Consider the following 57,671-nt stretch of genomic DNA (forward strand, 5'->3'; position numbering starts at 1 on the left):
GCAGTTTGAATAAAAATCGAAAATTAAATGGCTGGAGCAGTTTTTGTCCCTAGGGGAATTACTTCCGCTTCATTACTCTCCCTGGCCACCCGTACCAGCAGGGCCGCCATGACCAAACTTGATAGACAGGAGCTACCACCATAGCTAAAAAAGGGCAAAGGTAAACCGGTGGTGGGTAAGGCGCCGCTGGCCACGCCAATATTGAGCAAAGATTGGCCCACTAAAAAAATCACCACCCCCAGCCCAATTAACCGCTTGACCCGATGGCGACAACGCATAGCCACCCGCAGTCCCATGGTGGCAAATAAGCCGAGGAAAAGCAGAAAAGCAATGCAACCCACCAGCCCAAATTCCTCTGCAAAGACAGCAAAAATGAAATCTGTGGTTTGAATGGGCAAATAAAATAACTTTTGCTGGGACATGCCAAATCCCCGCCCTAAAATCCCTCCAGAGGCGATCGCGTATAAACTTTGTACCAACTGATAGCCATCGCCCCTTGGATCGGCAAAGGGATTTAGGAAAGAGGTAACCCGGGCCCGTTGATAGTCCCGAATGGAAATGCTGGTTACAGCGGTGGTTATCCCCAATAGGGCAGTGGAAATTAAATAACCCCAGGGAAGACCGGAGGCCAGGGCAATCAGCCATAAACCCATGCCACAAAGGGCGGTGGTGCTCAAGTTGGGTTGGAGCAAAATGCCCGCCAGGGTGAGACAAAAAATGCCCAACCATATGAGGCGCGATCGCCAGGGAAAACGGTGCCAATTTCCGAACAGGTTAGCGGATTGGAGCACCAAGCAGGGCTTCATAAACTCAGACGGTTGGACCAAGATTGGCCCCAAACTAATCCAGCGACGGGCCCCATTCACTTCCACCCCCAAACCGCTTTTGGTCAAAAAAATCAGCAGTAAAACGACAACCAGAAACCAGGGCACCAGCTTAAGACAGACCTGGAGGGGCAAACGCACCAGAAAATTAAAAATATTTAGCCCTAGCCAGAGGTAAGCAATTTGTTTGAGGATAATACTCAGACCCGTGCCACTGGTATCCAGACTTTCCGCATAGGAAGCAGAGAATAGCACCACCACCCCGATCGCCATCCAGGCGAAAAACAACGTCCGCATCAAACGGGCTTCCCCCGACCACCGCAGTACCTCAGGGTCATAAAAGGGAAAAATGATTCGGATCAGATTGGCGGAGGTGATCATTGGGCTAGCGATTTTCGTAAAATTGTAACCGCCCCACCCCTAAATCCAAACCGACGGGGGCTGGCCCTGGGGGAAAAGCCTGTACCCGGAATTGATAAACCCCCTCCACCTGTGGGTTTTGCTCCGCCAGCAAAGCAATAGTGACGGTGTTGCCGGGGGCAATGGGGGGATCAAATTGCACCACAACGGTTTGGGAGTCGCCACTGGTGGAAACGGCAGAACTGGCCAAATCGTTGCCCCGCTGGGAAGGCATGCCCAAAAATACTTCCGTTTGGCTTAAATCCAGACTGATGGGGGAAGGATTGGGTTGTTGATGCAGCACCAATTTGCCGAGGGGCTCAATTTCCCCCGCAGGTAGGCTAATGCTAAAAAAATATCTGCTGTTGGGAGTGTTAACGCCGTTGAAGCTGGCATCCACATCGGCCAAACTGGGGGGAGTGCCGGTGAAAAAGGTGGCATTGGCGGGGAACGGATCCGTTTGTGCTTGGACAACGATCGCCGGGGAAAGAACCAAACCCACCCCCACTAGGGTGCCCAACAGCGAGTAGAAATTTTTCAGCATGGCCTATGGTCCTGACTCCTGGTCAAAGATAAACGAATTGGCGATTAGTCTAGTTCCCAACCCAAGTTATTATACGAGGCAATCAATTGACAGTGACATTAGTGTTCCCTTTGGTCAGGATAGTTTAACGTGACTCACATTCTTGGCATTTCTGCTTATTACCACGACAGTGCGGCGGCCCTGGTAAAAGATGGCGTTATTGTGGCGGCGGTGCAGGAAGAAAGATTTACCCGCAAAAAACACGATGCCGCTTTTCCCACCCAGGGCATCAACTATTGCCTCGCCGAAGGAGGAATTAGCCTCCGGGAAGTAGATTACATTGTTTTTTACGAAAAGCCCTTGGTGACCTTTGAACGGTTGTTGGAAACCTACCTGGCTTTTGCTCCTAGGGGACTGCGGTCTTTCATTGCGGCCATGTCCGTTTGGTTGCAGGAAAAACTTTATCTCAAGACTGTGTTGAAAAAAGCCTTGGCGGAACTGGGCGACTGTCAGACTAAAGAGTTACCTCCCCTACTATTCAACGAGCATCACCAATCCCACGCCGCCTCCGCCTTTTTCCCCAGCCCTTTCACCGACGCGGCGGTGTTGTGCATGGATGGGGTAGGGGAATGGGCCACCACTTCCCTTTGGTCTGGCCACGGTAATCAATTAACCCCCCATTGGGAGATTCACTTTCCCCATTCCCTCGGTCTGCTCTACTCCGCTTTTACCTACTACACGGGTTTTAAGGTTAATTCCGGCGAGTATAAGCTCATGGGTTTGGCTCCCTACGGAGAGCCGAAATATGTGGATTTAATTTTGAATAACCTGTTGGACTTGAAGGCCGATGGTACGTTTCGCCTCAACATGGCCTATTTCAACTATGCTACCGGTCTAACCATGACCAATAAAAAGTTTGCCGACCTGTTTGGCGCACCCCGGCGATCGCCAGAGAGCCCTTTAACCCAGCGGGAAATGGACATTGCGGCTTCCATTCAGGTGGTGACAGAGGAAGTGGTACTCCGCCTCGGGAATACGGTGTACGAAGAACTGGGCTTAGAAAATCTTTGTTTAGCCGGGGGGGTCGCCCTCAACTGTGTGGCCAACGGCCGTTTAATGCGGCAAGGCAAATTTAAAAATATTTGGATTCAACCCGCCGCCGGGGATGCAGGGGGGGCGATCGGTTCTGCCCTTTCAGTGTGGTACGAGTATTTGCAAAATGATAGGACAGTGCAACAGCCCGACGCCATGGCCGGTTCCTACCTAGGACCCCGTTTCAGTAACGAAGACATTGAAGCCTATCTCAAAGACCCTACCGTGCAAGCAGTGTACGACTATTATCCCGACGGGGATTTATTCGACAAAGTGGCCCATATCCTCGCCGGAGGCAATGTGGTGGGGTGGTTCCAAGGGCGCATGGAATTTGGACCCAGGGCTTTGGGGGGGCGGTCGATCCTGGGGGATCCCCGCAATACCACCATGCAATCGGTGATGAATTTGAAAATTAAATACCGGGAATCTTTTCGACCCTTTGCCCCCTCGGTGTTGGCGGAAAAAGTAGGGGATTATTTTGTCTTGGACCAACCCAGTCCCTACATGTTGATTGTGGCCGATGTGCAAGAAAAACTGCGTTTGCCGTTGACCCTAGAGCAGGAGCAGTTATTTGGCATCGAAAAATTAAACATTCCCCGCTCCCAACTCCCCGCCATTACCCACGTTGATAATTCTGCCCGTATTCAAACCGTCCACCCGGACACTAATCCCCGTTATTATCAGTTGCTGCAGGCATTTGAAGCCTTGACTGGTTGTGGGGTTTTGGTTAACACTTCTTTTAACGTGCGGGGGGAACCCATTGTTTGCACCCCAGAAGATGCCTACCGTTGCTTTATGCGGACGGAAATGGATTACTTAGTGTTGGAAAATTTCGTTTTAGCTAAAACAGCCCAGCCCCAACGGCCCCAAGACCAACAGTGGCAAGATGAATTTGAGTTGGATTAATCCTTAATCCTTTCCGTTACAAAAAAAACAGCCGCAACTCTGAAAAGTTAAACGGCTGGATAAACTAACTAACTAATGGCTTTGGCCAACTTTAGAAGACCAACGCCTCGGCGATCGTTTTGTTGTAAATGATTCGCCCCGCAGTCGTTTGAATGTACTGGGTGATAATTTCCCCGTCCGCTGCTTCCCGTACTTTCCTTTCCCGGTAATATTTCATCACCGTGCCATCTCCCAATTCCTCGGTTTTGAGAACTTCCATATCTGGTTTTTCCGTCACCACCTCTTCATCCAGGTGACGAATCCAAATTTGGGCGTGGAGATCCACCTGGCCATGGTCGTAGGCCCGTAGAGCGTCTTCAATACCGGCAAAGTAACGTCCTGCTCCCTTCTGGGCGTTGGGATTTTCCGCTGTGAGGTAATAACAGCCCAGTACCATGTCCTGGGATGGCGCCACAATAGGCTTACCAGTGGCAGGGGAAAGAACGTTGTGGCAGGCCAGCATTAATAGCCGGGCTTCACATTGGGCTTCCAGAGACAAGGGCACGTGTACCGCCATTTGGTCACCGTCGAAGTCAGCGTTAAAAGCGGGACATACTAGGGGATGGAGTTGGATGGCTCGCCCCTCCACCAAAATTGGTTCAAAGGCCTGAATACCCAAACGGTGTAGGGTGGGAGCCCGGTTGAGCATGACGGGGTGGCCGGTAATTACTTCTTCCAGCACGCTCCAAATTTGGGGATCTCCCTTGAGAATTAACTTCTTGGCTGCCTTGATGTTGTTGACAATACCTAGTTTGATCAAACGGTGAATCACAAAGGGCTGGAAGAGTTCGATCGCCATTTCCCGGGGTAGGCCACATTGATAAATTTTGAGGTTGGGACCCACCACGATGACGGAACGACCGGAGTAGTCGACCCTTTTACCCAGGAGGTTCTGACGGAAACGACCCTGCTTACCTTCGATAATATCGGAGAGAGATTTAAGGGCTTGATTATTGGCCCCTACCACCGTGCGACCCCGGCGGCCGTTATCAATGAGGGCATCCACTGCTTCCTGGAGCATCCGTTTTTCGTTACGGACAATAATTTCCGGGGCGAGGATTTCCTGCAAACGGGCCAGACGGTTATTACGGTTGATTACCCGCCGATAAAGATCGTTTAAGTCAGAGGTGGCAAACCGACCCCCATCCAACTGCACCATGGGGCGTAGATCCGGGGGAATAACAGGAATCACATCCAGGGTCATCCATTCCGCTTGGGAGTGGGTAGCGATGAAATTATCAATTACCCGCAGACGTTTAATGAGCTTGGCCCGCTTTTGCCCTTTACTAGCTAGAATTTCTTCCCGTAGCTTTTCTGCCACTTCCTCCAGTTGCAATTCCGCCAATAGCCGTTGCACTGCCTCAGCACCAATGCCCACTTCGATGCCTTCTAGTTCCGAATCTTCGGCATAAATCTGGTCTTCGATTTCCACCCACTGGTCTTCTGTCAACAGTTGTTTATACTGCAGATTGCTGGCATTACCGGGGTTGAGCACCACATAGGCGTTGAAATAAACAATTTGCTCCACATCCCGCAGGGCCATGTCCAACAGAATACTGAGGTAGCTGGGGATGCCTTTGAGATACCACACGTGGGTGACGGGGGCGGCCAATTTGATATAGCCCATGCGGTGACGCCGGACCCGGGATTCCGTTACTTCTACGCCACAGCGTTCACAGACAATGCCCCGGTGCCGCACCCGTTTATATTTGCCGCACCAGCATTCCCAATCCTTGGAAGGGCCGAAGATTTTTTCACAGAACAGACCGTCCATTTCCGGCTTTAAGGTCCGGTAGTTAATGGTTTCGGGTTTGGTCACTTCCCCCACTACGGTGCCGTTCGGTAGGGTGCGTTCTCCCCACTGACGGATCCTTTCGGGGGAGGCGATCGCAATTTTGACGTAATCAAACCGAGGTTCTGATTGGGCTTTCATGCTGGGCAAGGAACAAAAAATTTCAGACCCTTCATTGTACGATATTTATTGCCCCCTGGACGACGAACAGGGTCAATCAATTGGGTCTAATTTCTTCCCTTGGGATAATTTCTCGATTGGAAGACAGTGGTTTTACCAAACTTTTTTTGGGGCAAACTAGGAACTAGGTCTGGTGAAAAAAGTCCGATCTGTTGTAATGTCTGGGGGGAAGTGGAGACCCCTAGGGGCACTGCCTGGCTTTTCGTCGGCCCAAGCGTTGGTTGAAAAGTGAAGATGTTTCAATATATCTAAAGCCGTCGCTAATTGTCGCTCAGCTATTTGCCAAACCAAATTTCCCCGTCCTTTTATTTGTTGCTATGAGTCTGACCATTGCCGATTATCAATCCTTTTTACAGGAAATTGAACCCTTTGCTCAACTTCCTGCACCGGCGATCGCCGAGATAGCGGCAAAACTAAGGCCGTTAAGGTTTCGCATGGGACAGATAATCCTGGCCCGGGGAAAGTTGGCCAACAATGTTTATTTTTTAGTTAGTGGCCAGGCAAGATTACTAGGTTATGACCCCGGCACTGGTTACCCTGCCACCATGGCTTTGCTCCAGAATGGGGCGGTGATCGGCGATAACAATGCCATCAGAAATGTCCCCTGTGAAACGGCGATCGCCTCGACGGAAACCATTTGTGCCAGCCTAACCAGGGACGAGTTTTTGGCTTTGGTGGATAAATATCCGGAACTGACCAGGGTTTATCGCCACCAGTGCGGTCGGGTGGAACTGTTCGATTTATTAGGAGAACAACTGCAGCGCACCGCCCAAGGCAATGTGGATTTGCGCCAGCTCACCCTAGAGATGTTGCCCCACAGCCAGGTGCATCAGTTGGAACCAGGCAGCCATAATCTGCCCAGCAACTTGCCCGATCCGGAGAAATTCTGGTTAGTGAGTAGTGGGGAATTGGAACAATGTCCCCGGGGTAGTGCCCTGCCGGCTTCAGATTCTCCCCTTCTACTTAAAGCCCAAACCCCTGTGCGTCTGATTGGCATCCCCCCCTTGCCCCGGTTTTACCCTGGGGGGTCTGGACAGAAGAGTAATGGTAGTGGCAATGGCCATGGAGAAGTGCCCCTAGCGACAGTGACCCCCCTTGCTCCGGAGGATTCCCCCTGGGATGACATTCCCTATGCAGACCCGAACCAGTTGGGGGAACCACTACCCGAGCCCACTGTAGTCAAATCTGGACGCAAAAACTATCCCATTGTGCGGGGGCAAAATCCCACCGATGCCGGGGTAGCCTGCTTCCAGATGATTAGTCAATATTTCGGTATGCCTTTCCGCCGGGATATTATTCAACGGATCGTCACCGAAGAAATTAAGCGAAGTGAGGCCCTTTCCTTACCCATTTGTGGGGCAATCATCGAATTGATGGGCTTGACTAGTCAGTTAGTACGCATTCCCACCGGTGTTTTTGGACAAATGCAGGTTCCTTTTCTGATCCGCTGGCAAGATAGCCTCGCCTTGGTGTACGAAGTTGGCGATCGGGAAGTGAAAATTGCCGTGCCGGAGCTGGGCCTAGTCAAACGCAACACCAGCGAGTTTCTCGAAACCTGGGGAGAAGAGGGACAAGGGGAGGTGCTGATGATGCATCCCTCCAAGGACACTCCGCAACAGAGATTTGGTCTGAGTTGGTTTTGGCCAGCGTTGGTGAAATATCGCCATATTCTCCTGTTGGTGTTTGTGGCTTCCTTTTTTGTCCAACTATTTGGTCTAGCCAATCCCTTGATGATCCAAATCATCATCGACAAGGTGATTGTGCAAAACAGCAAAGATACTCTGCAGGTGTTGGGTATTGCGTTAGTATCGATCGCCATTTTTGAGGCGCTCTTGAGCACCTTACGAACCTATTTGTTTGTAGACACCACCAATCGCATCGATATGAGTTTGGGGTCGGAAATCATCGACCACCTATTGCGCTTACCCCTGCGTTACTTTGAAAATCGCCCAGTGGGAGAAATTTCCACTAGGGTCAACGAATTGGAAAATATCCGCCAATTTTTAACCGGTACTGCCCTGACGGTGGTACTGGACTCAGTATTTTCTGTGGTCTATATCGTCGTCATGATTATCTACAGCCCCCTGTTGACGGCGGTGGCGCTGGGAATTGTGCCTATTTTTGTCGTTTTGACCCTGGTATTTTCTCCTCTGATCCGGAGGCAATTGCGGCTCAAAGCAGAAAGGAATGCCCAAACCCAGTCCTACCTAGTGGAGGTGATGTCCGGTATTCAGACCGTTAAAGCTCAAAACATTGAGTTGCGCTCCCGCTGGCAATGGCAGGACAAATATTCCCGTTACGTAGGGGCCGGTTTCAACACCGTTATTACTTCCACCTTAGCCAGTTCCTCCAGTCATTTTCTCAACCAGCTATCCGGTTTATTGGTGCTCTGGGTGGGGGCATCCCTAGTGCTGGACGGGGATTTAACCTTGGGTCAATTAATTGCTTTTCGGATCATTGCCGGCTACGTGACCTCCCCCATTCTGCGTTTGACCCAACTGTGGCAAAACTTCCAAGAAACCGCCCTGTCTTTGGAACGGTTAGCGGACATTGTTGATACGCCCCAAGAATCGGAGCGCGATCGCCAAAACATCCCCATGCCAGAAATTGCCGGCGAGGTGAAGTTTGAGAACGTCAGCTTCCGGTTCAAAAAACAGGGCCCCCTGCAGTTGAATAACATCAATCTTTCCTTTGCCCCTGGCACCTTTGTGGCCCTGGTGGGGCAGAGTGGCGCTGGCAAAAGTACCCTGACCAAACTGCTTTCCCGACTGTACGAACCGGAAGGGGGGCGGATTTTGGTAGATGGCCTTGATATTGGCAAAGTGGAACTCTATTCCCTCCGTCGCCAGGTGGGGGTAGTGCCCCAGGAAACCTTGCTCTTTGAGGGTACGGTGCAGGAAAACATTGCCCTCACCAACCCCGATGCCAGCACAGAGCAAATTATTGCCGCTGCCAAAGTAGCCTCTGCCCACGACTTCATCATGACCTTACCCAACGGCTATAACACCAGGGTCGGGGAGCGGGGGGCTACCCTGTCCGGGGGACAACGGCAAAGGATTGCCATCGCCAGATCGGTGTTGCAACGGCCCCGTATTTTAGTTTTGGATGAGGCCACCAGTGCCCTGGACTATATCACCGAACAACAGGTTTGCATTAACTTGGGTGATGCCTTTAGGGAACACACGGTTTTCTTTATTACCCACCGCCTTAGTTCCGTCCGGAGTGCCGATGTAATCGTTATGATGGACCAAGGTTCCGTTGTGGAACAGGGTAGCCATGAAGAATTAATGGCCCTCAAGGGACGTTACTATTACCTCTACCAACAGCAGGGAGCCGGCAGTGACGATGTTTAATTCCCTGGCCTAAACCGTATGAATTTTTATTAACTAGCCAGACGGCCTTTCCCCATCGGTTTTAAAACTTTGTCTATACAATTAGCATAAATAATTTCCTCGCCTAATCACTTCTTTGTCCATCATCTTTGGCGATCGCCCCTAGAACTATGAATAGCCCTATCCAAGAAAATGCCCCCCAACGGAACGGCCACAGCCCCAAAACCATGGATGCAGGTACCTTGGCCGATGTCAAAGAAAAAGAACAGGAAACGGCCGCCAAAAACCCCGTTGCTCTCACGTCTAACTCATCCCTATTCCAACCGGAACAGGCCATTGTCATGCGTCAGTCCCCCATGTGGGCTCGGGGCATTGCCATTGCCATCATGGGGGTAACCGTTGTAACCGTGACCTGGGCTTCCATTGCTACCATTGAACAGGTGATACCCGCCACGGGACAATTAAAACCCATCGAGACGGTAAAGGATATCAATGCTCCACTGAACGGGGTAGTGAAAGAAGTGTTGGTGGAAAATAACCGCAAGGTCAAAAAAGGTGAAGTGCTGGTGATTATGGATTCCAGCAGTACCCAAGCAGAATTAACTGCGGCCCAAAATGTGCGCGCCAAAATTCTCCAGGAAAACGCCTTCTACCGCACCCTACTGCAAAACGGTTTGGAAGGTGGTGCCCTCCAGAGGGCCGTCACCCAACTTAACCTTCCCTGGGAAGTGGTGGCCCTGGCCAATAACCGGGCCGAATTGATCAACGAAAATGAACTTTATCGCCGACAATTGGGGCTAAGAACCGCCAGTGGAGAAGGAAACCTTACTTCCGAACAGCTTTCCCGTTTAGAAATGGCCCGCTTTGAACTGGGCAGTCGCATGACCGCCGCCGAGTTGGAAATTCGCCAAATTCAGAAACAGTTGGAACAGGCCGGTTTGCAATTGAGGGCAGAAAGAAGCCAATTGCGGGAAGATCAAAAAATCCTGGCCGGTTTATTGGGGCGTAACGAAGCGGCCCTCGCAGAAGCGGAAAAAAGCCTGGCCATTGAGGCGGGCATTGTGGACAGCATGACTCCTTTGCTAGAAGAAGGAGCCCTGGCACGGTTACAGGTGGAAAAACAACAACAGTCCCTCAACGACAGGACCCAACAATTAATCGAGCAGAAGGTTAACACCGTGGTGGAAGTGGACCGCCAAAAACAACAAATTGAGTCGCGCCAAGCGGAAATTCAGCGGCTAGAAACGGAGCAAGTGCGCCTCCAGTCCTTAATTTCCCAGGCCCAAGCCCGCCTGGCCAACACCAGTGCCTCCACCGATAAGGATATTTATGATCGCCTGGCAGATAATGATAAGCGGCTGGCGGAAATTGATACCCAGATCACCAAAATTATTGTTGATAATGACAAACGGCTTACCGAATTAAATGGGCAGATTGAACGGAACAAGGTCAACCTGGGCTATCAGGAAATTACCTCCCCGGTGGATGGGGTAGTTTTTGATCTCAAAGCAACCCCTGGTTACGTTACCCCCCCCAATCAAACTGAACCTCTGCTGAAAATTATCCCCGCCGATAGTTTAATTGCTGAAGTAGACGTCACCAACAAGGACATTGGTTTCGTTCGCACTGGTATGCCCGCTGACGTGCGCATTGACTCTTTCCCCTACAGCGAATTTGGTGGGGTCGACGGGGAAGTAGAATATGTCGGCTCTGATGCCTTGCCACCAGATCAAACCTATCAATATTATCGTTTCCCCGTCAGGATTAAACTGGATAGCCAGGAATTAGTTAGTCAAGGACGCGAAATTCCCCTCCAGTCCGGGATGTCCGTGACGGCCAACATCAAAGTCAGGGAAAAACGCACAGTGATGAGTATCTTCACCGAACTATTCACCAAGAAAATTGAAAGCTTAGAAACTGTCCGTTAATTTTCCTTGGTTTGCGCTCACCCATGGTCGCTGCCACAGTACCAATAATTTGGCTACACTGATGGCAGTTCTTTTTCCCTACCTACTATGGTCAAGCGACGCAAGCTAATTTCTTACACTGCTTTCAGTACGGCGATCGCCGTCATCACGGGTTGCTTTGGTGGCAACAGCAGTAACGGCCAGGGACAAATGGTCGACGTCGGTACCATGGCGGACCTCAAGGCCAAGGGAGAATTGAAGGGGAACACCCCCAAGGGGCCGGTGACGGTGGTGCCCAACGGTGGTGGCGGCCAGATTAGTGCTGTCAATCCCACCTGTACCCACAATGGTTGCCAGGTGGAATGGAAGAAGGCTAACGGTAAATTTGTTTGCCCTTGCCACGGGGCCGAATTTGCCGCTACGGGTAAGGTGCTTAAGGGACCTGCCAAGAAAGACCTGCCCACCTACGCTACCCAGGTGAGCGGCAATAACGTTTTGGTCAAAGCTTAGGGTCTAGCCATGGTTTTCAAAGGCTAGGTTGGGCAATTGGTGGGAGGAGAAAATTAATTATGGTGAAAATCTTAGGGGCGACGGTACTAGCCCTGCTCAGCTGGGGATCAACTGGGGAACCGTTAGTTGGACAAGAAGTGGCCTGGCAAGAAGCGAAGGTTTTTGCTGTACCAACCCAAGCGGATCCTGCCATCGACAAAATTGTTGATAATTACCTCGATCGCCTAGAATCCCTGGGTTATGACCGCCAGCGCCAGGGTATCTGGTTGCAGTCGGAGTGGGCCTATTTGGGTTATAACCAAGCAGAAACAGCTTTCCCCGCCGCTTCTTTAACCAAAATTGCCACCAGCGTAGCCGCTTTGGCCACATGGCCACCAGACCATCGCTTTACCACCCGTTTTTATGCCGATGGACCCATTACCGCTGGGGTATTGCAGGGTAATTTACTGATCGCCGGGGACAATGATCCTCTCTTCGTCTGGGAAGAGGCGATCGCCGTGGGCAATGCCCTCAACCAAGCGGGTATCCGGGAGGTGACTGGGAATTTGGTGGTGGTGGGCAATTTGGCCATGAACTTTGAGGCTGATCCTGCTGTGGCGGGAGCCTTATTCAAACAGGCAGTGGATGCAAGCCAATGGTCGCCCATCGTAAACAAAGCCTTTGGGGATTTACCTCCCAATACTCCCCGGCCCCAAGTAAAAATTGCTGGCACCATCCAAACCCAGGCCGTTTTACCCCCCAACCTAGAGCTTTTACTAGAACATCAGTCCCTTCCCCTGGCGGCCCTGCTCAAACAGATGAACATCTACAGCAATAACGATATGGCTGAGATGTTGGCCCAGGCCATGGGGGGAGCGGCGATCGTGGCCCAAACTACTTCCCGCTTGGGGGCGATTCCGGCGGCGGAAATTCAACTACAAAACGGTTCCGGCCTCGGGGTGGACAATCGGCTTTCCCCCAGGGCGGTGACAAAAATGTACCAAGTTTTAGCAGAGCAACTGGAGCCCCACGGCCTAGGCATTGACGATATTTTCCCTGTCATGGGGCGCGATCGCCGAGGCACATTGGAGTGGCGCAGTATGCCCCAGGGGTTAACGGTGAAAACCGGCACGTTAAACACGGTTAGCGCCCTAGCAGGCATTATTCCCACCCAGGAGCGGGGCATTGTTTGGTTTTCTGTGATTAATAATGGCCCCAACTTTGATCGTTTACGGGTGGAACAGGACCGGCTGTTGCAACAAATTGCCGAACACTGGCAAGTGCTACCGGAAAATTTAACGCCTGGTCCCATGGATAAGGTTTTACTGGGGGATCCGGCCCGTAACCTAACCCTCCAACCCTCTGAATCTTAGCTATTCCAACCTAGGGGGATTCCCGCCGTTGTATCCTAGGCGTTGAAAATGCCCGGCTAGCTAATTTTGCTCCCTATGACCCCATCATCCCCCGTTTTCATTCCTGTAATTCTTGCCGGTGGCAAAGGAGAAAGGTTTTGGCCCCTCAGCCATAAGCAGCGGCCTAAACAATTTTTGTCCTTGGATGGTTCCGGGGTCAGTTTACTGCAGGCCACAGCCCAGCGATTACTATCCTTGGCCGGGGGCTGGGAAAATTTATGGGTAATTACGACGGCCCCCATTGCCGAGGGGGTTTTCGGTCAATTGCCTTCATTACCCAAGGAAAACTGTCTGGTGGAACCGGAAGGAAAAGACACGGCCCCCGCTGTGGCCTGGGCGAGCTTGGAGATTGCCCAACGCCATGGGGAAGATGCCATCATTGGTTTTTTCCCTGCTGACCATTGGATTAAAGACCAAACCGCCTATGAGCAAACCTTGGCAGCGGCAATCGCCTATGCCCAGGAACAGGACGCCATTGTCACCCTTGGTATTAAACCCCATGGCCCCGCCACTGGCTATGGGTACATCGAACAAGGCCTATTGCAACGGGAAATAGATGGTTTACCTGTGTATCAAGTGACCCGTTTTACCGAAAAGCCTGACCGAGCCACAGCCCAGACCTTTGTAGACAGTGGTAAGTTTAGCTGGAATAGTGGCATGTTCATTTTCCGAGCTGGGGTAGTTCTACGGGAATTGGCCGACCATGCGCCCCAATTACTCACGGCGTTAAAATCCCAAGGGGCGGCTGCTTATCCAACCTTAGAAAAGAAAAGTATTGACTATGTATTGATGGAAAAAACCCAATTAGCGGCCGTTCTGCCGGCCAATTTTGGTTGGGATGATTTGGGAGATTGGAATGCGTTGGAGCGACTATTCCCCGACCCAGAAGCCAACGTGGATTTAGCCAACCATGTCCACTTGCATAGCCAGGGCTGTATTGTTTACGCCAGTGATGAGAATCAGATAATTGCCACCATCGGCTTAAAAGATGTGGTGATTGTGCGGGAAGGCAATGTCACCCTGGTGGTGCCCAAAGACCATACCCAGGACATTAAGGGTTTGCTTAAACAATTACAATCCCAACCGGAGTATGAAAATTTATTGTAGGGAAGGAAAGTAACAGCACGATACAATGGCTGTGATTAAGGCCGTGCAAGTATTGGAACCAATTTTCGATGACCCAGAGTAATAATTTCTCCACCAGTGCCCTTTGGCAACAGGGGGCCGTAGTGGAATTGACCATTACCGGCCTCAATCACCAGGGAGAAGGCATTGGCCGCTTTGATGGGCGGGTAGTGTTTGTGCCCGATACTGCCCCTGGCGATCGCCTGGAAGTCCGATTAATGCGGGTCAAGAAAAATTATGCTGTGGGTCAACTGTCAAGAATTCTGGAACCCTCCCCCCAGCGCACCCGGCCGTCTTGCATTGTGGCCGATAAATGCGGTGGCTGCCAATGGCAACATCTGGATTATCAATTTCAAATAGAAAACAAACAGCAACAAATTATTGATGCCCTGGAGCGCATTGGTGGTTTCACAGCTTTACCCCTGGAACCCCTATTACAGTCCCCCACTAGCCTGGGTTACCGCAATAAAGCCACCTATCCCCTCGGTCGCTCTAAAACAGGGCAGGTGCAGGCAGGTTATTACCGTAAAGGTAGCCATCGCTTAGTAAATATTAACCAATGTCCCGTCCAGGACGATCGCCTAAATTTATTGCTGACGGAGGTGAAGAAAGATATTGAAAATCGGGGTTGGTCTATCTATGACGAAGAGAAAAAGCATGGCAAATTACGCCATTTAAGTCTACGCATTGGTCAACGCACCGGGGAAATGTTACTGACCCTAATTTCCGCCCATCAAGGTTTACCGGATTTGGAAGAGCAGGCCGGGGAATGGTTGGAGCGCTATCCTGATTTAGGCGGCATTTGTTTAAACATTCAACCGGAACCCAACAACCGTATTTTTGGCGAAGAAACCATGGTGATTGCAGGGCGGGGTACCTGTCGAGAAAAGTTTGCTGGTTTAAGCTTTAGCCTAGGGGCAAATACATTTTTTCAGGTCAATAGTGAAGCGGCGGAGCTATTGTTAACTCGGCTACAGCAAGTATTAAATCTTCAGGGTACAGAATTATTGGTGGATGCCTATGCCGGTGTGGGCACCTTCACCCTGCCCCTAGCCCGCCAAGTTCGTCAGGCGATCGCCATTGAGGTTAATCAGGACTCGGTGGAACAGGGACAACGCAATGCTGAGATGAACCAGATTACCAACGTAGACTTCTTAGCCGGCAATGTGGAAACCGTTTTACCCACCCTGTCAGAAATCCCTGATATTTTGCTCCTCGACCCTCCCCGTAAGGGTTGTACACCAGAAGTGCTCAGGGAAATTGTCCAACAGCGCCCAGGGAAAATTGCCTACATTAGTTGTCAGCCCCCCACCCTAGCAAGGGATTTGAAACTCCTCTGTGCCGAGGGCTTCTATGAAATTACCTGGGTTCAGGGTTGCGACTTTTTCCCCCAAACGGCCCATGTGGAGTGTGCAGTGATTCTCCAAGCAGTCAATGACTAACCAAAGATTTCCTAGGGGTTATGGTAGCGGCGGGCACATTCAGGTAACCCTGGCGATCGAGTATAATGGCCACCGTCAGTACTGTTAGATTGCTACTAGTCCAGTGTGAGGTGGAGCGTTTGCTAAACATTAATTTTCCCCACAGGCAATCCCATTGGCAAAAAGTGAGTTTTTCCTCGACCCTCTATCTTTATCCCATCCTTGATCTATTGCTCAATTCTGTACCCAAGCCTCTGCACAACGAGGTCAGGCTGGGGTTACAGGAAGCTTTGGTCAATGCCGCCACCCATGGCAATGCCCTCAACCCAAGCAAGTCCATCACAGTGGAATACCGCCAATCCGCCCAGGGTTATTGTTGGATTATCACTGATCAGGGTATGGGGTTTGACCGCCCCTGTCCTTGCTCCCAGGTAGTGCTTGATTGTCCCAATTGTGTGAGCCCCTGGTTTCCCCCCGATGAGTCGGAGAATGGCCGGGGGCTAGGTATTTTGATGCAAATTTTTGATCAAGTTCATTGGAATGAAGATGGCACCCGTTTGCGCCTGAGCAAGAAAATTAAACGGCGGCCCCAGGGAACCAGTCAAAATGTAATTAAACGCTTTTTCAGCGAAAGCTACCGTTTTTTGAGTTTGTAGAACTTAGTGGTGACAGAAGTTCCAGACCGTCATCCTGTTGTTTTGATCCATGGCATTTACGACACTAGGGCCAAGTTTGCCACGATGGTGGACTTTTTGACCCAGGGGGGCTGGTCGGTTCATTGTTTAGATTTAGAACCCAACGATGGCAGTGCTTCCCTTGTAGTGTTGGCGACCCAAGTAAAGCAATATATTGATCAAAAATTTGCGCCCCAGCAACCAGTGGATTTAATTGGCTTTAGCATGGGGGGATTAGTAACCCGTTATTATTTACAACGTCTTGGGGGCGTGGAACGGGTCAAGCGATACATTACCATTTCTGCCCCCAACCAAGGTACTCTCCTGGGCTATAGTTTGCCCTACCAAGGAGTGAGGGAAATGGCCTGGCAGAGTGATTTTTTGCAGGATTTAAACCGAGATTGTTGCCAGTTACTGGCGGAGCTCCAGGTGACGGTGATTTGGACTCCCTTCGACCTGATGATTCTGCCCCCCAGCAGTTCCCATTTAGAAATTGGCCGAGAAATTATTTTGCCCGTGCTAGTCCATGCCTGGATGGTGTCGGATGCCCGTTGTTTAGCAGAGGTGGCTATGGCTTTGGCTAAACCTTTGGCCTGAGTGGGGCAGAAATTGGAATTTCCCCTACCTTTCTTACTCGTACAAACATTCTTCCCCTACTTCCGCCAATTGTCTGGCGATCACCTTATTGGTTTCGGACTGTTGCACAAGCTTGGTAAATTCTGCCAAGGAATACCTTTGTTTGAATTTATTAATTGTGCAATTGCACATTTCCTGGGCTGCCGCCCCCTTGATACCGGCCTGTTCGACCCGACGGAGGCATTGCTGACGGTAATTTTCAAAACTATTTTGTCCCTGGGCTTCCACTGGAACGGCGATCGCCAAGGAAGTAAATAGGCCAAACAGAGCAGTTAAGCCAAAAGGGGCGGCATAACCACGGATAAGTAACTTGGACATTTTGGTAGACACTTCCATTGATCAACAGAAAACTTCTTTCCCATTACCTATAAAAAACGATAAATCGGAGGAAAAACATTTCCATAAGCCACAAATCGTCCCTGTACACCTTCCATAGTAACCAGCGGAAACTTGTGCATCGACTGGGCCTCAATGCCCTTGGGGAAGTCCATCTCCAGCCCCTAACTGGCCCTCAACACCGGATAGTGGTCATGACGACTAAATTGGGTCATATCACTGAAATAACGCAGTTCAATGCTATGAATATCAAGAATTTGTGGGTCACGGCCAATCCAGCGGTCATTAACGGCGGCCAACTGTTCACCGACTCCGATCGGGTCTGCTAACTTTTCGATCGCCTGGTCGAAGTAACCAAGGGTGATGTGGGCGGTATAACGGTACTGTTGCTCAATACCCAAACCGATCAGGGTGGGGTTTTGGAAAATAGCCCGTCGCACTTTAATCATCGGCTCATAATCCGCCTCCCGTTGGGGCACCAAAACCACCCCTAGGGAACGGGGCAATACCAACAATCCCAGCACCTGCCAATGACAGCCAGTGTATTGCCCTGACTGATGTTGATGATCGGCAAAGGAATGTTGTAAGCAGCTACAGAGTTGTTGTTCAAAATCTGGGTTATGACGACGTAGGGCCTGGTAAGGCCCGTCCCAAATTAAATCCGCCACCGTGAGATGCAAACTAGCCGGGGGCACCACCACCAAACTCTCCTGCAAAATTTCTCCCACCTGGCCCTGCACAGTGGTCAGATGGCCATAAAAGCCTTGATTGATTTGATCATCAGCGGCGATCGGCGTTACCACACTGAACCCAGGAAAAGGTACCGGCCGTCCCTGGTCAAACTTAGGAGAGCCCTGGGCATTGATCAATTGTTGCTCGTAGGCGATCGCCAAGGTTTGGGGCGCCACCCGATTAATATAGCCTTGGTAAGTATCGTCCACACTCGCCTCCCTGACACAGATTGAAAAAGTTCCTATGGCAAGTTTACTGGCTGGGTGGAATCTCTGGACATTTAGTGTCGATCTTTCCAGGTTTTCAGCAGTTAAGCAGGGATCAAAAAACATATTCCAGGGGCCAAAATCCATGATGTCATTATCCTTAGGGGAAAATTCGGCAGTATGACCACGCCAACATTGCGCATAATGTTTTAGAGTGCCCACGACACCAATGGCCCCGATCGCCGTCTTTCCCTCCATGCACTCACAAAAATTGGTCACTGCCATGAAAATCCTGGTGCTAGCTTGGGAATTCCCCCCCCGCATTGTCGGTGGCATTGCTCGCCATGTGGCAGAACTCTATCCGGAATTGGTTCAGCAGGGCTATGAAATCCACCTAATCACCGTGGCTACAGAGGAAAGCTTACCCCAGGAAACGGTGGATGGCATTCACGTCTATCGAGTGCCAGTGCCCCCCAGCAATGACTTTTTCCATTGGGTGGATAATATGAATCAGGCCATGGAACACCAAGGCCAGGAACTACTCCGGCAAAAAGAAAAATTTGACGTCATCCACGCCCATGATTGGTTGGTGGGGGACGCGGCCATCGACCTCAAGCACTATGGCAAAATTCCCCTGGTGGTAACTATCCACGCCACCGAATACGGGCGCTATAACGGCCTGTACAACGACACCCAACGCTACATTGCCGGCAAAGAAGGAATCCTTATCTATAACGGTTGGCGGGTCATCGTTTGTAGTAACTACATGCGCCACGAGTTAGAAAGGGCCTTTGGCACTCCCTGGGACAAAATTGACGTAATTTATAATGGTATCCGCCCGGAAAAAAAGCACCGCCGCCCAAACTTTGATTACCCAAACTTTCGCCGTAAATTTGCCAGAGACGGGGAAAAAATTGTTTACTACGTCGGCCGCATGACCTACGAAAAAGGCATTTCCGTCCTGTTAACTGCCGCCCCCCAAGTCCTAGAATCCTTGGACAATCAAGTAAAATTCGTCATCATCGGTGGGGGAAATACCGATCGCCTCAAGCAATTAGCCTGGAACCTAGGCATTTGGGAACATTGCTTTTTCACTGGCTTCATGTCCGACGAAGATTTAGATAAATTCCAAACCATTGCCGACTGTGCCGTTTTTCCCAGTTTGTACGAGCCCTTTGGCATTGTGGCCCTGGAAAGCTTTGCCGCCCGGGTGCCAGTGGTAGTATCCAATACCGGTGGGTTGGCGGAGGTAGTGCGTCACCATAGCACCGGCATAGTCACCCAAACCAACAACCCCGACTCCCTCGCCCAGGGCATTCTGGAAATTCTCTCCAATCCTTCCCTAGCCAAACAATTGGTGGAAGCGGCCTATGAGGATTTGGGTGTACGATTCAATTGGTCCAAGCTGGCCGAAGAAACAGCCGCCATTTACGAACGGGTGGTACAGGAAAGGCAAACAGTTAATTGGTAAGCACTAAATCCCTAAATTCCCAGTAGAGAGCGGGCAATGAGCAGGTAAATAGCTACTCCCAACACATCCACCGCCGTAGTAATAAAGGGCGCTGACATCAAAGCCGGATCCAACTTCATGGACTTGAATAGAAAGGGCAAACCTCCCCCCGCAAAGGCCGCCAGCAGAGAAATAATAAATAAACTGCTGCCCACCGTAATGGCCACCAACCAATCCCCCTGGAGGAAATAGGCCCACACCGTCACCACAATACCCAGCATCAAGCCCAGTAAAGCACCGGCCCCCCCTTCCCTGGCAATTACCGGCAAAACTTGGGTTAATCTAACATCCTCCGTATTTAATCCCCGGATGACCACCGTGGAAGATTGGGCCCCCACATTGCCCCCCGCATCAATCAGCAAGGGAATAAAAGCCGCCAACGCAATGGTTTTTTGCAATACATCCTCTTGGGAGTGGATCACCTGACTAGTGAGGGTATTGGTAATTAAAAGAATAAATAGCCACACCACCCGCTTACGGGCCACAGTCATCAAACTGCTTTTAAAATAGTCATCCCCCTGGGATTGTACCCCCCAGCGGTATAGATATCTTCCGTTGCTTCCTCCTCCAAAATATCAATTACATCGTCCACAGTGACAATGCCCACTAGTCTTTGTTCCGAGTCCACCACGGGCACCGCAAGAAAATCGTAGTGCTGGATGGTGCGGGCCACCTCCTCTTGGTCTGTGTTGGTATGGACGGAAACCACATCGGGGAGCATAATTTGCCCAATGTACTCCTCCGGCTTGGCCATAACCAAATTACGGAGGGAAAGGGTGCCCGTAAGACGACGGGATTCGTCGGTGACATAGAGAATGTAAATAGTTTCAAAGCTGGTGGCAATGTGGCGGATGCGGTCTAGGGCTTGGCTGGCGGTGTAATCTTCCTTGAGGGAAACATATTCCGTGGTCATGATCCGACCAGCGGTTTCGGGTTTATAGCCCAACAGTAAGGAAGTGGCTTTGCGTTCCTCGTTGCTCAGATGTTTAAACAGTTGTCGCACTACTTTGGCCGGAAGTTCGTCCAATAATCTCACCCGGTCGTCGGGGGACATTTGGTTAAAAATTTCCAGTACGTCAGGATGCTTAAAGTCCTCCAGGAGGGATTCCTGCACCGGCGGGGCTAAATGTTCATAAACATCGATCGCCTCATTTTTTGAGAGTAAGCGAAAAGCAAGCACCTGGAGGCGACTGGGGAGAGATTCGATCACATCGGCAATATCCGCCGGCTGCACAGGGGTAAGAATGGTTTTAGCCGCATCGAATTGGGCAGTTTCGAGGAGAGTTTCAATCTGGGCCCGCACTAATCCTTGCAATTCTTCTCGGTCAGGATTGAGTCGAACAGTCGTAGTGACCTCTGTCATGGCAACTCCCGGGGCGAAACGACACCCCCTAATATACGGTATCCCTATGCTGTTCCAACCATTTTGGAGCGGGAAAAAATTGCCGGTCAATGGTTAAGATTGGCTGAAAACTGATGGATCTCTGTCCGAAAAAATTGTGTTAGGCTGTTCCCATGGGCTAAAGATAAATTTCCCAGGCCCCCTCATACATTCTGAGCCTTGGCCAAATACAGTTTGACCCGGAATCACTGCCTAGGGTTTTTACCCCAGCGCTGTGGCTAGCACCTTAGACTCTGACTTGATTGAACAGATTTGGTTTTGCTTATTCCGTCGGGGTTCAGTTAGACATCATCACAGGAGTCGTCCTTGGTAATGGACTATTTAGAAAGACTGCTCGATAAACTTAGAGAACTGGCCCAGAAGTTGATCGAAGGCTTGCTTGGCCCCCAGGGGGAACCGGAGCCGGAACTAATTCCCATTCCCGTCAACGATCGCCGTTCCCGTCGTTAGGGGGAAGTTAACTGGCTAGTTAATATGTCAACTGTGTGGAAAGTATTGGTGCTCCATGGCCCCAATTTGAGTTTATTGGGCCAGCGAGAACCAGGTATCTACGGCACCCTCACCCTAGGGGAAATTAACGATTGCCTCCGGGAAGATGGGGCAAGTTTAGGGGTAGAGGTGAGCACCTTTCAGTCCAACGGGGAAGGAGAATTAGTTAGTGCCATCCATAATGCCCTGGGTAATTACCACGGCATCGTCTTTAATGCGGCGGCCTATACCCACACCAGCATTGCTCTACGGGATGCGTTGGTGGCTGTGCAACTCCCCTGTGTGGAAGTGCATCTGAGTAATATTCATCAGCGGGAATCATTTCGGCATATTTCCCACATTGCCCCGGTGGCGATCGGGCAAATTTGCGGCTTTGGGCTAAATAGTTATCGTTTGGGATTGAGGGCTTTGGTGGATTATCTTAACGATCAGGCTGATAGTTAAAGCCAGTTTTAGTGCCTAAGATCTAATGACTCAAGCTCCGGCAGATTTAGTAAGTTTTTGTTCACGGAATGGTCGGCCAGGGATAACGAATACGCTCTTAAGATATTTGGTCTTTGACTTCAAAATTCGGACGAATACTCAAATAGGTCAAAGCGCCAAACAAGGGCACCATGGCCATCAGAGCGATAAGTAAAGAACGAGTTCCTTGCTCGCGGTGCAAATACTGGGCTAATAGCAGCGGAAAAGCCAAGGTCAAACAGAGAAAATCACTGCTCATCACGGCAATGAATTGGCTTGTTGGCAGTTGTTGCCAATAATCGCCCCAATTCCCCAGAAGCACTGCCCCGCAAACACAGGCGATCGCCAACAGGAATAAAATTCGCCCCAACCAGGGAGACTGCCAGAATTTATTCACTTTTGATGGTTCCGAGTTCGATGCCGGAGAATCGGTTTGTGCCGTGGGCGGCCAGAAAACCAAATAGGGCAGTAGGGCAAAAGCCCCAAAAAAAAATGACCCCACCACAAAGGGCCAAGCCGGAAACTTTCTCCCCTGGCGATCGCCGATTAACATGCCGGCATAGGCCATGGGCCAGATTCCCATCAGATTAAACAGAGCAATGATAACTGGATTAATGTTCTGCCACTGACCAAGGGAAAGGGCTTTGATTAGAGCCAAGGTTTTGGGATCACTGGGGGGAGCAAAACCAAAGGCAAAAATTACCAGTGCCAACCATAGGCTAGCCAATACCAAACGGTTTAAAACCACAGCAATAAACCCTAGACAAGTTTGAACTCACTCCATGGTAGGAAAATTTATCACAAACTGAGAAATTTTCCCTAGGGGCAAAGAGCCGGAGAAGAATCCAAATAGTCTTTCCTAACCTGCCGCAACTCTTGGGATAAAAACCGTTTATTGATTTGTCCAGAAGCCTTAGCTAAACGCCCTTGGATTTGCTCCATTACCCCATCATTTTGATTGAGTAAAATAATAGGAGTTTCCCTCACCGCAGAAGATTTTCGCAGCAAACGGCAGAGTTCATAGCCACTGATCTCAGGCATATCGGCATCAATGAGAATTAACTGGGGATTATGGCTAATGGCGGCTGCTAAAGCATGGCAGGGGTCGTCAATGCAAACCACTTTAAAACCTCGCTGACCCAGGGTTTCTCGCACAACCTGCTGTACAGAGGGACGATTGTTAACGGAAATTACCACCGGTAGATTGGAATCTTCGACTGAAATTTCTTGATAGGGCAACATTTTAATCTCCCCTGACTTGATCCTTGGATAAAATAACAGAGCCAACTCTAAAACACTGCTATTTGTTTTGCGGGCTAGCTCATATAGGCAAGAGAGATTTTTTAACCCCTCCAACAGATGCTCACACCACTGTTCACTGCGGCGGTAGCTCAAATCCAGCATGGTTTTTACCTCTTGCCAATCTTCCACCAAAGGGCGCTGGAAAGGCGAATTGATCTGAGGATATAATTCTCCCCAATATCTGATTTTATGTTCCACAGATTGGGTAGTTTTGGCTAATTCTAAATTAAGGAACAGATCCTTAATGCTATCATCCTGATCAAAATAACATTGAGTAACAGGAATAGCCAAAAAATGTACCAGTGCTTCCTGGGAAAACTGAGTTAAAATCGAACGGGTTTGTTGAAAGGAAATTATCTCTTGTTTCCAAAGGTCACAGATATATTTATAGTCGTCCGTGATTTGGGGGGGCAGACTAATTTTATTTTCATTCAAATAATTCCCCAGAAGATACCTAACCCTCTGCATTCCCCCCACGCCACTGTTAGCAAAATTAATTTTCCCTTTGCCAAGATAAACCTGCCAGGTGACCAATTCATCAAGGGGATTTTGTACCGTTAGTCTCCCGGTGGCCTTTTCCTTGATTAAGGTTTGCAGGAATTCACTAGGAATTTGGCGGGTGATTACGGCGGTCATGGGAAACTCCTTTGCAAGCTTTGGAGGGTAAACAAGGACAGTGTTCAGTCGATACTGTTGCCAGTGGAAGAATCAAGGCCGAGAAGTCCCCCCATTTCAACTGTTACTTTTGGTTGACATAGGAGGAAATTCTCGATTCCCCAAGCATTGCACCAAATGGTGACCATTAGGACTGACCACAGAAGGATTCAAGGAAAACGACTGGTGTTCGTTGCTAGTCAAGGTGCTAAAAGCATAGATCTCGCCAAGAACCGGTGTTCAAGGGAAACTTTCGCTATCCAAAACCGAGACCTCAAAATGTAAGTTAGGATTCAAACCTGCAAGAGCTTGCCTAAAAAATAAGCGGGCAGGATTAGGTCCAATCCTTGGCAAAGTCGGTATCCGAGCCGATGGCATCTGTCGCTGACTGATCACCAGCACAAATCTATCCTAGGAGAAACTCCTAGCCCTGTCTTGGTCGATTTTTGACAAACTAGTTGATTTTTGACATGGATTCCGTTTAAAACTACTAACGACTGCGATATTCCTTCGGGGTAATGCCCAAAAGATTACGAAAATGGTAGTTAAGCTGACTATGGGAGCTAAAACCACATCTCAAAGCAACTTCGCTAATGGGCAATTCCCTTTCTAGTAATATTATTTTGGCTCGCTCAACCCGTTGTTGAATAATGAATTGGTAGGGCGAACACCCCATTTCCTTTTGGAAAAAACGACAAAAGTAAGCTGTGCTCATGCCGATCGCCCCGGCCAGAAATTCAACGGTAATTCCTTGGTCGAGATGGTTTTGGATATAGTCCAAGGTCGGTTGCAGGCGATAATGCCCCGTTGATCCGGACAGATTGTCTTCCTCTGGCTTTTCTTGCTGTTGATGGTTGGCCATGGCGATCGCCAGTGTGGAGATCAGTTGTTGTCTTCTAAAAGGCTTGATCACGTAGCCCTGGGGATTCGTTTTCTGAGCCCGATCCAGGGTTTCTCCATCGGAAAAAGCTGTGAGATAGACAATGGGAATGGAATAGAGTGATTTAATGCGCTCAGCCACCTCTACCCCGTCAATTTCTCCCTTAATGCGAATATCTAGCAAAATTAGATCTGGATAAAATTCAGCAATTTTTTTCAGCGCCGTTGCTCCATCACTGGCGATCGCACAAACTTCATAACCATCGCTCTTTAACAACTGGGCAATGTGCTGGGCCACCAGTCGTTCATCCTCCACAATTAACACCTTGCTTCTCATAATATCAACCAAATAATTTTGATTCCTGATAGCTTTTTTAGTGATTAAGTAAGCTAACTAAATTGAAAATTGCAGGGCGAATTTAGCACCGTCGACATATTGATAATGCAATTCTCCCTGAAGTTGCTCGGTAAGACTGTAAATAAGTTGCATACCCAAGCTATCAGTATTTTCCAAGTCAATCTCCTTGGATACCCCTACTCCGTTGTCTTGTACTTGGAGGCTATAATGATTTTCCACTGAGGTAAACTGAATTGTAATTTCTCCAACTGCAGTAGGAAAAGCGTGTTTTAAAGCATTAGAAACTAATTCTTGAATAATCAACCCCAAAGGAATGGACTGTTCCAAGGGAACTTTTACTTGTTCAACCAAAAGCTTTATACTAATATTTCTCCGGTGAAACCCATAGCTTTGGCAAATGTTGTGGGTCAAATTTTTGAGATATTCATTGAAATCAATATTGGCCAAGTCTTCACTACGGTATAGCTGCTCATGGATAAGGGCCATGGATTGAATACGATTTTGATATTCTTCACTTAATTTTTGCACCATTGGGGATGCTTTGCTGAACTGTAAATAAAGCAAACTAGACATAATTTGCAAATTATTCTTAACCCGATGATGAATTTCCTTCAGTAAAACTTTTTTCTGTTGTAATTCATTGGTTAATTGAATAAAAAGATAATTTTTTGAAGCTAATTCTTGTTGAGCTTGCTCATATAAAATCGCCTGCTGAATTGCGATTTCAAACTGATTAGTTATCTGCTTAAGCAAATCGATTTCCGTTGGTTCCCAAAGTCGAGTCTGATCACATTGATGGATGCAGAGCAAACCCCACAGAACTGCGTCATTGATTAATGGTAAAACTAGGTTAGCTCTCACTTGTAAACTGGCTAAAAAATCAATGTGGCATTGCCGTAATTCAGATTGATAAATATCTTCAATGGCTTGGATTCTACCCTGTTGATATTTGTGGGCATAGTTACTACTGAAGCAAGTTTCTTCAACAGTTTGATTGAGGAGAGATTGAAATGGTGGCGATACTGATTCCGCCACAATGTCGCCAATTGCAAAATTTGTAGCTGATGCAAACTGAAAAATTACCACTCGATCCGCCCCTAAAAATTGACGAATTTCCTGTACCACTGTGTCAAAAATAGTTGGTAGGTCTAAAGATTGACGAATGCGTTGGGTAATCTGCCTTAGTAGTAACTCCCGACGTCCCTGTTCATAAAGTTTTTGCTCTTGCTTTTTACTGTCACTGATATCCTGGGCAGTACCCAAAACCTTAGTAACTTGGCCGTAGTCATCGCGGGCAAACACCACTTCTCTGGAACGTAACCACCGCCAAGATCCGTTTTTGTGCCGCATACGATATTCAGTGGTTAAAACTTGTCCATCTCCGGCCTTTTCCCAAAAGTCCTTGTTGTTATAGAGGGTTGGTAGATCCTCGGGATGGAGAATATTTAACAATAAGTCGGTGCCACCATTTTTAAATTCCTCCGGGGTGTAACCTAAGATTTCTAAAGACTGATAATTAACATAAATATTTTTCCAGGCAATGGGATCTAAAATGTACAGAATTTGGGGAGAATAATTGGCTAATTTTTCAATAAAATATTGACTTTCCCGTAGAGCATTTTCCACCTCCAATCTGGCGGTAATATCTCGCGCAATTTTGGAAGCTCCTACTATATTTCCATGTTCATCTCGAATGGGAGAAATGGTCAGGGCAACATTAATTTTACTGCCATTCTTACGCTGTCTTTGAGTTTCGTAAGTGTTAATTCTTTGGCCTTGGCGAATACATTCAGAAATAAGCTCTTCTTCTAGTATTAATCCATCAGGAATAAGCTTGCTGATATGAGCGCCAATTATTTCTTTAGCCATATATCCAAATAGTCTTTCAGCAGATTCGTTCCAACTGGTAATGATGCCATCTAGGGTTTTACTAATAATGGCATCCTGGGAAGATTCCACAATCGCAGCTAATTGCGCTAGTTGATCTTTATTTTTTTCTAGAGCTTCCTTAGCCTTGGTTTTATCCTGAATTTCTTGCTCTAATTGTTGATTTATTTTGGCTAATTGAGTGGTCCGGTCTTCTACCCTTTTTTCAAGATTATTATTTAATTCCTGTAGAGCTATTTCCGCTGTTTGTCTCTCTTTAATTTCTTGGTTAAGGACAAGATTAAGAGTGGCCAATTCTGTGGGAGATTTTAAGTCCAGGGCATTGGGTATAATTTTAATTAATTCGGAGACGGTGATGATGGAAACGATCGCCATGGAAGCTTTGACTACACCGGATACCCAATAGATGGGATACCAGAGGGTAATAATGTCAAAAAAATGACTGGTGCCACAACATAGGATAAAGGCCCCAAATAGAAAAATAATGTTAGGAAAGGGCATATCCTGTCGCTTACGCAAGAAGTACAGCAGGATGACGGGGATGGAATAGTAGGCGATCGCCGTGAAGAAATCGGCGGTGACATGGAGCCAAACCAGGGGAGTTTGCCAAAGGTAGCAATGGCCATGGGGCATATAGCCATTGGCTGAAAAAAAGTCCCCCAGGGTAAATGCGGTGATTGCCATGGACGTACCTTTGGTTAAACTGCTTGAACAGGCTAGGCTAATCAAATATTAAACAATGATGATTATTTGCAAAACTGAATAATCTACCTAATCTATATCTGTTTCGGCCTTTATTGCCTAGGGTGAATTTGACTATTTTCCAAAATTTCTTCCGCACCATGGGCGATCGCTCGTAGCTGATCTAGTAATTCGTTGTCCACATTGCGCCAAAGTTGCCGTTGATGGGCTTCCAACAACCTTTCCGCCATATCTCTTAATGCCCAAGGATTGTGTTGTTTCATGAATTTCTGCACTTTGTCATCGAGTAGGTACGCCTTGGCCACCCCATCGTACATAAAATCCTCCACACAATGGGTAGTGGCATCGTAGGCAAAGAGATAGTCTAAAGTAGCGGCCATTTCAAACACGCCCTTATAGCCATGGCGCATTACTCCCGTGATCCATTTGGGATTGATCACCCGGGAACGGTAAACCTTGGCAATTTCTTGGGTTAATGACTTCACTTTCGGCTGGGCAGGATTAGCATTATCACCAAAATAAACGGTGGGATTTTGCCCAGTTAATGACCGCACCGCCGCCGTTAATCCCCCTTGGAATTGATAATAGTCATCGGAGTCAAGTAAATCGTGTTCTCGATTGTCTTGGTTATGTAAAACAATTTGTAGATTTTTTAGGCGCTGTTCAAATACTTCCGGTTGATTGTGGCCGATGCCCCGGCGATCGTAGGCATAGCAACTCCAATTTAGGTAAGCCCTGGCTAAGTCACTATCACCTTGCCAATTTTGGGATTCAATTAATCCTTGTAAACCAGCTCCATAGGCCCCTGGTTTAGAGCCAAAAATACGATAGGTTGCTTTAGTGACGGCTTCCTCCATCGGTAAACCTAATTGTTGCCATTGTTTTGTTTCTTGCTTAACTTTTGCGGCTAAAGGATTCATCGCTTCCGGTTCATCCAATTGAGCCACAGCGGCGATCGTCTGGTGGAGAAATTCTACTAAGTTGGGGAAACTATCCCGAAAAAATCCGGAAATTCTCACAGTCACATCCACCCGGGGGCGTTTTAATATAGCAAGGGGCAAAATTTCAAAATCAATAATGCGATGAGAAGGGGCGTCCCACACTGGTTGTACTCCCAACAGGGCAAGAACCTGGGCAATGTCATCCCCTCCAGTACGCATGGTGGAAGTACCCCAAATAGAAATGGCTAAGGTTTGGGGATATTCTCCGTGGTCTTGGGTGTACTTTTCAATGAGGGTTTCAGCGGCTCGACGGCCAATATCCCAGGCCGTTTCTGTGGGAATGGCCCTAATATCCACTGAATAAAAATTCCGTCCCGTCGGTAATACATCAGGGCGACCCCGGCTAGGTGCTCCCGCTGGTCCACTGGCAATATATTCACCATTTAAACCCCGGAGTAAATTGGTGATTTCCTGGGGGGTTTCTTGCAGTAGTGGTAAAAGAATTTGCTCGATATAATCAAGACTAGATTTGGTTTTACTGTCGGGTTTATGGAAAAATAGATGGACTTTTTGATCAGCGCATACTACTTTTAGTCGACTTCCCACTAGCTCCTTGGCAATTTCTTCTAAAATTTCAATAACCTGTCCCCCTATGCGACAGGAATTAAATAATTCAATAAATTTAGTCAATCCCCATTGTTGCAACTTCACCTGCATGGTTGCTGAGAACCGCCATGGTTGCTTGGGATCATCCAAAACCGGATCAAAATCTAGTCCCAAATCAAAGGCGATCGCCTGGGTCAAACCGAGTCTTTGATAGGATGGCGATCGGGCAATGCTAATCGCTAAATCCCGTAACTGTTCCCCGTGGGGAGTTTGGCCAAGAATATGTAGGCCATCCCGAATTTGGGCTTCCTTTAGTTCACACAGGTAACTATCCGCCGAAGTCAACAGAGGTTGCAAATCCTTCAGGGCCGGAGCGGTTAAACCTAAATCCGTTTGCAAATCGCTGGTTTCCAATAATTTACGGAGGCGATCGCCAATGGTTTTCAGACGAGTTGGATCTAGGGCTTGGGCTTCATAATATTCATCAATTAAAGCCTCTAGCTTTTCCAAATCACCATACAACTCCGCCCTGGTTAAAGGAGGAGTTAAATGGTCAATAATACAAGCCTGGCTACGACGTTTAGCTTGGGTTCCTTCCCCTGGGTCATTGACAATAAAAGGATAAAAATTAGGTAAGGGCCCCAGGGCAATTTCTGAGTAGCAATGGTCAGACAAAACGACACTTTTGCCCGGTAACCATTCCAAATTACCGTGTTTACCTAAATGAATTAATGCTTGGACAGAAAACTCCTGACGTAGCCAAAGATAAAAAGCGAGGTAATGGAGAGTGGGTTCTAAATCGGGAGCATGATAATTCAAACTAGGGTCAAAATCATAGCCCCGGGCCGGTTGAATACCGACAAAAATGTTGCCCAATTGGATACCACTAATGGCAAATTGATCCGGTAAATTATCCCAACTTTCCCTAACTTGCCACCGCTCTGTCATTGCCTGTTGTACAGGCTGAGGTAAACTGTAAAAAAATTGCCATACTTTTTCTGTGGCAATGGTTTGATTAATGGCTCGATATGGGGCTAATTCCTGGTCATTAGTTACCCCTTGGGTTAATTGTGTAATTAAACTTTGGGTATCTTGAGGAATTGAGTCAAGAGTATAACCAGCATTTTTTAAAGCTTCTAAAACTTGTAAACAACTAGCGGGGGTATCCAGTCCCACGCCATTGGCTAAGCGACCATCTTTGTTAGGATAATTTGCTAAAATTAGGGCAATTTTCCGTTGGGAAATTTCAGTGTGAGCGCAGTTAATGATATTTTTAGTTAGTTCTGCTACCCATTCAACCCGATCCGGCACAGGCTCATAGATCACCACCTCCGTTTCCAGTTGGGGATGACGGTCTGCCATCGCTTTAAAAGAAATTGCCCTAGTAATAATTCTGCCGTCCACCTCCGGTAAAGCCACATTCATGGCTAAGTCTCTTGGGTTCAGCCCCCGCACTCCTTCCTGCCATTGTTGGCGATCGCCACCGCTAAGAATTACCTGTAGCACCGGGACATTTAGCTTTTGCCAGAGGGGGATGGTTTCGAGATTACCGATCTGTCTTTGTAACTTGGCGAGGGAAAAACTAGTGGTATTTAAAATAGCTCCCAAAGGCTGGTTTAAATTTTCTAAAATATCTAAAACTTCTGATTGTACGTCAGGTTCTCTTAGGGAAGAAACATAAATGGCAAGGGAATTTAAATTATGCTTTACTAAGGTCTGACAAAGAGCATCAATAGGAGTTGTGTTACCGGATAAATAATGGGAGCGGTAAAAAATAATCGCAACAGTTGCAATGGTTTTAAATTGAGACATCAGATGTATTTTTAATTATGATAATATTCTCTAACCGTAAATTGTGGTTGCTTCAATCCCAGTTGATTTTGTTTTAATATTCTGATTAAACGATTATTTAGAGTTTTTTGATTAATTAAAAAATCATGAATTATTGATGCTTGTCCAATCTGATCTTGATCCTCTTTACAAATTATTATGCCTTTGTGTCTTATTCCATTCAAATGTAATTCGATAAAATCATTTCGATTAAATGTAATTACACAACGTCCATCAGTTGTTGCATCTCTCAAAACAAATAAATCAGTAATTCTTTGGTTGGCTCTCCCTGCATCATAGGAAGTCAAAACATTGTAACCTAATTGACGTAGTTGATTAACTAAGCCCAGGGATAAGTTTTCGTTGCTATAGAATTTAATCATGATAATTTTCTTGATCTTGGTAATCAATAAGATTATCAATTTCTTGTCGATGAGATTGGTAATATTCTTTAATAGTCAACAAATCAAAGGCAGTTAATCCAGGAAAATCGGCCAGTAGCTCCAAATCCGTACCTCCTTGATTGATAAGAGAAATAATTGTCCAGACTGCAATTCGAGTATCCCGAATACAAGCTTGGCCACCGCATACCTCTGGTGTTTTTTTGATCATCTTTGCCATGAGGGTATTTTGAAATAAACTATAGTCCTCCACCGGCAATGCAATAACTGCCTCTGCCAAAGATTCTACCAATCTCCTATTCATAAAAATTCTCCCTAAATAACTCGATCATTACCGCCATCTAAAGGTAATTGAGCACCGGTAATTTTACCAAATAAAGGACTAGCCATGGCTGTTACTAATTCCGCCACATCCTGACTGGTAACCTCTACTTTTAGTAAATTATTAGCTTTATACTCTTCCACCGTTAAACCGTAATGTTGCGCCCTGGCTTCCAGCACTTCCTCCGTCCAAAAACCCGTATCAAACACCCCGTTAGGATGGATAGTATTTAAACGAATGTTATCCTTGGCCCATTCCAAGCTTGCCACCCGCATTAACTGATTTAATGCTGCTTTTGACGCTGAATAAGCCGCCAAACCTGGACCTGGTGCGGCCACATTTTTAGAACCAATTACCACCACCCGGCCGCCCCTGGGAGCTAACTTTAACAGGGGATAACATTCCCGCAGAAGGGTTAAATTGGCATCTAAATTAATGTTTAAAACCTTTTGCCATTCCAACGTGGATAATTCGGCGATCGCCCGGGCCACGGGAAAAATGCCAGCATTAAGCACCAGCATATCCAGACCACCAAATTGAGCAATGCCCTGTTCAAGAGCTTGTTTAAAAGCATTGGTATCTGTGAGGTCGCATTCAATGCCAATAAAGTCAGGACGATGATAAAGATCTTTGATACTAGGTTGAATGTCCAACGCAATCACCGCCGCCCCTTGTTTCAGTAATTGGGCCACGGAAGCTTTACCAATGCCGGAAGCTCCTCCTGTCACGAGGGCCACCTCCCCCGCAAACATGGGGGAATTGCCAGCCTGTTTTAATTTGGCCTGTTCCAAATCCCAGTATTCCACCGCAAAAATGTCTGACTCTAGTAGGGCTTGGTAGCCTCCTAACCCAGTGGCTCGCCGGATAATTGCCATGGTGTGCTGATAAATATCCCCGGCGATCGCTGCACTTTTAGCAGCAGTTCCCAAGGTAAGCATGCCCAATTTTGGATCGAGGATGATGCGGGGGGCCGGGTCGAGCATGGTTTTGGCTTTACCACTTTTACCGTCGTTACGTTGGAAATATTCCTGATACTTTTTGGCATAATCTGCCACATCTCGACCCAGTTGGGGTAAACGTTTGGTGCGGATCACGTGGTCTGGAGTGGCGGGGCCTTGCTGGCTAATGGTGGCTAAATCGGGTCTTTGTACAAAGCTTAAACTAGCTTCGTCTTGATATTGCCGCATTACTAAGGGAAAACCAGCTACTTTGCTGGCATCACAGCGTAATTGGACCAATGCCAATCTATTTTCTGTAGTTGACCTTTGCGGCTGGCCATAACTAATCTTCCATACCTCTTGGTTTTTTAGATATTCTTCTGCTTCATTTGCTAAAACAATCATGCCTTCATAGGCTTCCCGAGCGGTGGCACCAAAGGAAAAAATGCCATGGTTCATTAACACCATGCCCACTGTTCCCCCATGGGCTTCGGCGGCGAATTTTTCCGCACACACCCGGGCCAAGTCGAATCCCGGCATTACATAGGGAATAACTACCAGGCGATCGCCATAGATTTCCCAAATTCTGTCTGCTCCGTTGGCCGTATTGGTGATAGTCACCACCGCATCGGCGTGGGTATGGTCCACATATTTGAACGGCAAAATGGCGTGGAGAATGGTTTCCACCGAAGGGCTGGGGGCGCTGGCCAGGGTCATCTGGGTTTTTAATTCATTGACCATCTGGCGATCGGATAATGCCGTCAACTTAGACAGTTTCAGCAAATGGGGCATTCTCACTGGCGCAAACCCCGCTTCTTCAATGGTGGCCAAATCCCAACCACTACCCTTGACATAGAGAATGTCTTCCTTTTCACCCACCAAATTAGTGACTTGACATTTCACCGAGGTATTGCCGCCGCCATGGAGCACCAGGGAAGGCTCCCGGCCCAGCAAACGTGACGTATAAATCCGCTGGGATAAATCCCCCTGATATTGGTTTGCTTCCCGGTCATCCCATAAACTCTTCATAACGCCTCCGGTCAATTGCTGATGTTGCCACCAAGGGTATTATCCCTGCTTTCGGTCTGGGAGCATTATGACTGTTTTATCGGCAAGGCAGAAGTGTTGCATATCCAGACAAAGTAATCCCCCCATGGACGTAGAGTTAGGGGGGAAATTTCCGGATAAGTTTTCAGGGAATACTGAGTACTGAGTCGGCGGATATTAATCTAACAAAGTCTAAATCGACTCAGCTTGGCAAGAACGGCCAGAAATAAAAGCTTAGGCCAATAAACCGAGGGTTTTTCCATTGGATTTAGCCAAACGGATCAAACTTTGGCGCTGTTTGGCATCGATGCCCACCCAGTTACAAAAGTTGGTGATGGTCTGGCAGTGGAGGGCGATCGCCTTGCCACGAACCTGATTGAACTTAGCCTTGCCCAACTGTTGACGAACCAAAATAACGATGGGGGCGAACATGGCAGTGACTCCTAAATTCCTACAAACAATCAAGAAAAGTAATCATTCCTGGGGCATTGGCTCGCTCCGGGAGGAGACTTCCTTTGCCCTATGTAAATAAATGTAACAGCTTTGTAAATTTTTGTAAACCAAAGTTGACAAAAAAAATTTTGTCGTTATTGATCGCCATGAAAAAAGGAGCCTATTTGGGGCTCCCTTGGCGTTTGATGCTGTTTGGCTTGGTTAATTGCCGGATTCGGTGGAGTCTTCCGGCGGTTTAAGGGCGTCCTCGCTCCCCTCTGGCAAATCAATAAACACCCGTTCCCTGGGCTTAAGTCCCCTGAGAATTTGGGTTTTGTCGTCCAACACAAGGCCAATGGTGACGGGCTTAAACTGGGGCTTATCCTCGGCATTGGGCACCATGACCCCGGTTCTGCCCCCCACAGTCACAATAGCTACGGTGGGCACAGTCAAAGCATCGGTTAACCTATCCCCCTTGAAGACCACGTCCACGTTCATCTTGGAGCGCAGTTGTCCCTGGCCAGTGGTTAAACCAATGGTGACCTCAAAGGAAGTAACGTTATTTTCCACAATGGCTTCGGGGGCAACTCGGATTACCCGGCCCGTAAAAACTTCGTTGGGAAAGGCGTCGGCCACAATGTCCACCATTTGCCCCGGACGGAGAGCGGAAATGTCGACTTCAGGCACCCTGGCCACCACTTCTAAGCCCTGAGCTAGGGCCACAATGGAGGTAGATGTGGCAGAAGCTGTGCTGGAAGCGGAAGTGGTGGGAGTGACAAAGGAACCTACCGTGGCAAATTTTTGGGTGATGATGCCGTCAAAGGGAGCAAGGATAAATGTATCTTCGTAGGCAATTTTGCTCCGCATTAATTGGGCTTCGGCTTGGGCGGCAGCGGCCTGGAGAGTGGCTAATTCTGTTTCAGCGGTACCCTGTCTTTCCCGTAATTGGGCCATTTGGGCGGCTACTCCCTGTTCTGCTTCGGCGATCGCCCCTTGGAGTTGGATAATTTCTTGCTCAATCTGCCCCACTTCGGGGGAGGCAGTGGTTTTGGCATTATTGAGGCGACTTTGGGCTTCAAATAAATTGGCCTGGGCGTTTAAGAATTCGTTGGAAAGTTCATCATACTGGTCCTGGGTAATAGCCCCTTCCTGAAGGAGGCTTTGATTGCGATTGCGACGGTTTTCCGCCAGCTTGAGACGGGATTCCGCCGATGCCACCTGGGCCCGCAGTTGGTCGATGTTACTAGGAATGCGGGATTGGGCTTGTTCCAAACGAGCTTGGGCACTGGCTAGTTGGGATTGGGCCTGGGCAATGCGGGTACGACCTTGATTCACCTGGGCCCGCAGTTGGTCAATTTCCGCCGGAATTCTGATGCGGGCCTCTTCGTATCTGGCGATCGCCTCCTGTAAACGAGCTTCTGATTGCTTCCCGTCGGCAAAAAATTCCTGATTTTCCATCACCGCAATGCGATCGCCTTTTTTCACTACGTCCCCCTGTTCCACAAACAACCGCACCAAACGACCGGGGGCCTTGGGACTGATATTGACGGTTTGTTGGGGTTGAACGGTGCCACTAGCCTTAATTTCCACCTCCAGGGGAGACTCCGTCGCCATGACCGTGTATTGATCCAATTCTGACTGGCGGGAAGGGCCATAGGCCGAACGGTAGGCAAAAACTCCCACCACCAATATCCCTAGTCCCAATAAACTAAGCAGAACAGGTAAGGGTTTCTTCATTGATTGGACAAGGGGCATGGCCATGGGCACTAAAAAATTGGTCTGTTGATCTTTAAGGTAATTTACGTAGTCCCCCCCCCCAACCATTTGGTCAGGACAGATTAAGATTCGACTTCCGTCTCGGGCTCAAATTGATCTTCCACCGCTGGCTTAACCCGCTGGAAATAACGACCACTTTTGGGCGGTAAGGGCAAACCCTTTTCCTGGTGAAAATCCTGCTGTACTTTATAAGTTAACCGGGGGGACACTTGACGGATAATTTCCGTTAAAAGGCGATCGCCAGTGGATTGAATTAACTTCATGGGCAGTTTGTAGATATAACCAGGGAACTGCACTGCCACATCCATTTTCAAGTCCCATTCCACCTGGGTAATGGTTTCCGGCCAGGGAATTTCCGCCTGGGCAAACTGTTTTAAGCTTTTCTCCGTCAGGCGAGCGCCATTGACCTGATGCAGAGTCATATTGGACAAAAAATCGACCTCGTAACCCAGATCGGGACCGTCGGGCAAAGGCACCGTATGCATCAGATAATTGCCATCTTGAGGAGGTTCCAGCATCACAGCAATTTTGGGCTCCACATCAAAACCCAAAGCGCCAAATTTACCAATAGTTAATACGTAGCCATGGTCCCCCAAAGAATCCGCTTGCATAGGTTGGGCACAGCGACGGAACCAACCTTGGTGGGCTTGCAAATAATCGTCCACTTCTTGGCCAGGGGCAAACATTTCCATTCTGCCTTGGAAATGGGTTTGGAAACGGACTGGGGGAAAGCCATTGTCCTGGGGGTCAACGGGTAGGGGTTGGGAATTATGGGTCAAAACAGATTTAAATCCTAGTTAACTGAATTAGCTCACATTCTTAAAGTCTGCTGTAAATCGTTGGGGCTTTGGAATGATCATTTTTCGGCAGAGTATTTTCACCAAGGAAGATAATGTATTTGTCCTTCTAGATCTCCATCTTGACCACACTCCACCAACAAAAGAAAATCATCAATGACTCTACCAATTACGGCAAGGGTATTGACTTCAATTCCCCCCGGCATGGGCTGATCCTTTCTGATTTGCTCATAGGCGTATTTGGTGATTGTAGCGACATCGTGGGTTAATAAAATCCGACCCTCCCGGGCTACCCACTCCAAAATGAGCGGATCTTGCTTGGCCCGAAAGTCCAACATCCTGTATCCGGAGAATATCAAGGGTTACATTACGGCGAAATAGACCCCGCAGAATTGTATTGTCAAAGTTTTCATCGGCAAGAAACCTTAACATCTCTACTGCACTGTTTTACGAGCAAGAAGTCGATCCCGTAAAACCTTCGAGTCAAATTTTGTTTGATTCATTACCTGAATCTCTTACGATCGCCATCTGCGCCCTTCTAGATAGATTTCTACTTCCTTTTGATGGTTCAGGTAAAAGGAGATGACGCCATAAACGTCGGCCAGATTAAGTGATGGATAGCGAGAAACAATTTCCTCCGCTGTCATCCCCTGATTAAAAACAGTAACTACCGTATCCAATGGGACACGGGTGTTGCCAACCCACATTACGCCGTCATTCTCCCTTAGAGGAGCAGTTTCAGCCACAATTGTTAAGGTCATACTCGTTTTCGTTTTACTGATTTAACCGGGGATAAGCACTAGCTTTTAGCTTTAAGCACCCAAATCGACCTGTACTTCTCCATTTTCCACCCGCACAGGGAATACCGGCAGGGGCTTTTCTGCGGACATTTTGCCCATTAAGCTCCCCACCACGGGAGGAAAGGGGCTCCATTCCTTCACAGCGCCGGAACAAAGGTCGAAGGCACTGCGGTGGAAAGGACAAACAATGGCTCCGTCCTTAATTTTGCCGCTTTTCATCGGTAATTTGAGATGGGGGCACTGGTTACTAACTGCGTGGATAGTGCCCGCTTCATTCAGCAACAGAATGGCCTGTTGGTTTACCTTAACCACTTGACGACTACCGGGGGGAAGCTCACTTTGGGCGAGGGCTTTGGTCCAAACCATAATTTTAGTTAAATCTAAAAAAATCAAAGTTAAAAGGGAGTGGGAACCGGTTTATACCTGCAAACTCCCCAGGTTGGCCGGAGCTTCCTTGGGGAGGGTGAGGGGCAACTTAAATTTTTGCCGACGGGCCCTTATCCAATATCCTAAAAGTTTAGGAGAAAAGCCCCCGTTTGTCCTAGCAATAGTCATTTAGTTAGGCAGGGTAATCGGCAAAGCACCAATGATAACCTTCAAGTTCTCTTTTTGGCCGTTGCGGAGAATACCTAGTTCCACTTCGTCTCCCACCGCTAGTTTGCCCACTAGGGATTGTACCTGTTCAGAATTTTCTACCGGTTGTCCCTGGAGCGATTGGAGCACGTCTCCCTGTTGCAGTTTGGCGATCGCCGCCGGAGAGTTGGGCATAACCTGCATAATCACTACGCCCTTATCCACAGGAATGTCCATACCCGTTTCTTGACGAATTTGACTTTGCAATTCCGGGGTCATGGTCACCATTTGAATGCCGAGGTAGGCGTGTTCCACTTTGCCAGTGGCAATTAACTGTTCAGCAATTTCCTGGGCTTTATTGATAGGGATGGCAAAACCAATGCCCTGGGCGTTTTGAATAATGGCGGTGTTCATGCCAATCACTTGGCCGTCCGCATTGAGGAGGGGACCGCCGGAGTTACCAGGGTTGATGGCCGCATCGGTTTGGATAAATTCCACCCGTTTATCGGGCACACCAATGTCCGCACTGCGCCGGCCCGTGGCACTCAAAATCCCTGTGGTGACAGTATTATCCAACCCCAACGGGTTACCAATGGCGATCGCCCATTCCCCCACCTGCAGGCGATCGGAGTCCCCGAAGGCCACAGTAGGCAAATCACCAGCATCAATTTTGACCACCGCCACATCCGTAGAAGGGTCAGAACCCATCACCCGACCAGGGAAGGAACGACCATCTTTAAGGGTTACTGTCACTTCATCGGCCCCATCCACCACATGGGCATTGGTGAAAATCTTGCCATCATTGCTAACTATGAAACCAGAGCCCGTACCCCTTTGCACCCGTTCGTTGGGCATGGGGGGCATCTGGGAGCCAAAAAATCTTTGGAAGAAGGGATCGTTAAAGGCCTGGGGTACCTGGGATTTAACCGTTTTCTGGGCGTTGATGCGCACCACAGCGGGGCCGGTGGATTCCACGACATCCACCACAAAATTACTGGGTTCCCTAGGGGCTAAACGACTTTGTAGGTTGGTTGCTAAGCCCTCCTTAGCGGGAGCACTGGATTGGCTGGTTACCAAAGGGGAAATAACGGAGTGATCTGCTAAGTGCTCTGCCCATTGGGGATTAGTTAGAACAAAAGTCCCCCCAGCACCAATGCCCATACCCACCAGGACTAGCCCCAGGTAGGCCAAGGAAATTTTAGAAGGGGTCTGTTTGGCAGAATGGAGGGAAACGTCTTTCATGGCTTGGTGGCACTTATTTGCTGGATTATTGCTTAAAACAAATCTAGGAAAAAAAGTCAGCCCGGTGAGGAGCAATTGGGAAAACGGCTTGGGCTGACATTTATTAATGTAGGGGAGGGGTATGGCAGGGCTGTGACAAACAGATGAAATTTTTGTGTCAGTTTTTCAGGACAAGGTCATTGTTTTAGAGGGCTTTTTTGTATTTATTCTGATTTTGGGAAAAAGTCGGGGTCTAGGATCTGAGCTTGGGTGTAGGGGGATTCTTTGGGGAAGTTGTCGGGGGTTAGTTTGGTTTCCTGGGCTGCATCCTTTCGGGCATCTTGGTAACAATCGTCTAAAACCTGTTGCAAAAAGGGCTTCAGGCTAGGGCTGTCTTGCAGAATTAGCTTGAGTTGTAAGCGTTGCTCTTTGATGGTGTAGATCCAGCTATTGCTCTGTTTTTCGGGTTGGTATTGCCATTTCAGTAGGTGAGCCATGAGGACGATTAACCGGCTTCGTACTTCCCTTTTGTTATTCCGTCCCATGGATTCTATTTCTTCAATGAGGTTGTCCAGGTCTAACCCCTTGATGTCACCGCTTTTGAGTTGGTTGACGGTCTGCTCTATCCACAGGTTGAAGTCGGTTTCATACAGTGTTTTCATACTTTTTGCACTTCCTTTTCTTCCACTACGACATCGGGGAATTCCATCATACTGTCCTCCTGGATTTGTCCATTTTTTTCAGTCAGGGTCAATTATGTCTCCTAAGAGCTTTAACGGGACGGCAGGTTACCGCCGGAAAGTTTGAGATTAATCACCGAAAAAATGAAAATGACCAAAAATAATACTAGTCCGATCGCCGAAGCGTAATTCATTTCCAAATCCTGAAAAGCCCGCTCGTAAACGTAGTAAACCACCGTTTTGGAAGCGTTGAGGGGGCCCCCCTGGGTCATGATATACACTTCTTCAAAAACTTTGAGGGCGGAAATGGAAGATAAAACTCCTATTAAGAAACAATAGGGCCGCATGAGGGGAATAGTGATGTCCCAATGTTGTCGCCAACCGTCAGCTCCGTCGATCGCCCCGGCTTCATAGAGTTCCTGGGGGATAGCCTGCAGTCCCGCCAGATAAATAACCATGTAATAGCCCAATCCCTTCCACACCGTCACCACCATCACACTCCAGAGGGCTAAATGGGGGCTGGTGAGCCAGGGGATACCATCACTCAATCCCAGTAGGGCAAGAATTTGGTTGAGAATGCCGTTGGAAGCGTAGAGAGCTTTCCAAGCAATGCCTGCCACCACAATGGAAATAATCACCGGGGTGTAATAGGCCATGCGGAACCAAGCAATGCCCCGCAGTTTTTGGTTAACCAGAATGGCTAACCCCAGGGGCAACATGATTAACAGAGGCACGACCCCCACTAGGTACAGGAGCGTGTGGCGAAAGGTCAGCCAGAAAACTTTATCCCGCCAAAGCCGTTCAAAGTTAGCTAATCCTACCCAGCTTGGGGCTTTGGTCAAGTCCAGCTCGTATTGGGTAAAACTGAGGGAAAAAGCCTGGAGTGCTGGATAGAAAACCGTTGCGCCCAGCATGATCAAAGCGGGCAATAAAAATAAATAGGGAGTGGCCTCCCTAGGCCAACGGCGATCGGACCCAGAGACTGTCATAGGAAAATGCCATAAAACTAGACCAGGTTAACATACCCATTGCTATCCCTTGACCCATTCCGTATAGGGGAAATTGCAGTGGCAATGATTGTGGATTAGTGATGATTTTCGGCAGGAAAAAATTTTCCTCCGTTAAGGTCTGGCCTACGGTTCTTCCGGTTCCCCTTCAAATTGTTGGCGTTCTTCCTGCACCAGGGGATCTTCTTCCAGGCTAGGAAAGGTGGCCAACTGGGGTTTACCCCGGAACAAATTCCGCAGTTGTACAATGCCCTGTTCTTGCCACCAACCCACAATGCCGTTGGGGAGGACAGTCACTACAATTAGGAACAAAGCCCCTTGGAAAAAGAGCCAAACTTCGGGAAATTGTTCACTCAAACTACTTTGGGCGAGGCGTACCAAAAGGGTTCCCAACACTGCCCCCACTAAAGTAGCCCGGCCCCCGACCGCTACCCAAATGACCATTTCAATGGAAAAGGCCACGTCCATAATGCTGGGGGTAATGATCCCCGTTTGCACTGTGTATAATCCCCCCGATAAACCGGCGATCGCCCCGGAGATGCCAAACACCAACACCTTAAAGCCAGTGGGGTCGTAGCCCGTAAACCTGACCCTAGTTTCATCGTCCCGGATAGCCATCAAAATACGCCCAAAGCGTCCGCTGGTAAGCCAACGACAAAGAATATAGACCAACAACAAAGCCACCACGGTCAATTCGTAAAATACCAGTTGGGCTCCGTCGGAACTGGCCAGGTAACCAAAAATTCTTTCCGTATCGGTCTTTAAGCCATTGGTACCGTTAATTAATTTCTGTTGCCCGTTGAAAAAGTTGTAGAACACCAACAGGGCTGCCTGGGTCAGAATCGAAAAATATACGCCCTTAATCCGGTTACGAAAAATCAGATAACCCAACAGAGCGGCGATCGCCCCCGGCACCAATACCATGGCTAGCAGCGTGATCGGTAGGGAATGGAAAGGTTGCCAAATCAGCGGCAGTTTGTCTACCCCGTAGAGACCAAAAAATTCCGGTAATTGACCATCCGGCAACTGGAGATTGAGATACATAGCAAAGGCGTAGCCCCCCAAGGCAAAGAAGATGCCATGGCCCAGACTGAGCAACCCTGTATAACCCCAAATCAAGTCAATGCCTAGGGCAATAATGGCCAAGGAGAGGAAACGCCCCATTAACCTGAGCCGCAGGAAGGGAAAATTCTTCAGCAACCATTGACCCACCACCCAATCTGACAGGGATAAAACGGCAATAATCAAGGGAATACAGGCAAAAACCAGCACCGCCCCAAATAGGGCATAGTCACTCCAACCAAGCTTCTTTAGGAGTTTGCCTAGGGGAGAACCAGGGTTTTGGGGAGGATTTTGCATAGGAAAAATGACCAGGGATAAACAAACAAATTAGCTAGACAATTAGCCCCTTGGGCCAGGGGAACAAAAGTGACCTGCCAGAGGGGAAAGGATCGGTCACTGCTATAGCTCTGCGGTACGACCCTTGGGGGGGAAAATGCCCGCCGGCTTAATTTGTAAAAAGAGAATAATCAAAGCAAACACCAACACCCTGGCCATACTGGTGGTGGCGAAGAAGGTAAAAAATTCATACAGGGGTTGCAAAACTCCCTCTGGGGGAAATAGTCGAATCAGGGTGCCACTGCCGATGAGGTCACTGGATACTCCGATCGCCAGGGAAGCAATGATGGTTCCCAATAGGTTACCAACGCCCCCCACCACCACCACCATGAAGGTGTTGATAATGTAGTTTTGGCCAATGTTGGGCCCCACCGCCCCCAGGAAACTAATGGCACAGCCAGCAATGCCCGCTAGCCCGGAGCCTAAGGCAAAGGTCAAAGCGTCCACCTGTCCAGTGGGAATGCCCAAACAAGCACTCATGCCCCGGTTTTGGGTAACAGACCGAATTCTCAGTCCCCAGTTGGAGCGGTAGAAAATTAGATACACGGCCAGTAAACAGAGCAGAGTCAGGAAAATGATAAAAATCCGGGTGGAGGGTATTTGGAAAGTGCCGATGGCAAATCCTCCCCGCAACCAAGTAGGGGCACTGACGTTAACGTTCCTGGCCCCAAACCAAGCCCGATTCCATAGGGGCGAATTGCCCTGGGCCACAGCGAAGCCACTAATGCTGGCGATCGCCACTGAGAGAAAGAAAAGAACTACCTGGGCTTTCCCTAACCAAGGTTTGCCACCGGCCTGGCGTTTGATTAACCAGGTGCCGCCAAAATAGAGCAGCAAAAATATGCCCACCACCAGCACCATAATCCAGTTCACACTGCGGACAAACTGCTGCAAAATCAGGCTTACTCCCCAGGTGGCCAGCAACGTTTCCAACGGTCGACCATACAAGTAGCGGATGACCTGTCTTTCCAAAACTAGACCGGCGATCGCCGCCACCAGGAAAGCAACGGGTAAAGCCGCAAAAATGTAGAGGTCAAACCAAGGGTCGCCAAAGCCCTGGAAGAGGTTTTGCACCACAAAGGTGCTGTAGGCACCCAACATCATCAATTCCCCATGGGCCAGATTAATTACCCCCATGAGGCCAAAGACGATCGCTAATCCCAGGGCGGCAATCAGTAATACTGAACTTGTGCTTAAACCGTTAAAAATACCTTCTAGGAGTACTGACACAATGTTTTCTAGAATTGGAAGAAAGGGGGGCAAATCCAGCTTAAACCCTTCATTTCCGATGGTTTGGACGGAAATGCCTTGGGGGAAAACCGAGTTAGCCTTTATAGTTAACCCTGCCCTGTCCGATAAATTTGTTACCCGTGATACCAAGAGTGGGTTAAGCCAGCATCGGTTCACAGTAATTTAAAGGGAAGAAGTTTTCGGGTTAACAAGCCAATTCCGGCGGAAAAAACGGGCCAGGGATGATTCTTCCAGGGCCAAATAGATGGGGCGACCGTGGGGACAGGTGTGGGGATTTTCACATTTTTGCCATTGCTCAATCAATGTTTTCCAGGCACTGCGATCCAATTCCGTACCATTTTTAATCGCACTACGACAGGCGATCGCCGCTTGGGCAGTGGAGAGGGAAGACAATCGACTGAGTTCCTGGAGAATTGCCACAATTTCTGGGTGCCCATGCAATAGGGCGGGTAAACTCCGCACCGCCCAAATATCTTCCCCAAAGGGGTCTATTTCCAAACCTAAATTTTGCAATTTTTCCACCTGTTCCGGACTAAATCCCTGTAATATCAGCGGTTGCTCCAGGGAAATACACCGCCAATGCCGTTGCAACTCCTCAAATAAAACCCGTTCATGGGCCACGTGCTGTTCCACCAACCACATACCCCGGTCATGTTCCACCACAATGTAGGTCTGGCAAATTTGGGCGATCGCCTTGATATTAGTGGGATGTCCCAGTACGGTTTCTGTGAGGGAAGTTGGAGCCTGCAACTGGTAAATACCCCCAGGTTCCGCGGCCTTGAGCAATTGGTTCAAGCGGGGAGTGGCACTACCTTCCACCAGGGCTAACTCCTTTTGCAAAAAGGTTTGCAGTTGTCCCTGCCAGTGGGGCATATCCTGCAAATAAATTTCCGTTTTCGCCGGGTGACGGTGCCAATCGATGTACTGGGGAGGCAGTTGCCAATGGGCAAAACACAGGGGATAGCGTTGCCGAGGTAAGGTGCGGTGAAAGGTGGATATGATTGTTTGGGTTAATTCCGGCACATTCACAGGGCGACCATTAATGGCAGTGATTAACCAATCGGGGCGGGGGCGATGACAGCGGTCGGGATAACCAAAAGTCAAACTTAAATGGGCTGATGTTACTGGATTCTCCACAGTAGAGGGGAGGGACAAAGATTTCTCCCCATGGCCAAGCTGGCCAGCCTGGAGGGATTTAAGGCATTGCAACAAGATAGCTTCAGCATTGGGGCCAGGGCTAAGGCTTAACCGTAACCGTTCGTCCTGCCACAGTTGCCAAGTTACCTGGGGATGGCAGAGGGCTAATTGTTGCAGGTAGTTCACCATCGGCCGCCAAAACTGCTGACTTTTGATAAAGGCTTGCCGACGTTGGGGAAAATTAGCAAAAAGTTGCCGCACTTCTACCCTCGTCCCCATGGCGATCGCCACCGGCTCAATCTGCTCTGGTTGACCCTGGGGGCTGTAGGCAATCCGCCAACCACAATCCGGACTGGCCGCACTGCGACTGCTAATGGTCAAATGGGCCACCTGGGCCAAACTATGGAGGGCTTCCCCCCGAAAACCTAAAGTTTTAATCCGTTGTAAATCTGCTTGGCTACTAATCTTGCTGGTGGCATGGGGTAACACACTGGTTTTCAATTCCGTCAAATCCATGCCCTGGCCATTGTCTAGCACTTCCAAACGCCACTGCTCCCACCAAACACGAACCAAAATTCGATCAGCGCCGGCATCCAAGGCATTTTCCACCAATTCCCGCACCACCGCCAAGGGAGAATCAATTACTTCCCCTGCCGCAATTAAATCCACCAACTGGCGATCGAGAATTTGGATCATCGGAGTAGGTTGAGGAAATTTCTGCAAAAGGCCACAAAAAAGAGGGTAGATGATTATTCTCCCCCTTTGCTCAAAAGCTTGTTGAATTTAATTGATCAAATTGATCAAGTTGATCTCAGAACCCAATCGGCCAGCCCCCATGGCTAATGGCCAAGGAGGCGGATCAGAAAGTGTTTCAAATATCTGTCAATCGCGGCCAAAGGATTTGTGCAGATCAAAACTACTTGTTTGGTTGGGGGGTCATGCGCAGGTAGGGTTTGATTTCTTCCACACCTTTCGGAAATTTGACCTTGGCATCCTCGGTGGAAATGGAGGGCACCACCACACACTTATCGCCATCTTGCCAGTTAGCCGGGGTAGCTACTTGGTGATAGTCGGTTAATTGTAAGGAATCAATGACCCGGAGGATTTCAGCAAAGTTACGGCCAGTACTAGCGGGATAGGTGAGGGTCAACCGTAGTTTTTTGGCGGGATCAATGATGAAGACAGAACGCACCGTCAAATTATTGAGGGCATTGGGGTGGATCATGCCATAGAGATCAGACACCTTTTTATCGCCGTCGGCCAAGATGGGATAGTTAACGCTGGTATTCTGGGTTTCATTAATGTCACAGATCCAGCCTTGATGGGATTCCACGTCGTCCACACTGAGGGCAATCACCTTAACGTTGCGCTTATCAAATTCCGGCTTCAGTTTGGCAACAGTGCCCAATTCGGTGGTACAAACCGGAGTGTAATCCGCAGGGTGAGAGAATAAGACAACCCAGCTATCGCCGGCCCACTCATGGAAAGAAATGGGGCCTTGGCTGGATTCTTGGGTAAAGTCGGGGACAACATCACCGAGTTGTAACGCCATAACAAATAGTTCCTAATACAATGCAAAATGGGGATCTTCTTCGATCATACTGCCATATCAGATACAGAATTTGGACGAATTGTTAGAAAACGCAAAATTGTCAGGAAAGGATTGGAATTGGGGCAAAAACTACTGACCTGACGCCCAAGATCCGGCCAGTTAGGCTAGGGCAAGGCGATCGTCTTAGGTCAAAGGCAACTGAAAATGGCCGGCCACTACTCCAGGGACAGTAATATCCTCATCTAACTCTTCCCAGCGGAGGGCATAACCATTCACTTCAACTTTGACCTTTGACAGTTGTTCATTTGTAGCTTCTTTAAGGATACGGAAGCGATCGCCAGGAAAGCCAAAGATCCGTCCATCACTGAGTTCAACGTATATCATTCGTTTCTTCGCCCATGCTCTAACCGCAGTGGGTTCAATAACAATTTTGGAGTCAACGGTGATGGAATTCATAGTAAGCGTTCCTCAAAAAATGATGATTTTCATAAACTAATTTCTCTACTTTACGCAACTCACGCACAGGAATGCCATGGTTAGAAGATAGCAGTATTGTTGGTTCAAGCCAGAATTTACATTCACCATCAGGAGAACGAACATGAATGTGTGCCGGTTCCAATCCCTCGTCTGAGTAAAAATGAAAACGAAATTTTCCAATCCTAATTACTGTGGGCATTTCTTGGATTTTTAGAGGTGGTAGCATTAATAAACCTTGAGGTTAAAAATTATTAAAACAGAATCTTAAAACTATGCTGACTTCCACAACGGATATTGTTCAAGGCCGCACCATTGCTCGCTACCACGGCATTGTCACCGCCGAAGTGGTATATGGCACCAATGCTTTGCGGGATTTTTTTGCAGGCATTCGGGATTTAATTGGCGGTAGAACCGGTAGCTACGAACAAATTTTTGAAAAAGGCCACCGGGAGGCGATCGCCGAATTGACTGAACGGGCCAAAAAATTGGGAGCCAATGGGGTAATTGGGGTGGCAGTAAATACTGGAACCATCAATATTGACGACCGGGGAGCATTGTTATTGATTACGGCAACGGGAACGGCAGTAACGGTGGATTAGTTTGTTTAATGGGGATGTCACTGTCTTTGGTAGCGCATGCCGGGTTCCTGGCTGACTAAACCAAGAATTTCCAATTGGAGTAATCCAGCGGAAACATCCCCAATGGCCAAGGCTGTGACGGCAACAATTTGATCCAAGGCTGTCGGTTCTTGCTCCACTGCAGACAGGATCTTTTTTAAAGTTGGTTCCAAGTCATCCGGTGGTTCAGTCAAAGTTTGTTTCGCCTTTGCTCTGGTGCTGGCATTAGGAACCGTCGAAGCGGTTGAATTGGTTGGATGCAGATAACCAGTTTGGCGATCGCCTGGAAGAATTTTTTGTTCTTGCCCTTGATCCAGTAAAGGTATCGCCCCCAAGCTGGCTAGCAATTGATTTTCCGACAGAATCACCTCTGCTCCGTTGTGGATGAGATTTAAGCAACCGTGGGCTTCTTGGACATCAGGGGAATTGGGTAGGCTAAACACGTCCCGGTTAAATTCATTGGCATACTTGGCGGTGATTAAGGCCCCGGATTTGGGGGGAGCCTCCATTACCAACACGGCCCTGCTCAGACCGGCAATGATGCGATTTCGAGCAGGAAAATTACCCCGTTCTGGTTTACTGCCCACGGGATATTCACTCAAAATCAATCCTTCGGCGGCGATTTGCTCAAACAATTGCCGATTTTGGGGAGGATAAATCAAATCTAAGCCAGTGCCTAAAACGGCGATCGTCCTTCCGTTCACCCGTAAACAACTGCTGTGGGCGTCAGCGTCAATGCCAGCGGCTAAACCAGAAACAATGGTGAAACCAGATTTGACCAGGGCTTGGCTAATTTTCCTTGTCCAACGGCTCCCGTGGTCGGTGGGGTAACGGGTGCCCACAATGCCTACTCCGGGAATTTGTCCTTGACTTTCCCGGTAGTCAAGACGCCCCAGATAATACAACACCGGAGGGGGACTGGGGATTTCCCAAAGTAAGCGGGGATATTCTGGGTCATTGGGGGTGAGAAACTGGGGATTTTTTTGTTGGTGTTCTTCTAAAAATTGCAACGGATTGAGATGATTCCTTTGCCCGACGATTTTCTCAATCAGTTTGTGGCCAAAACCCTCCACTTCTCCCAGGGCGATCGGTCTGGCCTTCCAGGCATTTTCCAATAATTCAAAGTGTTGAGCCAGCCGCTTGAGCAACACTGGCCCCACTCCCTTAACCTGACTCCAGGCTAACCAATAGGCCTGTTCAGAATTCGCCATGGCTAATCAAAAATTTGTGAATAAAATCTATGACCCAGTGCCCCCAGAAATAGTTTGTATTTGATTAAGAATATTGTTTTCTTTTGTGCTGTATTTAAGGGAACGGGCTAGAGATAACGCTTGTTGATAGGCGGTTAACGCTGCACTGGGCTGTTGGGCATCGATATAAAGTTGGGCAATTTTTTCGTAGGTAATCATCATGCCGTAATAGTTATAGGATTGCTGCTGTACCTGCAAAAGTTGTTTATAAATTTCCAAGGCATAGTTGGCCTGTTCACTGAACAGGTACAAATCCCCCAGCTTATCCAAGGCGATCGCCGCTGTGCTCAATTGTTTAATCGACCAAGCCAGGGTGTAGGCCTTTTGATAGGCTTGGCTGGCATTTTCCGCCTGTTCTAGTTCTAAATAATGATCGCCAATGGCAATCTGGATGTCGGGCACCAATTCTGGCTTACCGTCCTGCAATCTTCTTTGCACCAGTTGCTCTTTGATGCGAATGGCATTGTCGGGCTGGGCAGACTGTTTGTAGATTTCCCCCAATTTTTGTAAATAAATGCCTTCGTAATAGCTGTTGCGGGCGTTGGTGGCCCTGGCTAAAAGGGTTTCATACACTTCAGCGGCGGCGGGATAGTTAAATTTGGCCAGATACAATTCACCCAACATCGAGAGGGCCTGGTTTTCCCGACGGTAATCCCCCTGTTGTTGAGCTTCCCGACGCATTTGCTGATAAACGGCGATCGCCGAATCTAGACTGTGAAGCTGGCCATAGGCTTTGGCAAAGGCCGTTAACAGTTCCGGGCTCATGGCCTTGTCCCTAGTGAGGGAAAGTTGTAAATCTTCCAAACGCTGACTGATGGTCATTACATCTTGACTGCGCCCTTGCTCCCAGGCGATCGCCCCGATGCGTCCCAGGGCCTCAACCTCAGCCAAGTCCCCCAACCGTTGTCGCCCCCGTAAACTGCGGTAGCGCACCACAAAGGCCTGGTCTCCCTGTCCTGCTTGATCCAACACCAGAGCTTCCGCTTCCAAGGCATCTAAGGCTTCGATTAGTCGTCGCCGTTGCAGGGGAGTGAGGGTTTCCCCAGAAGGAATCAGGGGATCCTTGGGAAAAAGGCTGGGGTCAAAGGGATTTTCGCTGGGGCTGAGGGGCTCCGGGGTAATGGGCGGAGGGATGTAGGGAGTCCCCTGAGCCTGCACAGGATGAATATTCAGACCCCCACTAATTAGGGTAGGGAGAACCATTACCCAGAATAGAAGAAGGCCGGATTTTACTCCCGGGAACGAGGATGGATACATAGGGGAAAATGGTGGAGACACAGAGAACCTAATTGCGGTCAAAATCTTCGAACTGATCGAATCGGTCATCCTGGCGATCGCCAACGGGCCAATCTTCGTTCACGCCCCCCACAATTAAACGGCGGATGGGTACGTAATCGAGGGAAAGCTGGTACAGTGCATTGATCAACACATCCAGGGCAATGAGGTCGCTAGTGCCCAAATCGAACCAGCAACGGCCCCAATGGTCTTGGTACTGGAACTCAGCCATGTTGTGCATGGGGGCCATCATGGAGCTAGAAAGATTGGCACTGTCATAGTCCAAATAACTCAGGTCAATACCTGTATCCTGTACCTGGAGGTTTTCCGCATTAAAACCCCCTAGTTTACCTAGGTAAAACCAGGAAGCAAATAGCTCTTCCACATATTGTTGCTCCGCTGGGGCAGGATTGGTCTCGAATTCTAGCCAGATCCAAAAATCAAAGGGATTTACTTCCCGAAATTGCACTTCCATAGGTTGGGGAGATGGTTAACTTTTAAACGTCATTAATTTTTAAGCGCAACTATTTGGAGGGAAATAGACGAAATTGATCAGCCTACAAGGGAAAAATTCCGAAAATTTCCAACAATTCGACCTAAAAGAAACGAAATAGGATTCAAATATAGGGGGTGATGTCCTCTTGGCAGTCATCGGCCAGGTAGGAGAGGGCCCGAAACCTTAAACCAATTAACTGTTCGTAGAGGGGATTAAGTTTACACAGGGGGGGAATATGAACAATTTTGCGCCCAAATAGTTTAACATCCCGCTCGAAGGGACATTGGGGGGGCACCAGATGACAAATGAAATGGGCCAAACGAGGATCCTGAATGGCCATGGCGTCCAGCCAATCCTTGACGGGGTGAAGTAAATCGGGATGGGGATGTTCCTCCATTTCGGTTCGATCGCCGTTGGGATCACAGATGGTATGTTCCAATGACTCCAAAGCGTCAATTTTTATCCCCAGGGCTTGACTAAATTCCCGTAATAGTTGTCCTTCCACCGGAGAATAAAGTCCGTCGGCGATCGCCACCAACACCGCTGTGCGGAGGAAATTTTCCGCCGTTTCTTTGTCGTTGCCCAGGCCCTCCAATAATTCCGCCGGGGTAATGGTCTTGAATAAAACCTCATCTTCTTTGTGTCCAAAACCCATCTCCTGGGTGAGGCCAGCAATCATTTGTTGCTCCGATTCACTAAAATCACCATCACTCCAAGCAATGGTCAGCAGTCCCCTCAACCAAGTGGCAATTTGGACATCGGTGTAACGACTTTGGGTACGATTGGCCATGATTTTCCCCTGGGCAACTATGCGGTCATCAAACACTTAAATCAAACTCTAACTGAAGTGTAGCTTAGAATACGGAGCCCCTTTCCTTCCCTTCCTAAGCTAGAGGAGACTGCTTTGCGTCCTCACCACTCCCCTTATCTCCATGCCCCCTCTGCAACTACTCCGTTCCCTTTCTGCCCTGCCAGACATTAATCCAGTGGTGGATTTTCCGGCCCCCAATCCGACTCCGAAATCAACAGTGGAGGAAGATGCCTTCCCCAGTGTTTATTCCACCTTGGCTCCCCATGCCCTGACAAATTTGGTGTTTAAGCATTACGACATTGAAGTACCCAAGGGTTGTCGGTTTTGGCACCGGGGTTTGAGCGATGTGTATTTGGTAGAGACCCTAGCGGACGATTATATTTTGCGCATTTCCCACCAACATTGGCGCACGGAAAGTGAAATTCAGTTTGAGTTGGAGTTGCTCAATTTTTTAGCAGACCGGGAAGTGCCGGTGGCCGCCCCCCTCAGACATCGGGACGGGGGTTATGCCTTGGAAATTAATGCCCCGGAAGGCAAACGCTATGCCAGTTTATTTCCCTATGCCCCCGGTGGTGTGGCGATCGGTGATTTGAGCAAAACCCAGGGGTTTTTGTTGGGGGAAATGTTAGCCCAACTGCACCAAACAGCCCAACGGTTCAAGCCTTCTGCCCACCGTCCTCCCCTTACCCTCAGCTATTTACTGGACGACTCCCTCCATACCATTGCCCCTTTCCTACACCACCGGCTGGAGGAGTGGCGTTGTCTGATCGACATTTCCATGGCGATTAAAACCCAACTCACGTCCATTCCCACTCACGCTCCCTATTGGACGATTTGTTGGGGAGACCCCCACAGCGGCAATGTCCATTTTACTGCTGAAGATCAGATGATGCTATTTGATTTTGACCAGTGTGGCATGGGTTGGCGAGCCTTCGACATTGCTAAGTTTCTCCAGGTTTCCATGCAATCAGGCCTGGGACGCACCATTCGGGATGCTTTTTTAAGCGGTTATAACTCCATTGCGCCCCTGACTATGCTGGAGGAAAATTCTCTGCAAGCCTTAACCCAAACGGCTTTCATTTGGTCTTGGGCGATTCATGTGCAAACCCTGAAGTTATCGGATTACAGTCGGCTCCACAGCAGTTACTTCAAACGTCGGTTAGAGAATTTGCAACAGTTGGGGTCTACGGATTGGCAATTGTTTTAGGGGCAGTGCCGAAACCATATTTATTTGACTGCAAATTGGGAAACTTGCCCCCCATATATCTTCGTCCAGTGCACAATGCCCTTACCAAAGCCCTCCCTCTGAATTAGTCCGTGGGCAATTTCCGTCGAACGGCGATCGCCAAGCGTCGTATATTGGGCATATATTGAGCCGTTGGGCCTTGCCACTGTCAGGATTGGAAGGGCCTGCATTACCCCGTCCCCAGCCTCCATGGTTTATGTCAAGCGCATCGAACTATCCCATTTCAAGTCCTTTGGGGGAACCACTGCCATTCCTTTTTTGCCGGGTTTTACGGTGGTGTCTGGGCCCAATGGTTCGGGCAAGTCAAATATCCTCGATGCGTTGCTATTTTGTCTGGGGTTAGCCACTTCCAAGGGCATGCGGGCTGAACGACTGCCGGATCTGGTCAATAACACCTTCAAGGGGAAGCGGGGCAGTTCCGAAGCCAGTGTGTCGGTTACATTTGAGCTAAATGATGGGGAAGAATTATCCGAGCAAGAGTCCGACAATAATAGCAACGGTAACGGAGCGAAAATTTCCAAGGAGTGGACTGTTACCCGCCGCCTGAAGGTGACCAAAGGAGGTAATTATTCCTCCAACTATTACATCAATGGGGAGCCGGCCACCGTGGCGGAACTCCATGAACAGTTGAATGAACTACGCATTTACCCCGAAGGTTACAACATTGTCCTCCAGGGGGATGTGACCCGCATTATCACCATGAACTCGAAGGAGCGCCGGGAAATTATTGATGAGTTGGCGGGGGTAGCAGAATTCGACCGCAAAATTGTCAAAACTAAGGAGACTTTAGGGGAGGTGCAGGACCGGGAGGAACGCTGTCAAATTATTGCGACGGAATTGGAGCGTACCTTGGAGCGGTTAGCTGCCGATCGCCAGAAGGCGGAAAAATATCAGGCTCTGCGGCAACAGGTGCAGGAAAAACAAAGCTGGGCCAAGGTTATTCAGTACAAGGCGGTGGAGCAACAACGGCAAAAATTATTGGGGCAATTAGAGCAGGATCAACAAAAATCTACTCAAATTCAGCAAGCCCTGGAGCAACGTAGTCAAGCCATTCAAACCCAGCAAACAGAACTAGAAAAACTCAATGCCCAGGTCAAGGCCCTGGGGGAAGATGAACAATTGGCCGTGGCGGCCCAGTTAGCTACCCAAAAGGCCCAACGGGATCAATTGCAGCAACGCTACAACGACGGCGATCGTCAAATCACCGATCATCAACAGCAGGTGGGGAAAATTCAAGCGGAAATTAGCCAGAGCCAACAGCAATTTTTGCAAATTCAGCAGGAAAAATCCTTCCATAACACCCAAACCTTGCCCCAACTGGAAGCCGCTGTGCAAGCAAGTCAGCAACAGTTAGACCAACTCCGGCACCAATCCCAGGCGATCGCCTCCGCTTCGGAAGCTTGGGTGCAGGAACAAACCCAGCTCAGCCGCACTGTCAACCAATTACAAGACGAACTAATTCCCCAGCGCAGTCAGTTGGCCCAGTTTGAAGAACGCCAACAACAATTGCTGACTAATTTGGCCGAGTTGACCCCTCTGTTGGCCAAAGTTTCTGGGGAATTGGCGGAAAAACACGTTGCCCAAGGGCAGTTCAACTCCGAAGGGGAAGCCTTAACCAGCCAAATTCAAACCCTAGCCAGCGATTTGGCTCAACTAGAACAGGAACGGAGTTTGCTCCAGGAAACCCAAGCCCGCTTGCTCAAAGAACAACAGGAAAAACAACGGCAATTGGACAAATTAGAAGCGGCCAGCCAAGCTCAGCAGGAAGTGCAGGGGACTTACGCCACCAAGGTGATTTTGCAGTCGGATTTGCCTGGAGTCTGCGGTCTAGTGGCCCAACTGGGTCAGGTGGAGCCCCAGTATCAGCTAGCGCTGGAAATTGCGGCGGGAGGACGTTTGGGTTTTTTGGTGGTGGAAGACGATGGCGTGGCGGCGGCGGGCATAGAAATCCTCAAACAGGCTAAGGCCGGCAGGGCTACCTTTTTACCCCTCAATAAAATTCGTCCTCCCCGTGGTCAAAATCCCAATCTTAGTTATGCCCATGGTTACATTGACCTGGCCGTGAATTTAATCGATGGCGATCACCGTTACGCAGACATTTTCGCCTTTGTTTTTGGCAACACATTGGTTTTTGACACCCTGGTTAACGCCCGTAACCACCTCGGTAAACATCGCATTGTCACGCTGGAGGGGGATTTACTAGAAGCCAGCGGGGCCATGAGTGGCGGCAGCCGTAATCAACGCTCAGGGCTACGGTTTGGCACCATGGTTAGTGAAGATACGGCAGAAGTCAAACAGTTACGTCAACGGTTGCAGGACATTCACCAGATCCAGGGTCGTAACGAAGAATTATTACTAGAAAGAACCGTTTGCAGTAAGCAATTAAGCCAACAACTGCTGGAAATGCGCCAACAACAAAGGGAAGTACAACTCCACGGCGAGCAAACGGAACGGGACATTACTCGCCTTAGCCAACAGCAAACAGAAATTAATCAACAACAAATTAATCAACAGCAAAAGCTAGCAGAATTGCAACGCAATTTAGCTTTGTTGCAGCAATCTTTGCCGCCCTTAGAACAACAGCTAACCTCCGCTCAGCAACAGTTGGCTGCTTTGGAAACTTCCCAAACCCATCAACAATGGCAAACTATCCAGGGCCAAATTCGCACGGTGGAAGCGGAGTATCAAAGGCAACTGCAAGCGTTACGCCAGGGGGAAGACCACCTCAAAGATTTACATAACAGTAGCCAACGCCTAGAGGAAAAAATTAGCCAAGCCCAGGAAAAAATTGCCCAACACCAAGCCCAGGATCAAACCCTGGCCCAGGAACAGGAGCAGTTAAAAATAGCTTTGGCGGAAATGAACACAGCCATCCAAACCACGGAAGTCCAGTTGGCTAAACTATCGGAAAAATTGGGTAGTACTAAGCAAGAAAGAGACCAGTTAGAAACCCAACTTAATCAACTCCGTAGTCAACAGCAAGAACAGCAATGGCAGTGGGAAAAGTTACAAACTAATCAACAGGAATATCAGGAAAACTTAACTCAATTACAAAATCAATTGGGAGAATTAGAACAGGATTTACCCGATCCCTGGCCGGAAATTCCCCTACTCCAGGACCGGGACGAAGCAAGTTTGGATTTTGCCAATATTTTGGAGGAATTACAGCGTTCCATTCGCAACGGACAAAAGCGTTTGGAAGCTATGGAACCAGTGAACATGCTGGCTTTACAAGAGTATGAAAAAACCGAAGCCCGCCTAGGGGAATTGTCAGAAAAGTTGCAAACCATTGCGGGGGAACGGACTGAGTTGCTGCTCAGAATTGAGAACTTTACCACCCTGCGTCGTCGTTCTTTCCAAGATGCTTTTGATGCAGTCAATAAAAACTTTCAAATTATTTTTGCCGAGTTGTCCGACGGGGATGGCTATTTGCAGTTAGACGATGCGGAGGATCCTTTTAACGGTGGCTTGAACCTAGTGGCCCACCCAAAAGGTAAACCGGTGCGTCGCCTCAGCTCCATGTCCGGTGGGGAAAAATCATTAACCGCGCTGAGTTTTATTTTTGCCCTCCAACGCTACCGCCCTTCTCCCTTTTACGGCTTTGATGAGGTGGATATGTTTTTGGATGGTGCCAATGTGGAAAAACTGTCCAAAATGGTCCGCAAACAGGCCCAACAAGCCCAATTTATTGTGGTGAGTCTCCGTCGTCCCATGATTGAAGCGGCGGAACGTACCATTGGGGTGACCCAGGCTCGGGGGGCCCATACCCAGGTTTTGGGCATTAAGTTGTAGCTTCGTTTAGATGTGGCACAAGAGTCATTGTTCAAACAATCTGGCAAAACTATTGAGTTGGATTTGCTCAACAAGACCTACGTCAATGTGCCGCACCAATGGCTAGATTGAAGGAAACCCGGAGGACGGCGATCACCAAGTTATCCCTGGGTAAATAGGGAAAAACTTGGGGTTCAAACCCCTTCCAATTCAGGGCTTTATCGAGGGAGCAATCAACCTGGGTTCCTTTTTAAGAATGACTGCGGTATTATCAAAATGATAATCATTATCATTTCTGCTACCCATGACTCTCAGTGTCCCAGCCATTGCCATGCCGGTTCAGGCTCCTTCGGTGGAATCCCCTGTCCCTTTGTCTATCCCCCAAAGACCGAGGCGATTACGACGGACCGCCACCCTAAGGCGTCTGGTACGGGAAAATACCCTAGGGGTGGAGGATCTAATTTATCCCCTCTTTGTGACGGAAGGGCAGAACTTAGAACAGGAAGTGCCCTCCATGCCTGGCTGTTACCGCTACTCCCTAGACCGGCTATTGGCGGAAATCCATACCGTTTGGCAATTGGGCATCGGGGCGATCGCCTTATTCCCCCTGATTGAAGATCACAAAAAGGACAATGGCGGCACCGAAAGCTACAATCCCCAGGGATTAATTCCCCGGGCAATCCGGGCCATCAAGGAAGCCTGCCCAGACATTCTTGTAATTACCGACGTAGCCCTTGACCCCTACAGCAGTGAGGGTCATGACGGTATTGTGGATAACGGTCAAATTCTCAACGATGAAACCGTCGCGGTTTTAGTTAAACAGGCCCTAATGCAAGCGGAAGCCGGAGCCGATTTTGTTGCCCCCTCCGATATGATGGACGGCCGCATCGGAGCAATCCGCCGGGCCCTAGATAAGGAAGGTTGGATCAACGTCGGGATCCTAGCCTACTCCGCCAAATATGCTTCCGCCTACTACGGTCCCTTCCGGGATGCCCTGGATTCTGCCCCCCAATTTGGGGACAAAAAAACCTATCAAATGGATAACGCCAATGGCAGGGAAGCTCTGAAAGAAGTGGATTTAGATATTCGGGAAGGGGCGGATATGGTAATGGTTAAACCTGCCTTGGCCTATTTGGATATTATTTGCCGCATCAGATTCCATACTAATTTACCAGTAGTAGCCTACAACGTCAGCGGAGAGTATGCCATGGTCAAAGCAGCGGCCGCCAGGGGTTGGATCGACGAAGAAAAGGTAGTGCGGGAAACCCTCATCAGCATGAAACGAGCGGGGACAGACTTAATTCTGACCTATTTTGCCAAGGATGTGGCCAGGATGTTGGCCCGATAAC

The 57,671-nt window shown here is 48.7% G+C and carries 49 protein-coding genes and 1 pseudogene; 16 read left to right on the plus strand and 34 right to left on the minus strand.

Annotated features, from left to right (window positions below):
- Positions 1–23: 23 nt before the first annotated feature.
- Both IQE94_RS04295 and IQE94_RS04300 read right to left on the minus strand, forming a co-directional pair.
- A complete protein-coding gene (locus IQE94_RS04295) occupies positions 24–1,205 on the minus strand; it encodes an FtsW/RodA/SpoVE family cell cycle protein (RefSeq protein ID WP_223342775.1) in 1,182 nt (393 codons plus the stop codon).
- A gap of 4 nt (positions 1,206–1,209) precedes the next feature.
- The gene (locus IQE94_RS04300) at positions 1,210–1,767 is read right to left on the minus strand and encodes a DUF2808 domain-containing protein (protein ID WP_223342776.1); all 558 of its coding nucleotides are present in this window, start codon (positions 1,765–1,767) and stop codon (positions 1,210–1,212) included.
- A gap of 129 nt (positions 1,768–1,896) precedes the next feature.
- Here IQE94_RS04300 and IQE94_RS04305 point away from each other — a divergent pair, with 129 nt between their 5' ends.
- Entirely contained in the window at positions 1,897–3,744 is a 1,848-nt protein-coding gene (locus IQE94_RS04305; protein WP_223342777.1) for a carbamoyltransferase, read from the plus strand.
- A 91-nt stretch (positions 3,745–3,835) separates the two neighbouring features.
- On the opposite strand, the gene rpoC1 is transcribed toward IQE94_RS04305, so the two are convergent.
- Positions 3,836–5,716 carry a DNA-directed RNA polymerase subunit gamma gene (rpoC1, locus tag IQE94_RS04310; protein ID WP_223342778.1) on the minus strand — a complete coding sequence of 627 codons (1,881 nt, stop codon included), beginning with the start codon at positions 5,714–5,716 and terminating at the stop codon, positions 3,836–3,838.
- Positions 5,717–6,072: 356 nt separating this feature from the next.
- Between rpoC1 and IQE94_RS04315 the strand changes: the two genes are divergently transcribed.
- The 8 genes from IQE94_RS04315 to IQE94_RS04350 all read left to right on the plus strand — a co-directional run bounded on the left by IQE94_RS04315 (position 6,073) and on the right by IQE94_RS04350 (position 16,712).
- Positions 6,073–9,108: a peptidase domain-containing ABC transporter gene (locus tag IQE94_RS04315; RefSeq protein ID WP_223342779.1), complete on the plus strand. Its 3,036-nt coding sequence runs from the start codon at positions 6,073–6,075 to the stop codon at positions 9,106–9,108.
- A 149-nt stretch (positions 9,109–9,257) separates the two neighbouring features.
- The gene (locus IQE94_RS04320) at positions 9,258–11,015 is read left to right on the plus strand and encodes an HlyD family efflux transporter periplasmic adaptor subunit (RefSeq protein ID WP_212716383.1); all 1,758 of its coding nucleotides are present in this window, start codon (positions 9,258–9,260) and stop codon (positions 11,013–11,015) included.
- A gap of 87 nt (positions 11,016–11,102) precedes the next feature.
- Positions 11,103–11,504 (plus strand): ubiquinol-cytochrome c reductase iron-sulfur subunit, encoded by a 402-nt coding sequence (locus IQE94_RS04325; protein WP_212716385.1) that lies wholly within the window; start codon positions 11,103–11,105, stop codon positions 11,502–11,504.
- A gap of 59 nt (positions 11,505–11,563) precedes the next feature.
- Positions 11,564–12,856: a D-alanyl-D-alanine carboxypeptidase/D-alanyl-D-alanine-endopeptidase gene (locus IQE94_RS04330; RefSeq protein ID WP_212716387.1), complete on the plus strand. Its 1,293-nt coding sequence runs from the start codon at positions 11,564–11,566 to the stop codon at positions 12,854–12,856.
- 75 nt (positions 12,857–12,931) lie between these two features.
- The gene (locus tag IQE94_RS04335; protein WP_212716389.1) at positions 12,932–14,002 is read left to right on the plus strand and encodes a mannose-1-phosphate guanylyltransferase; all 1,071 of its coding nucleotides are present in this window, start codon (positions 12,932–12,934) and stop codon (positions 14,000–14,002) included.
- Positions 14,003–14,070: 68 nt separating this feature from the next.
- Positions 14,071–15,462, plus strand: a complete 1,392-nt coding sequence (gene rlmD / locus IQE94_RS04340) for a 23S rRNA (uracil(1939)-C(5))-methyltransferase RlmD (RefSeq protein ID WP_212716391.1) — start codon at positions 14,071–14,073, stop codon at positions 15,460–15,462.
- A gap of 119 nt (positions 15,463–15,581) precedes the next feature.
- Positions 15,582–16,097, plus strand: coding sequence for an anti-sigma regulatory factor (locus tag IQE94_RS04345; RefSeq protein ID WP_194013732.1), 516 nt, complete (start codon positions 15,582–15,584; stop codon positions 16,095–16,097).
- Between the two features lie 9 nt (positions 16,098–16,106).
- A complete protein-coding gene (locus tag IQE94_RS04350) occupies positions 16,107–16,712 on the plus strand; it encodes a triacylglycerol lipase (RefSeq protein WP_223342780.1) in 606 nt (201 codons plus the stop codon).
- 33 nt (positions 16,713–16,745) lie between these two features.
- On the opposite strand, the gene IQE94_RS04355 is transcribed toward IQE94_RS04350, so the two are convergent.
- Both IQE94_RS04355 and IQE94_RS04360 read right to left on the minus strand, forming a co-directional pair.
- Positions 16,746–17,069, minus strand: a complete 324-nt coding sequence (locus IQE94_RS04355) for a hypothetical protein (protein WP_212716395.1) — start codon at positions 17,067–17,069, stop codon at positions 16,746–16,748.
- 182 nt (positions 17,070–17,251) lie between these two features.
- Complete coding sequence (locus tag IQE94_RS04360; protein ID WP_223342781.1) at positions 17,252–18,028, minus strand: DUF1868 domain-containing protein; 777 nt, start codon at positions 18,026–18,028, stop codon at positions 17,252–17,254.
- 226 nt (positions 18,029–18,254) lie between these two features.
- Between IQE94_RS04360 and IQE94_RS04365 the strand changes: the two genes are divergently transcribed.
- Positions 18,255–19,496 carry a glycosyltransferase family 4 protein gene (locus IQE94_RS04365; RefSeq protein ID WP_255611354.1) on the plus strand — a complete coding sequence of 414 codons (1,242 nt, stop codon included), beginning with the start codon at positions 18,255–18,257 and terminating at the stop codon, positions 19,494–19,496.
- 11 nt (positions 19,497–19,507) lie between these two features.
- Here IQE94_RS04365 and mgtE read toward each other — a convergent pair.
- Positions 19,508–20,898 (minus strand): annotated as a pseudogene (mgtE, locus tag IQE94_RS04370) (magnesium transporter).
- Between the two features lie 351 nt (positions 20,899–21,249).
- On the opposite strand from mgtE, the gene IQE94_RS04375 reads away from it, so the two are divergent.
- Together IQE94_RS04375 and aroQ are read left to right on the plus strand one after the other, a co-directional pair.
- Positions 21,250–21,387, plus strand: coding sequence for a hypothetical protein (locus IQE94_RS04375; protein ID WP_190596324.1), 138 nt, complete (start codon positions 21,250–21,252; stop codon positions 21,385–21,387).
- Positions 21,388–21,411: 24 nt separating this feature from the next.
- Entirely contained in the window at positions 21,412–21,870 is a 459-nt protein-coding gene (gene aroQ / locus IQE94_RS04380) for a type II 3-dehydroquinate dehydratase (RefSeq protein ID WP_212716397.1), read from the plus strand.
- 97 nt (positions 21,871–21,967) lie between these two features.
- Here the strand turns inward: aroQ and IQE94_RS04385 are convergent, their stop codons facing one another.
- From IQE94_RS04385 to IQE94_RS04495, 23 genes are all read right to left on the minus strand, one after another.
- Positions 21,968–22,636 (minus strand): hypothetical protein, encoded by a 669-nt coding sequence (locus tag IQE94_RS04385; protein WP_223342782.1) that lies wholly within the window; start codon positions 22,634–22,636, stop codon positions 21,968–21,970.
- A 71-nt stretch (positions 22,637–22,707) separates the two neighbouring features.
- Complete coding sequence (locus IQE94_RS04390; RefSeq protein ID WP_212716401.1) at positions 22,708–23,826, minus strand: response regulator; 1,119 nt, start codon at positions 23,824–23,826, stop codon at positions 22,708–22,710.
- A 508-nt stretch (positions 23,827–24,334) separates the two neighbouring features.
- The gene (locus tag IQE94_RS04395) at positions 24,335–25,060 is read right to left on the minus strand and encodes a response regulator transcription factor (RefSeq protein WP_212716402.1); all 726 of its coding nucleotides are present in this window, start codon (positions 25,058–25,060) and stop codon (positions 24,335–24,337) included.
- A 57-nt stretch (positions 25,061–25,117) separates the two neighbouring features.
- On the minus strand, positions 25,118–27,652 hold the full coding sequence (locus IQE94_RS04400; RefSeq protein WP_223342783.1) for a PAS domain S-box protein: 2,535 nt from the start codon (positions 27,650–27,652) through the stop codon (positions 25,118–25,120).
- A gap of 110 nt (positions 27,653–27,762) precedes the next feature.
- Positions 27,763–31,029 carry a cobaltochelatase subunit CobN gene (gene cobN, locus IQE94_RS04405; RefSeq protein WP_212716406.1) on the minus strand — a complete coding sequence of 1,089 codons (3,267 nt, stop codon included), beginning with the start codon at positions 31,027–31,029 and terminating at the stop codon, positions 27,763–27,765.
- Positions 31,030–31,040: 11 nt separating this feature from the next.
- The gene (locus IQE94_RS04410) at positions 31,041–31,430 is read right to left on the minus strand and encodes a DUF5615 family PIN-like protein (RefSeq protein WP_223342784.1); all 390 of its coding nucleotides are present in this window, start codon (positions 31,428–31,430) and stop codon (positions 31,041–31,043) included.
- On the minus strand, positions 31,423–31,752 hold the full coding sequence (locus IQE94_RS04415; RefSeq protein WP_212716410.1) for a DUF433 domain-containing protein: 330 nt from the start codon (positions 31,750–31,752) through the stop codon (positions 31,423–31,425). The genes IQE94_RS04410 and IQE94_RS04415 overlap by 8 nt, the downstream gene beginning before the upstream one ends.
- An 11-nt stretch (positions 31,753–31,763) precedes the next feature.
- Positions 31,764–33,737 (minus strand): bifunctional aldolase/short-chain dehydrogenase, encoded by a 1,974-nt coding sequence (locus tag IQE94_RS04420; RefSeq protein WP_223342785.1) that lies wholly within the window; start codon positions 33,735–33,737, stop codon positions 31,764–31,766.
- Between the two features lie 252 nt (positions 33,738–33,989).
- On the minus strand, positions 33,990–34,187 hold the full coding sequence (locus tag IQE94_RS04425; RefSeq protein ID WP_212716414.1) for an electron transporter: 198 nt from the start codon (positions 34,185–34,187) through the stop codon (positions 33,990–33,992).
- A gap of 222 nt (positions 34,188–34,409) precedes the next feature.
- Entirely contained in the window at positions 34,410–35,948 is a 1,539-nt protein-coding gene (locus IQE94_RS04430; RefSeq protein WP_223342786.1) for an efflux RND transporter periplasmic adaptor subunit, read from the minus strand.
- A gap of 77 nt (positions 35,949–36,025) precedes the next feature.
- Positions 36,026–36,742, minus strand: coding sequence for a DUF1997 domain-containing protein (locus tag IQE94_RS04435; protein ID WP_223342787.1), 717 nt, complete (start codon positions 36,740–36,742; stop codon positions 36,026–36,028).
- A gap of 98 nt (positions 36,743–36,840) precedes the next feature.
- A complete protein-coding gene (locus IQE94_RS04440; protein WP_249213874.1) occupies positions 36,841–37,098 on the minus strand; it encodes a hypothetical protein in 258 nt (85 codons plus the stop codon).
- Positions 37,099–37,275: 177 nt separating this feature from the next.
- Positions 37,276–37,521 carry a DUF433 domain-containing protein gene (locus IQE94_RS04445; protein ID WP_249213875.1) on the minus strand — a complete coding sequence of 82 codons (246 nt, stop codon included), beginning with the start codon at positions 37,519–37,521 and terminating at the stop codon, positions 37,276–37,278.
- A gap of 51 nt (positions 37,522–37,572) precedes the next feature.
- Positions 37,573–37,926, minus strand: a complete 354-nt coding sequence (locus IQE94_RS04450) for a Rieske (2Fe-2S) protein (RefSeq protein WP_194019487.1) — start codon at positions 37,924–37,926, stop codon at positions 37,573–37,575.
- Between the two features lie 189 nt (positions 37,927–38,115).
- Positions 38,116–39,375: an HhoA/HhoB/HtrA family serine endopeptidase gene (locus tag IQE94_RS04455; RefSeq protein ID WP_212716417.1), complete on the minus strand. Its 1,260-nt coding sequence runs from the start codon at positions 39,373–39,375 to the stop codon at positions 38,116–38,118.
- 203 nt (positions 39,376–39,578) lie between these two features.
- The gene (locus IQE94_RS04460) at positions 39,579–40,016 is read right to left on the minus strand and encodes a DUF29 domain-containing protein (protein WP_194019485.1); all 438 of its coding nucleotides are present in this window, start codon (positions 40,014–40,016) and stop codon (positions 39,579–39,581) included.
- A 110-nt stretch (positions 40,017–40,126) separates the two neighbouring features.
- Positions 40,127–41,023: a carbohydrate ABC transporter permease gene (locus IQE94_RS04465; RefSeq protein WP_223342788.1), complete on the minus strand. Its 897-nt coding sequence runs from the start codon at positions 41,021–41,023 to the stop codon at positions 40,127–40,129.
- Between the two features lie 144 nt (positions 41,024–41,167).
- The gene (urtC, locus tag IQE94_RS04470; protein WP_212716421.1) at positions 41,168–42,400 is read right to left on the minus strand and encodes an urea ABC transporter permease subunit UrtC; all 1,233 of its coding nucleotides are present in this window, start codon (positions 42,398–42,400) and stop codon (positions 41,168–41,170) included.
- A gap of 102 nt (positions 42,401–42,502) precedes the next feature.
- Complete coding sequence (gene urtB, locus IQE94_RS04475) at positions 42,503–43,669, minus strand: urea ABC transporter permease subunit UrtB (protein WP_212716423.1); 1,167 nt, start codon at positions 43,667–43,669, stop codon at positions 42,503–42,505.
- Positions 43,670–43,852: 183 nt separating this feature from the next.
- Positions 43,853–45,523, minus strand: coding sequence for a DNA mismatch repair endonuclease MutL (gene mutL, locus IQE94_RS04480; protein WP_223342789.1), 1,671 nt, complete (start codon positions 45,521–45,523; stop codon positions 43,853–43,855).
- A gap of 220 nt (positions 45,524–45,743) precedes the next feature.
- The gene (locus IQE94_RS04485) at positions 45,744–46,379 is read right to left on the minus strand and encodes a peroxiredoxin (RefSeq protein ID WP_190596284.1); all 636 of its coding nucleotides are present in this window, start codon (positions 46,377–46,379) and stop codon (positions 45,744–45,746) included.
- Between the two features lie 183 nt (positions 46,380–46,562).
- Positions 46,563–46,835 (minus strand): DUF2442 domain-containing protein, encoded by a 273-nt coding sequence (locus IQE94_RS04490; RefSeq protein ID WP_212716426.1) that lies wholly within the window; start codon positions 46,833–46,835, stop codon positions 46,563–46,565.
- Positions 46,816–47,082: a DUF4160 domain-containing protein gene (locus tag IQE94_RS04495; protein ID WP_370630507.1), complete on the minus strand. Its 267-nt coding sequence runs from the start codon at positions 47,080–47,082 to the stop codon at positions 46,816–46,818. Before IQE94_RS04495 ends, IQE94_RS04490 begins: the two co-directional genes overlap by 20 nt.
- A 46-nt stretch (positions 47,083–47,128) precedes the next feature.
- Here IQE94_RS04495 and IQE94_RS04500 point away from each other — a divergent pair, with 46 nt between their 5' ends.
- Positions 47,129–47,455, plus strand: a complete 327-nt coding sequence (locus tag IQE94_RS04500) for a YbjQ family protein (RefSeq protein ID WP_212716428.1) — start codon at positions 47,129–47,131, stop codon at positions 47,453–47,455.
- A 17-nt stretch (positions 47,456–47,472) separates the two neighbouring features.
- Here IQE94_RS04500 and dprA read toward each other — a convergent pair whose 3' ends face one another.
- From dprA to IQE94_RS04520, 4 genes are all read right to left on the minus strand, one after another.
- A complete protein-coding gene (gene dprA / locus IQE94_RS04505; protein WP_212716430.1) occupies positions 47,473–48,684 on the minus strand; it encodes a DNA-processing protein DprA in 1,212 nt (403 codons plus the stop codon).
- A gap of 27 nt (positions 48,685–48,711) precedes the next feature.
- Positions 48,712–49,926 (minus strand): lipopolysaccharide assembly protein LapB, encoded by a 1,215-nt coding sequence (locus IQE94_RS04510; protein WP_223342790.1) that lies wholly within the window; start codon positions 49,924–49,926, stop codon positions 48,712–48,714.
- An 82-nt stretch (positions 49,927–50,008) separates the two neighbouring features.
- Positions 50,009–50,473 carry a DUF3531 family protein gene (locus tag IQE94_RS04515; RefSeq protein WP_212716434.1) on the minus strand — a complete coding sequence of 155 codons (465 nt, stop codon included), beginning with the start codon at positions 50,471–50,473 and terminating at the stop codon, positions 50,009–50,011.
- Positions 50,474–50,615: 142 nt separating this feature from the next.
- The gene (locus IQE94_RS04520) at positions 50,616–51,284 is read right to left on the minus strand and encodes a Mo-dependent nitrogenase C-terminal domain-containing protein (RefSeq protein ID WP_212716436.1); all 669 of its coding nucleotides are present in this window, start codon (positions 51,282–51,284) and stop codon (positions 50,616–50,618) included.
- A 142-nt stretch (positions 51,285–51,426) separates the two neighbouring features.
- On the opposite strand from IQE94_RS04520, the gene IQE94_RS04525 reads away from it, so the two are divergent.
- The gene (locus tag IQE94_RS04525) at positions 51,427–52,512 is read left to right on the plus strand and encodes a phosphotransferase (RefSeq protein ID WP_212716438.1); all 1,086 of its coding nucleotides are present in this window, start codon (positions 51,427–51,429) and stop codon (positions 52,510–52,512) included.
- A 20-nt stretch (positions 52,513–52,532) separates the two neighbouring features.
- On the opposite strand, the gene IQE94_RS04530 is transcribed toward IQE94_RS04525, so the two are convergent.
- A complete protein-coding gene (locus tag IQE94_RS04530) occupies positions 52,533–52,721 on the minus strand; it encodes a hypothetical protein (protein ID WP_223342791.1) in 189 nt (62 codons plus the stop codon).
- Between the two features lie 19 nt (positions 52,722–52,740).
- On the opposite strand from IQE94_RS04530, the gene smc reads away from it, so the two are divergent.
- A complete protein-coding gene (smc, locus tag IQE94_RS04535; protein WP_223342792.1) occupies positions 52,741–56,343 on the plus strand; it encodes a chromosome segregation protein SMC in 3,603 nt (1,200 codons plus the stop codon).
- A 310-nt stretch (positions 56,344–56,653) separates the two neighbouring features.
- Positions 56,654–57,670, plus strand: coding sequence for a porphobilinogen synthase (hemB, locus tag IQE94_RS04540; protein ID WP_223343194.1), 1,017 nt, complete (start codon positions 56,654–56,656; stop codon positions 57,668–57,670).
- The last annotated feature ends 1 nt before the right edge of the window (position 57,671 follow it).

The organism is Synechocystis sp. PCC 7339 (genome assembly GCF_019924095.1).
GTDB lineage: Bacteria > Cyanobacteriota > Cyanobacteriia > Cyanobacteriales > Microcystaceae > Synechocystis.

Bases quoted from the DNA above. Each gene is read 5' to 3' on its own strand.
- IQE94_RS04295 (WP_223342775.1), bottom strand. From the start codon at position 1,205: ATGATCACCTCCGCCAATCTGATCCGAATCATTTTTCCCTTTTATGAC.
- IQE94_RS04415 (WP_212716410.1), bottom strand. From the start codon at position 31,752: ATGAATAGGAGATTGGTAGAATCTTTGGCAGAGGCAGTTATTGCATTG.
- IQE94_RS04320 (WP_212716383.1), top strand. From the start codon at position 9,258: ATGAATAGCCCTATCCAAGAAAATGCCCCCCAACGGAACGGCCACAGC.
- IQE94_RS04315 (WP_223342779.1), top strand. From the start codon at position 6,073: ATGAGTCTGACCATTGCCGATTATCAATCCTTTTTACAGGAAATTGAA.
- IQE94_RS04420 (WP_223342785.1), bottom strand. From the start codon at position 33,737: ATGAAGAGTTTATGGGATGACCGGGAAGCAAACCAATATCAGGGGGAT.
- IQE94_RS04525 (WP_212716438.1), top strand. From the start codon at position 51,427: ATGCCCCCTCTGCAACTACTCCGTTCCCTTTCTGCCCTGCCAGACATT.
- IQE94_RS04460 (WP_194019485.1), bottom strand. From the start codon at position 40,016: ATGAAAACACTGTATGAAACCGACTTCAACCTGTGGATAGAGCAGACC.
- IQE94_RS04300 (WP_223342776.1), bottom strand. From the start codon at position 1,767: ATGCTGAAAAATTTCTACTCGCTGTTGGGCACCCTAGTGGGGGTGGGT.
- IQE94_RS04515 (WP_212716434.1), bottom strand. From the start codon at position 50,473: ATGGAAGTGCAATTTCGGGAAGTAAATCCCTTTGATTTTTGGATCTGG.
- IQE94_RS04500 (WP_212716428.1), top strand. From the start codon at position 47,129: ATGCTGACTTCCACAACGGATATTGTTCAAGGCCGCACCATTGCTCGC.
- IQE94_RS04440 (WP_249213874.1), bottom strand. From the start codon at position 37,098: ATGTTGGACTTTCGGGCCAAGCAAGATCCGCTCATTTTGGAGTGGGTA.
- IQE94_RS04490 (WP_212716426.1), bottom strand. From the start codon at position 46,835: ATGAATTCCATCACCGTTGACTCCAAAATTGTTATTGAACCCACTGCG.
- rpoC1 (WP_223342778.1), bottom strand. From the start codon at position 5,716: ATGAAAGCCCAATCAGAACCTCGGTTTGATTACGTCAAAATTGCGATC.
- IQE94_RS04335 (WP_212716389.1), top strand. From the start codon at position 12,932: ATGACCCCATCATCCCCCGTTTTCATTCCTGTAATTCTTGCCGGTGGC.
- IQE94_RS04330 (WP_212716387.1), top strand. From the start codon at position 11,564: ATGGTGAAAATCTTAGGGGCGACGGTACTAGCCCTGCTCAGCTGGGGA.
- IQE94_RS04390 (WP_212716401.1), bottom strand. From the start codon at position 23,826: ATGACCGCCGTAATCACCCGCCAAATTCCTAGTGAATTCCTGCAAACC.
- cobN (WP_212716406.1), bottom strand. From the start codon at position 31,029: ATGTCTCAATTTAAAACCATTGCAACTGTTGCGATTATTTTTTACCGC.
- IQE94_RS04325 (WP_212716385.1), top strand. From the start codon at position 11,103: ATGGTCAAGCGACGCAAGCTAATTTCTTACACTGCTTTCAGTACGGCG.
- IQE94_RS04395 (WP_212716402.1), bottom strand. From the start codon at position 25,060: ATGAGAAGCAAGGTGTTAATTGTGGAGGATGAACGACTGGTGGCCCAG.
- smc (WP_223342792.1), top strand. From the start codon at position 52,741: ATGGTTTATGTCAAGCGCATCGAACTATCCCATTTCAAGTCCTTTGGG.
- hemB (WP_223343194.1), top strand. From the start codon at position 56,654: ATGCCGGTTCAGGCTCCTTCGGTGGAATCCCCTGTCCCTTTGTCTATC.
- IQE94_RS04445 (WP_249213875.1), bottom strand. From the start codon at position 37,521: ATGACCTTAACAATTGTGGCTGAAACTGCTCCTCTAAGGGAGAATGAC.
- IQE94_RS04355 (WP_212716395.1), bottom strand. From the start codon at position 17,069: ATGTCCAAGTTACTTATCCGTGGTTATGCCGCCCCTTTTGGCTTAACT.
- IQE94_RS04410 (WP_223342784.1), bottom strand. From the start codon at position 31,430: ATGATTAAATTCTATAGCAACGAAAACTTATCCCTGGGCTTAGTTAAT.
- IQE94_RS04425 (WP_212716414.1), bottom strand. From the start codon at position 34,187: ATGTTCGCCCCCATCGTTATTTTGGTTCGTCAACAGTTGGGCAAGGCT.
- IQE94_RS04365 (WP_255611354.1), top strand. From the start codon at position 18,255: ATGGCCCCGATCGCCGTCTTTCCCTCCATGCACTCACAAAAATTGGTC.
- IQE94_RS04520 (WP_212716436.1), bottom strand. From the start codon at position 51,284: ATGGCCAATCGTACCCAAAGTCGTTACACCGATGTCCAAATTGCCACT.
- IQE94_RS04495 (WP_370630507.1), bottom strand. From the start codon at position 47,082: ATGCTACCACCTCTAAAAATCCAAGAAATGCCCACAGTAATTAGGATT.
- IQE94_RS04375 (WP_190596324.1), top strand. From the start codon at position 21,250: ATGGACTATTTAGAAAGACTGCTCGATAAACTTAGAGAACTGGCCCAG.
- IQE94_RS04465 (WP_223342788.1), bottom strand. From the start codon at position 41,023: ATGACAGTCTCTGGGTCCGATCGCCGTTGGCCTAGGGAGGCCACTCCC.
- aroQ (WP_212716397.1), top strand. From the start codon at position 21,412: ATGTCAACTGTGTGGAAAGTATTGGTGCTCCATGGCCCCAATTTGAGT.
- IQE94_RS04400 (WP_223342783.1), bottom strand. From the start codon at position 27,652: ATGGCAATCACCGCATTTACCCTGGGGGACTTTTTTTCAGCCAATGGC.
- rlmD (WP_212716391.1), top strand. From the start codon at position 14,071: ATGACCCAGAGTAATAATTTCTCCACCAGTGCCCTTTGGCAACAGGGG.
- urtC (WP_212716421.1), bottom strand. From the start codon at position 42,400: ATGCAAAATCCTCCCCAAAACCCTGGTTCTCCCCTAGGCAAACTCCTA.
- IQE94_RS04530 (WP_223342791.1), bottom strand. From the start codon at position 52,721: ATGCAGGCCCTTCCAATCCTGACAGTGGCAAGGCCCAACGGCTCAATA.
- IQE94_RS04455 (WP_212716417.1), bottom strand. From the start codon at position 39,375: ATGAAAGACGTTTCCCTCCATTCTGCCAAACAGACCCCTTCTAAAATT.
- IQE94_RS04450 (WP_194019487.1), bottom strand. From the start codon at position 37,926: ATGGTTTGGACCAAAGCCCTCGCCCAAAGTGAGCTTCCCCCCGGTAGT.
- IQE94_RS04485 (WP_190596284.1), bottom strand. From the start codon at position 46,379: ATGGCGTTACAACTCGGTGATGTTGTCCCCGACTTTACCCAAGAATCC.
- IQE94_RS04510 (WP_223342790.1), bottom strand. From the start codon at position 49,926: ATGGTTCTCCCTACCCTAATTAGTGGGGGTCTGAATATTCATCCTGTG.
- mutL (WP_223342789.1), bottom strand. From the start codon at position 45,523: ATGATCCAAATTCTCGATCGCCAGTTGGTGGATTTAATTGCGGCAGGG.
- dprA (WP_212716430.1), bottom strand. From the start codon at position 48,684: ATGGCGAATTCTGAACAGGCCTATTGGTTAGCCTGGAGTCAGGTTAAG.
- IQE94_RS04430 (WP_223342786.1), bottom strand. From the start codon at position 35,948: ATGGCCATGCCCCTTGTCCAATCAATGAAGAAACCCTTACCTGTTCTG.